This is a genomic window from Metabacillus malikii, from assembly GCF_030813355.1.
Taxonomy (GTDB): domain Bacteria; phylum Bacillota; class Bacilli; order Bacillales; family Bacillaceae; genus Metabacillus; species Metabacillus malikii.
In genome coordinates, this window is the sequence record NZ_JAUSUD010000010.1 from 115,343 (window position 1) to 156,780 (window position 41,438).

Below are 41,438 nucleotides of genomic sequence, written 5' to 3' on the forward strand. Positions count from 1 at the left end.
GCTTTAAAGATGCAATTGGGAAGCCGTTAATTACGAATAAAATGACGAAAAGTCCAGAAAGTATGGGAGCAGAGGCTTGGGATGATATCGACCCGACAGTTTTTATAGATGACGATGGACAAGCATATTTATATTGGGGAAATACGCATCTTTATTATGCAAAATTAAAGGATAATATGATTGAAATAGATGGGGAAATACATCAAGTTACGATCGATAACATGCCTGGTACTTTTACAGAAGCACCGTGGTTACATAAAGCGCATGGCAATTATTATCTCTCGTTCGCAATGAATTATCCTGAAGAGCTTGGTTACGCAATAAGTGATAGTCCGACAGGCCCGTGGGAATATAAAGGGAAGCTTATGGATGCACTTGCGAGTGATAGTAATGACAAGGCGGCGAGTAATACGAGCCATCAAGCATTCTTGCAATTTAATGACGAGTGGTATTTTATTTACCATACAAGTGCTCTGCCAACAGGTGGCCAATATCGTCGTTCTGTAGCGATAGAAAAATTTCAATATAACGAAGATGGGACGATTGATAAAATTATACCGTCAGCATCAGGGGTTACAAGTCACAGCTATGCGATTCAGTCTTTTGATGATAAGAAGCGATATATTCGACATTTAGCAGGTGATGTTCGCATGGATCCAGTTGGTTCAGAGGTGTTGGATTCAAAGTGGCATCTTGTTAAAGGGCTAGCAAATGACGGTGAAGAATACATTTCATTTCAAGCTGAGCACAAACCAGGCTTTTATTTAAAGAGAGAAAATGATGAGATTGTATTGGCCAAGCATGATGGAACGACAGAATTCATGGAGGAAGCGACCTTTAAAGCTGTACCAGGCTTGGGTGATAAAGAGTGGACTTCCTATCAATCGTACACAGATGAGACATTATATTTAACAGTACAAGAAAATTATAGATTAGGCTTGAGTACAGCTACATCTGAAAAGCAAAGAAATATCGCCACCTTTACGGTTGTGCAAGCTGATATTGAAGGAATTACATTAAATAAAAGTTCGTTATCGCTTATCGAAGGAAATGTAACAACGATTCAAGCAACAGTAAAGCCAGCAAATGTGCTTCAAAATAAGTTAGTCATTTATTCAACAAATCCTGAAATCGTTACGGTATCATCACAAAACGAAAAGGAGGGTGTATCAACCTTCACCGTTAAAGGACTAGCCTCAGGAGAAACAGATATAGTGATAGAAACAGAAGACGGTCGGTATACAGAACGAGTAAAAGTTCAAGTGAATCAAAAAGAGGCAGTTCCGTCTGAACTGAAAAATGTTGAGATCTCGACAAATACAAAACAAAAACAAGTACTTGTTACAGGAGAGCTCATCGAAGGTGAAGGAAAAAATGTCACGGTCAAGGTCATATCTCCTAATGGTGACTTGGAATATATCGATCAAGCGCTAGTAGATGATAAAAATCATTTCGCTTTTCAATACACAATAAAGTCTAAACAAAATGGAAAATATCAAGTGTCAATAGGTGCAACAGATTTGAGTGAAATCTATCAAACAAGCTTTATGTATACGAAGAAACCTGAACAACCTGACAATGACGGGAAACCGATAAAACCAGATGATAGTGATAAACCATCGAACGATAAAGGTAACGACGAGGCTGAGAAGGACAAGGATTCTGAATCACAAGACAAAGACAATGAAACAAACGACAAGCATAAAAATGATGGGCAGCAGAAGCTACCTAATACAGCGACAAATCTATTTAACTACATGCTAGCAGGTCTCGTTATGCTATTGGTAGGTACATTCATCTATATTAGTCAAAAAAGAAAAAAGGTGTAGAGGAGGCATTAGTGTGATAAAACTAAAAAAATATCTATCGCTATTAGTGATTTTTGTAGTGTTCGTAAGTATTTTACCAACAGGCTACCCACAAATTAGTCATGCCGAAACGAAAGAGATAGACGATGAGATACTATTGTGGTATCCATTCACAGACGCTGAAACGACTAATGTCATAAAGGATGCATCAGGTCATGGGCATGATGGAAAACTAGTCAATGATGCGAAAATTACAATGACTGAAAAAGGCGGTGCTGTTGAATTAGATGGAAATCAAGACTATGTTGAATTACCTGCTAATATTTTGGATGGCTTGACAGATGTGACGATAAGCAGCTGGGTACATCTCGACGAGCTGAAGGATTGGGCTTCATTATATAGCTTTGGTAACTTCAAAGGTAATGAATCAAATTTTACAGTATTAAATTTTGCTCCAAAGGGTGGAACAAATGCCAGTGTTCTAGAACTCATTACAGGTAATTTCACAACCTTTCACACTGCAGAATCGCCGGTGTTAAAGGAACAGGAGTGGGTCCATGTTACAACAGTGCTATCGGGTAAAGAAAAAACAATGTCAACATACCTAAATGGAGTACTACAAAAAACTATTGATTTCCCAATGAATGTGAATGACATCAACTCGGCTCAAAACTATATAGGTTGGGCACAGTTTCCTTGGGAGCAAGAAGAAGGTAAGGGACTGAATGGAAAGGTTGCAGATTTCCGTATTTACAGCAAAGCACTAAGTAAAGCTGAAATAAGAAACTTAGCAGAAGTCGAGCTAGTGATCGAATCTGTTGAAGTAACCAATATCATCACTGTTAGAGGGAAGCAGCCTAAATTACCTGCAACTGTTTCGGCACAATTTGCTGACGGAACTAAAGAACATGTACAGGTAGAATGGGATGAAGTAACGGAACAGATGCTAAAAAATCCAGGTGAACTAACAATTCATGGGACGATTGAAGGCACTGCAATCAAGGCTATTGCAAACATTATGATAACAGAAGAAAACACGATTACTTCATTAGAAACTGTTACATTATCAACGGTGGAAGGTGAACTTCCGAAGCTACCAACACATGTGCTAGCAACTTATCTTGATAAAAGCACCGAAGAAGTGGCTGTTAATTGGGAGAAAATTGACCGTGAAGAATTGAATAGAGTAGGTACAATGTTAACTGTCCAAGGCACTGTCGAAAACACGGAATTACGAGCGCAAGCTAAAATCTATGTAACTTCGAAACTTTCGGGTGAATTAGTTACTTGGTATAAGTTTGATAGCATTGAAGGGAAAATTGTTTCCGATTTATCTGGTAATCAACAAAATGCGCAAGTAAATAACGGAGCGACGATTAGCGAGACTCAAACAAAGTCAGGAATTGATTTAAAAGCAAGTGACAAACAATATGTTACTTTACCGAAAGGAATTGCAAGTGGTTTGAATGATTTCACGTTAACGACATGGGTTTACTTGAATTCAAAAACAGGTGACTGGGCTAGAATTTTTGACTTTGGTAATGGGGCAAATGCTTCAAAAATGTTTTTAACACCAAATCTTCGCCTTGATATGGACGGTTCAATCTTAACGGCTACATCGGGTTTACCGAAAGTTGGAGAATGGACACATCTAGCGATTTCGAAAACAGGAGATCAATATCGACTATACAGCAACGGAATCGAAGTAGGGAAAATGAGTGCAGCAACAAAGCCGGAAGATTACGGTGATACCCCGCATAATTTTATCGGTCGTTCAAACTATGCAGCAGATCCCTATTTAGATGGCAAAATTAGCGACTTTAGAATTTATAATAGAGGGTTAACAGAGGATGAAGTTGGCAAGGTAATAGCAGAATCGTATACAGACGCGGAAGCTGTAGCAAAAGCAAAAGAAAGCCTAGAAATTGGAGATACAACGAATGTCATTGCAAATATTGATTTACCGACAGCAGCAACTAATGGTGTAGCAGTTAAATGGGAATCAAGTAACGAAAACATTGTCTCAGCAGGTGGGAAGGTAACACGTCCAAAGAAACATGAACAAGATACAACGGTAACCTTAACTGCATCGCTAACGAAAAATGGCTATACAGACACAAAGGAGTTTCAAGTAACTGTTCTCGCAGATAATATTATATCAATAAAGGAAATAGATGTGATGACACCACTTTACTTTCCACCAAAGCTTCCAAATGTTGTTGAGGTTCAGCGCGCAGATGGAACGAATAAAGAGATGAAAGTATCGTGGGAAAAGGTTGATGAAAAGAAGCTTTCAAAATATGGTACTGTGAAAGTAAAGGGTAGTGTTTATGCGACAAAGCTAAAGGCTGTCGCAAATGTCCATATTGCAGAATTGGAGAAAATTGAGGACGTCCATGTTACTACAAAGATTGGCCAACAACCAGAATTGCCAGCTACTGTAACGGCGCATTATAGCAATGGTTTAACAGGAGAACTGAACGTAAACTGGAACAAGATAGCGAAAGCGGATTATACGAAAAAGGGAACATTTACTGTTGATGGTGTTGCAACAAACTATAGCTATTCTAATCCACTCATTGAACAGCGGGCAGACCCTCATATCTACAAACATACAGATGGGTATTATTATTACACAGCATCTGTACCTGAGTATAATCGGATTATTTTAAGAAGAGCGAAAACAATACAAGGTCTTGCAACAGCTGAAGAAGTTGTTATATGGGAAAAGCATTCAACAGGTGAGATGGCTGCGCATATATGGGCACCGGAAATTCATTTTATCGATGGGAAATGGTACATATATTTTGCAGCTGGAAGCTCTGATGACATTTGGAACATTAGACCATATGTCCTTGAAACTGAAGATAAAAACCCGTTAACAGGTACGTGGAACGAAAAAGGGATGATTCAAAAAGATGAGTCCGATACATTTTCATTTACAGATTTCTCACTAGATGCCACAACGTTTGAAAATAATGGAAAACGCTATTTAGTATGGGCGCAAAAACAAGCGGGGATTTCTAATTTATATATAGCTGAAATGGAAAATGCTTGGACAATCAAAGGTAAGCCTGTGATGATTTCCACCCCTGACTATGACTGGGAGAGGCAAGGTTTTTGGGTTAATGAAGGGGCAGCTATTATCAAGCGGAATGGAAAAATATTTATGACCTATTCTGCTAGTGCGACGGACGCCAATTATGCAGTCGGCTTGTTAGCGGCAGACGAAACTAGCGATCTATTAAATCCAAAATCATGGAACAAATCAACGCAGCCTATTTTTAAAAGCAATGAGGAGACTAGCCAATATGGCCCAGGGCATAATTCTTTTACAGTTGCGGAGGATGGTGTAACAGATCTTTTCGTTTATCACGCCCGCTCATATAAGGAGATTGATGGAGACCCTCTTTATGACCCGAATCGACATACACGTGTTAAAGCAATCACATGGAATCAAGATGGAACACCTGAATTAGGTATATCTCACGAAGATGGTGATACACAAGGTGTGAGCATAAATGTTAAAGCACATGTTACAGTAATGGATAATAGTCTCTATACAGTTGAAACAATATTTAATCAAAAAAAATTACAGGCAAATAAAGATTTAAATGCAAACATCCGAGTAGTAAATCACGGAAATGAGGAAGAAGAGCTAATTGGCGTCATTGCACTCTATAATGAGAAAAATCAACTTGTTAGTAATAACACCGTTACGAAAAGAGCACTTCCTAATCAAGAAACAATTTTCGATGTGAATTTAATGCTTCCAGAAAAACTTAGCGGTCATAAGGTAAAGGTATTCGTGTGGAAAGGATCCAGCATAGATAATACGACGATGGAACCAATCGCGAATGTGAGCGAAATGACGGAACAAGGTTCAAAAAAATAAGTGAAAAATTGATGTAGGAATAAATAACTGTTTATTCGTGAAATTTCTACAAAAACAATGAAAAACAAACAAAAGATATGCACTGCCGAAAATCGGTAGTGCATTATTTTTTTATTTAAAATATTTTTAAAAATTACTAGGTTATAATATCCTTGAAGTATATCTGTTCCTTGTAAAACAAAGGTTTAATGACATCGATTAGTATAATGTATTACATTTTTTGTGCCGAAAAGTAATTTGTCCACCTTCGAACATCTAATTTAAAAAAATATAAAAACTAAAAATAAGATATGTTTTATATGGATTTGTGAATTCTCATCAAGTTATTTAGTGGAGTAATATTAGGTTGTACACAGTTTGTAGAAATATAAGAATGTCAAGTTTTTTGCTTAGGGGTTAAGAGTGTGTAAAGTAACATTATTGAAACACCAAATGTAAGGGTTTTCATAAATGTTATTTTGATAATTAAAAGAAAAAGAGGGGAGTGTAAGGAACAAGATGAGAAGATTTACAAAAATGGCTTTAATCACTTTATTGAGTACAACGGTCGCATTATCTGGCTGTAACAACAATGCAGAAAAAGTAGAAACGACAGAAGATGGAAAGGTAGTATTAAAAGCACTCATCACAAAACATCCATTAACACAAGACTTAAAAAAGATGGAGTGGCTACAAGAAGCTGAGGAAAGAGCTGGTGTTGAAATTAAGTGGGAAGAAGTAACCGCTGACTGGGACCAAAAGAAAGGAGCGATGTTAGCGGCAGGTGATGTTCCTGATTTAATCGTTGGACCTAATGCAATTACTGATGCTGACTTTGTTAAGTTTACAGGGCTATTTGAAGATATGACACCATTAATCGATGAGCATGCGCCAAATATAAAGAAGATGTTTGAGGAAAAGCCAGAATTAGAGGCGCTTTCGACACAAAAGGATGGAGAAATTTTTGGCTTACCGAAATACCAACGATATTGGCCTGAAACAGCAACGAGACAGTTTATTAATCAGCAATGGTTGGATCATTTAGGGCTGGAAATGCCAACAAATTGGGATGAATTGTACGAGGTCCTTGTTGCATTTAAAGAAGAGGATGCAAATGGTAATGGCGATAAAAACGATGAGATTCCAATGGATTTTTCCCCTACATCAACAGTAGGATTTGGTCAGTTTCAACCGACTGTTCTTTTAGGAAGCTTAGGGATTACGTTAACAGATGTTAGTGGAGATGGAATTTTTGTTGAGGACGGCAAGGTGAAGAACTTCTTAATTGATGAACGGTATAAAGAGGTTGTTTCATTTTTAAATAAGTGTTGGGAAGCAGGGTTAATCAATTCGGAAGTGTTTACGCAGGATTATACGAAATATCAATCAGTTGCTCGTGGCGAAGGTGAAACGGCAAAGGTTGGATATACATATGGATGGGAAGTTACCGATCGATTTGGTAATACATTAGCACCTCAATATGCTTCAATGGCACCATTGCAAAAAGATGCATCATCTAACGAACAAGTTTCATGGAGCTATGACTATAACATGTTGAACTACGGCGTGAACTTTGTGCAAATGTCAGCGAAAAGCCAAAATAAAGAAGCAGCAATGAAGTTTATCAATGAGCTATATGACCCGAAAGTAAGTATGCAAGTATTATTCGGGTCGTTAGGAACGAATATTGCTGAAAATGAGGATGGTTCGTATGCTGTTCTACCTCCAGAGGATGAAAACATGGATCCAGGAACGTGGAAATGGACATCTACATGGGCGGACCATGGTCCAATGTATATATCAGATTCACTAAACTTAACGTTAGGTACAGATATGCAATCAGTTGGAGAGCAAACGAAACCGTTAGAAGAAGCGTTTAACAATATCGATTTAGAAAAGGACATCTTACCTAGAATGTTCATGAAATATACAGACGAAGATAACAATGCTTTAAGTTTAACAAATACAGAAGTTATGAATCTAGCAATGGCAAAGTATTCGGAATGGATTACAAAAGGCGGAATTGATAAGCAATGGGATGGATATGTTGAAGAGCTTAAAAAAATCGGTATTGATAAAAATACAGAAATTATCCAAAAATACTACGACGACTACTTAAGTAATAAATAAGCAAGCTGGTCAAATGTAGCCCCCTTATGAATTTGCAACTCGACGCAAGGGGGGTTCTTTTTCAAATAGCTCATAAAGGAGTTGAGATTAGTGGGGCTAGTTAACTCGCAAACGAAGCAATCGGATCCGATTGCGAATATCACAATTGAAAAAAAGCCAACAGTATTTAATACATTTAAACGAGATTATCAGTTGTGGCTAATGATTCTACCTGCGATTATCGTTGTCATTATCTTTAACTATATTCCAATGTACGGTGTGCAGCTAGCGTTTCGGGAGTATGATTTTACAAAAGGATTAACAGGTGGAGAATGGGTCGGGCTTCAATATTTTAAACAATTTATTGAAAGTCACATGTTTTCAGATTTAATGAGAAATACAATTTTTATAAGTCTAGCAACGATTATTCTTGGGTTTCCAGCTCCGATTATACTAGCTTTACTTATCAACCAAATTAAATGGAAGCGTGGTAAGCGGATTTTACAAACAACGGTATATTTACCTCACTTTATTTCAATCGTTGTTTTAGTAGGCTTACTAAACGTCCTCCTCTCACCAAATACAGGTATTATCGGTCATCTCATAAATGCACTAGGATTTAAAGATGTGAACCTATTAGCTTCGACAAATACGTTTGTGCCTGTTTATGTGTTATCAGACATATGGCAGCATGTTGGCTGGAACAGTATTATTTATTTAGCGGCACTATCAAGTGTTGATCCACAGCTATATGATTCGGCTAAAATCGATGGTGCAAATCGTTGGCAAATCATTCGGAATGTCGAAATTCCGGCAATTATTCCAACGATTATTATTCTCTTAATTTTAAATATGGGAACGATTATTAGTACAGGCTTTGAAAAAATCTTTTTAATGCAAAATCCATTGAATTTACCAGTTTCAGAGGTTATTGAAACATATGTCTATAAAATAGGGATTATTTCAAATCAATTTAGTTATGCTGCAGCGATTGGCTTATTTAATACATTGATTAATTTTGCACTTCTATTAACAATGAATTACATTGCAAAACGTTTTTCAAATATTAGCTTATGGTAAAGATTGAGGGGTGATTTGATGGAACTCGTGACGAAAAAAGGGAGAAAGGTGTCAGACTTACTGTTTGATATCGTTATCTATTTCATCTGTGCGGTCGTTTTTCTCGTAATTGCTTATCCATTATATTTTGTCATTATTGCTTCAGTTAGTGATTCAACCCTTGTCTCCACAGGAAAGGTATTGTTATTTCCGAAAGGGTTTAGTTTATTCGGATACCAAGAGATTTTCCAAGATGCAAGGATTTGGAACGGTTATAAAAATACGATGATTTATTCATTATTAGGTACGTTTGTAAATTTGCTGTTAACATTACCTGCTGCATATGTTTTATCGAGACAAGAATTTCGTGCGCGACGAGTGTTAATGTTCTTTTTCGTCTTTACGATGTTTTTCAATGGAGGATTAATTCCTACATATTTATTAATGAAGGATTTACAGCTCATTGATACGATGTGGGTGTTCATCATTCCATTTTCAGTCAATGTTTTTAATTTAATCATTACGAGAACCTTTTTTGAAAGTAATATACCAAAGGAAATGTATGAGGCAGCTTCAATTGATGGCTGTAGTCATTTTACATTTTTCTTAAAAATTGTACTTCCATTATCGAAAGCGGTTGTTTCAGTTATTGGTCTTTACTATTTAGTTTGGCATTGGAATGACTTTTTTACAGGATTGATTTATGTAAGAGATTATAGTATTCAGCCGCTGCAAATTGTGTTACGTGATATTCTCATCTCGAATCAAGTGTTCGCAGAAGGGGCTGGTAGTGGTGGTTCGGCTGGCGGCTATGCACAACGATATGCTGATCAAATTAAATATGGTGTCATTATCGTTTCTACTTTACCAATATTAATCGTCTATCCATTTATTCAAAAGTACTTTGAGAAAGGGGTTATGATTGGTTCTGTAAAAGGATGATTCCAGATTAATAGAAAGCTATTGAATGCTTGCGTCAGTAGCTTTTTGGCAAATATGTAGGAGGAGAAAAGGGATGGCTAATATAAGTGAATGGTATGTAAAATTAGGAGATTGGAGTTTGCGCTTATTTATCTTAAATCTTTACTGGATTTTCTTTACGATTGCTGGATTGGTCATGTTCGGTCTTTTCCCTGCTACGGTTGCATTATTTACCGTCACTAGGAAATTACTATTTGAAGAAAAGGAGGTACCGATTTTTCGGTCATTTTATCAAGCGTATAAGAAGGAATTTATTCGAGCGAATGGGTTCGGATTGCTCTGGTCCGTTTTTGGAATCTTGCTCATTATAGATTTAAGGGTACTTTATCAATTAAATACTACATTCCTGCATCAATCTCTATTAATTATTTTATATGTAATAATAGCCTTGTTTGTACTGTTGTCAGTATATATTCTACCAGTCTATGTACACTTTAATTTAAAGAAGCTAGAGTATATTAAGTATTCATTTGTATTGTTAATCGGCCGGCCAGTTCAGACAATTCTATTAATCGCGGCTTGTCTTGGGGTATCGTACATTATGTTTAGCTTTCCAGGGATTATTCCGGTGTTTGGTGCAAGTATCTTTAGTTTTATAACGATGAAGATTGCATCGCTATCGTTTCCGAAAATCAATCAGTTGGGTGAACATGAGCATCTTAATGAAGATTCATATAAAGCTACGTAAATCTTGATAGACAAGCTTGCGATGCCGATAACTTGAGAAAGGTTAATGATAAAAAATAAGAGGGGGAAATCCCCCAGCTACTTATTTTCTTTCGCATATTTCGCAGCATTCATTCCTGCTAATCTACCTGTTACGAGGGCTGATGTAATATTGTATCCACCTGTATAGCCATGAATATCTAAAATTTCTCCACTGAAATATAAGCCCTGTTTAAATTTTGAGGCCATTTCTTTAGGATGGATTTCCTTTACGGAAACACCGCCACCTGTTACAAATGCCTTTTCAAGTGGGAGGGTTCCGTTTACGGTGAATTCGAACCTTTTACAATCCTTCACAAAGGAACGGAGCTTTTCATTTGAAAGATTATCATACGTAATAAGTGGGTCGATTTGGTTTTTTTCTAGTAAAAATAATAAATAGCGTTCAGGTAGTAAGCCCTTTAAGCCATTTTTTATTGCCTTTTTGGAATCTTCTTTTAAATCTTTCACGATTTCTTGGAAAAGCTGTTCTTCGTTTTTATCAGGGATTGCATCGATACTAACGGTAATTTTGTTTGTTTTAAATTTTTTCATCGCTTTCACGACATATTGGCTGCATCGTAAAACAGCAGGTCCAGATATACCGAAATGAGTAAACAGCATGTCCATCTTGTGGGTAATAATTGGTTTCCCTTTAGGATTTAGAACGCTAAGTGCAACACTTCGTAAGGAAAGACCTTGCAATGCCTTTTCTTTAATAAACGGTTCATTTGATGTGAGTGGAACCTCGGTTGGGAACAATTCCGTAATCGTATGTCCTGCTTTTTCTGCCCATGGATAGCCGTCACCAGTACTGCCTGTATGTGGTACGCTTTTCCCGCCAACAGCAAGAACAACAGCTTTCGTTTTTAATACTTCACCACTTTCTAGTTCAACCGAAGTGACACTTGTCTCATCGTACATAATATCTTTAACCGGTTCATTTGTCCGAATCTCTACATTTAGTTTCTTTAACTCTGTTAGTAATGCATCAACGACTGATTGTGCTTTATCTGTAACAGGGAACATCCGGCCATGGTCTTCTTCTTTTAATTGAATACCGAGGTTTTCAAAGAAAGCAATAATATCTTCATTACTAAACTCTGAAAAGGCACTATAGAGAAATCGTCCGTTACCAGGGATATGTTTAATGATTTCATCAACAGGTAATCTGTTCGTGACATTGCAACGTCCACCACCTGAAATCGCAAGCTTTCGTCCGAGCTTATTTCCTTTATCTATTAAAAGGACACGAGCACCGTGTTCACCTGCAGCAATCGCCGCCATTAAACCAGATGGTCCTCCGCCAATGACTAATACATCATATGTCAACATTCATTCACTACCTTCATCATTCATTTATCTTCCTTATTATATCTGAAACCTTTGAAATACAAAAACGTCATAATTGAATAATATTAGAGTAATCTTTTAAATAGAAGAAACTTAACTAGGAGTTACCGCTATTCGGGGCAACATATGCTTGTCGTGGCTGAGCAAGGTGCTTCCGCTTTTCTGATTTGTCTAGCTTCAGCACCTAGCCCCTCGAGTCATAAGCCACAGCAGAATTGAAGGTAAAGAGCACCTTCTATTCTACTGCGTCTTATGCTTGTCGTGGCTGAGCAAGGTGCTTCCGCATTTCTGATTTGTCTAGCTTCAGCACCTAGCCCCTCGAGTCATAAGCCACAACAGAATTGAAGGTAAAGAACACCTTCTATTCTGTTGCGTCTTATGCTTGTCGTGGCTAAGCAAGGTGCTTCCGCTTTTCTATATTATTCGACAAAATCATCCCTTTTTTGGAAAATCAGGTATAGTTACTTATGGTATATGCATAAGATTGTGGTAAAATAGAAAAGTTGAATCTTCATAGAGAAGAATGGTGAGTAAGAAACATGTCGAATAGTCTATTAAGAGGTACATTTGTTTTAACGTTAGGTACATATTTATCGAGAATATTAGGAATGATTTATTTAATTCCGTTTGCGGCTATGGTTGGAACAGATGGTGGAGCCCTCTTTCAAACTGGATATGCCCAATATACAATTTTTCTAAGTATAGCAACAGCGGGTTTCCCTGCAGCTGTCTCAAAATTCGTCTCAAAATATAATGCAATCGGTGATTATAAAACTAGTCGAAAAATGTTTAAGGCCGGAATTATGGTCATGCTTTTGACTGGGCTACTTGCTTTTATCCTTTTATATTTGCTCGCACCTGTTTTTGCAAAAAGTGCTTTAGCAGATCAAAATATAAGTTCTATTACAGTCGATGATGCAGTTTTGGTCATTCGTATGGTCAGTATTTCGTTAATTGTCGTTCCGCTTATGAGTTTAATTAGAGGCTTTTTCCAAGGGCATCGCTCAATGGGGCCGACAGCAGTTTCTCAAGTAATCGAACAACTTGTACGGATTATCTTTCTATTAGTTGCGACATATCTTGTTTTAAACGTTTTTAAAGGCGGGCTTGTACTAGCTGTTGGTTATGCAACATTTGCTGCATTTATTGGGGCTATCGGTGGCTTGCTCGTTTTGTTTGGGTATTGGGCAAAAAGAAAGCATACGTTATTAGCGATGCAAGAAAGCCAAGTGTCTACTCCTGCGATTCCAATTGGAAAAATGTTTAAGGAAGTTTTTAGTTATGCAGGTCCATTCGTATTTGTTGGGCTCGCAATTCCTATTTATAACTACATTGATACGAATACGTTTAACCGTGCGATGATTAATGCCGGTTATAAAGATATTACAATTGCGATGTTTTCCGTATTATTGCTCTATGTTCCGAAGCTCGTCATGATCCCGGTATCACTATCGACGGCATTTGGTCTAACATTAATACCGTCTGTAACAGATTCATTTACAAAAGGTAATAATAAGCTGTTACATCATCAAATTAGCCAGACATACCAAATTATTATTCTTGTGACATTACCAGCTGTTGTCGGGTTATCGGTTTTAGCAGGCCCGGCATATAGTATTTTCTATCACGGTGTGTCAGAGGAAATTGGAAAGAACATCTTAATGTGGTATGCACCAGTTGGGTTGCTGTTTTCATTGTTTACAGTAAATGCGGCAATACTGCAAGGAATTAATAAACAGAAACTAGCCGTAATAAGCTTAGTACTTGGAATTATTGTGAAACTAGCCTTAAATACAACACTCATTGAAATGTTCCAAGGCGTTGGTTCGATTCTGGCAACGGCAGCGGGCTATGCTGTTTCATTACTATATGGTTTTGCGATGATAAAGAGACATTCAGGCTTTTCATTTAAGCTACTAGTAAAGCGGACACTTCTTATTTGTATTCTTTGTACATTTATGGGCTTGCTCCTTTCTGTTGTACAGTCGATAACGTCCATTTTCGTTCAGTATGAAGCTGGAATGATTGAGGCAGCGATAGTAGCCGGCATTTCCATAGCAATTGGTGGAGCTGCCTACTTATATTTAGCCTATCGTTCACACTTACTTGAAAAAGTTTTAGGGAACAAATTGAATCGTTTTTTACCTAAATCACGGGCAAGAGGATAAATCCAAAGTGAAGATGGTTACAATAAGAATGCTTACAAAAAGCTCGGTGCGACTACCGGGCTTTTCACGCATTTATTCCGGTGTAACCGTCTCGTAAGACTACTTACTCAAAACATGAAGTGAAAAGCAAAGGTGTTTTAGGTGAGGGATACTCAACTAACAAACAGTGGGGATGAACAAAATTCTCATTGAGTGAAGTTTCACTTTATCGATACATAACATTTATTAAGTCGAGGGGAGAATGGATTGTGAGAATAGATAAATTATTAGCAAATGTTGGCTTTGGAACACGCAAAGAGGTAAAAAAACTGTTGAAAACAGGTGTAGTCATCGCAGACGGTACTGTTGTGAAGGATGCGAAAACACAAGTTGATCCAGAAAACCAGCAAATTACTGTAAATGGTGAACCAGTTGTTTATAAAGAGTTTGTTTATTTAATGATGAACAAGCCCGCGGGATATTTATCGGCCACTGAAGATGACTATCAAGAAACAGTGATTGATTTATTGGAAATGGAGGATGCAGTATTGCAGCCATTCCCGGTTGGGAGACTTGATAAGGATACAGAAGGGTTGCTGTTGTTAACAAATGATGGCCAGCTTTCACACCAATTGCTTTCACCGAAAAAGCACGTCCCGAAAACATATTATGCAACAATTTTAGGTGAAGTCACAGAAGAAGACATAAACGCATTTAAACAAGGTGTCGAGCTAGATGATGGCTATGTAACAAAGCCTGCCCGCTTGGAAATATTAGCAGCAGGTAATCAATCAACGATACATGTCACGATTACAGAAGGAAAGTTTCATCAAGTGAAACGGATGTTTGAAGCAGTGGGCAAAAAAGTAACGTATTTACAACGAATTTCGATGGGGCCGCTCACTTTAGATGAAGCAGAGTTACGCTTAGGTGAATATCGTGAACTAACAGAGGAAGAAGTAGAAGCATTACGAAATGCAGAACCAATCGAATTATAAAAGGTAGTTTGGCAGGGAGACGCAATCGTTACCTCGGCGCAAATTGCCAGGAAAAATTAGATAGCGATAGAAAAAAGAGGAACCATTCATGAAGAAAGGTTCCTTTTATGTATGAGTAGCTTTTCAATTTTCATTCTTAAGAAGACATCTTTACCTTTTTCTTTGTAGTGGCCCATTTACCTCTTGTTGGGCTGTGAACCAAATCGTTATATGCTAACACATTTAAGTCACGCTGAATGGTTCTCGGTGTGATACCAAATTCATCAACAAGTTGCTGTGTGGTCACAGTACCACGCTCATTAATAAACATGTAGACAGATTTGATTCTGGTTAGCATACGGTTTGTTGAAGGTTTCAAAAAACCACTCCTTATCGTTTGATCGCACTGGCTATGCCGACTACAACCTTTCGATGACTGCAACTTCAGATGTTCTTCTAACATATTTTAATGATTGGTAAAGCGTTATAACAATATTTTACACGAATTCGACATGAAAAATCCAGAGAAAAGAGTAAATTTACAAAATATTAATAAATCTTCCTCCTTTTTCTCAAATAACTTGTATTACTGATACAATTCAATTATATGAGGATAGTTCAGAATTGTATGACAATAAAATGAAGAGATTTTACGAATTTGTATATTATTTTCATAAGCATAGTGGTGAGGAAAAGTTTTCTTAATATATGAAATATTTGAAACTTTAGGCTTGATGTTTCGTATAAAGTTGTAAGGAGTGACAGCGATGGAAATATTAAATGTATCAATTGAAGAAGCAGGCTATGAGGATAAAAAGTCGGTCATTAAGGAAGTGAACTTTTCGTTACAGCCTGGGGAACTAATTGGCATTATCGGACCAAATGGTGCGGGGAAAAGTACAACAATTAAGACATTACTAGGTGTTATCGAATATGTAAAAGGTGATATTCAAAAGCAAAAATTAAGTACATATGCGTATATACCAGAAAGACCAATTTTTTATGACCATTTGACATTATGGGAGCATCTGGACTTATTGGCTGCAATAAATGAAATCGATGATGAAACCCTTGAAAAAATGGGAACACATTACTTGGAAATTTTTAAAATGGACAAGGTAAAACATGATATGCCTGCTACCTTTTCTAAAGGAATGCAGCAGAAAGCAATGATTATTCAAGCATTACTGCTTAAGCCAGACTATTATATTGTCGATGAACCATTTATCGGTTTAGACCCAAGTGCTATAAAAAAGTTTATCTCATTAATGGAGGAAGAAAAGCAGCGGGGCGCAGGTATTCTTATGTCGACACATGTACTCGATACCGCTGAAAAAATATGTGACAGGTTTTTATTAATATCAAATGGTACAATTTTTGCTCAAGGTACGTTGAACGATATACAAGCAAAGAGTGGTTTACATGATGGTTCCTTGCTAGATTGTTTTTATCTAATGTCAGAAGGCGGGTCAAATGAGTGAGTGGGTTACAATTATTTTATATACGATTAAAGCAAGACTATCGTTCACAGTGGAAAATTGTCAGGTCTATATTTGACTGGACAATTATCATTTATTTGGCTGTTCCTGCCCTTGTATTTCTAGCAATCTTTTATCGTTCATGGTGGCAACAAGCTCCCGAATGGCTAGCTACTTTTCCAACGATCAGCTTTGCTATGCTTTGTTATATTCTTGCTTGGCAAGGGAACTGTCGCACATATATGGAGGAAGCCGATCAGCTTTACTTGCTGCAACACAAGGTGAAAATCGTGAACATGCGCACAATGGCCATGGTCTATTCCGTTTCCTTAACATTCTTGAAATGGATTGCGCTATTTATCCTTTTTCTTCCGATTACGAGACATTTTCCGGAATGGAATGCAGGTAATTTTACATCTGTTTTTCTTTACTTTTTGAGCTTGAATATTGCTTTACTTTCATGTAAACAAGTTTTCAACCAATACCGGTTTTGGAAAAAGTGGAGTTTTGCCACAGTTACGTTTATTTGTTTAAGTATATTGACATTTATCGTCGTTCATCAGCTTACGGTTACATTCTTTCTAGTCCTTTCAATTATTTTTTTAGGGTTTTCAGTTCGCCAGTTAACAAGTTATCAAAGACAATTTAAGACCTTTTACAAGGATGTTGATGATGAAAAGAAACGGAAAGTGCTGCTAACATCGTTTGTCTTTTCAATTAACCCTGAAATACACATGCATAAGCAAAAGCCCAAAAAACGCTCTGTCTTATTATGGAGAAACTCAAAAAGGATTTTCAAGAAACGAACCGCTGCAAATGGTGTTACAGAACTATTCATAAAGGCATTTTTTCGAGACTCCTCATTAATCTATAACTATCTGCAAATGCTATCATTAACAACAGTATTAATTGTGTTAACACCTATTTGGATGAAATGGCTCTTCTTCATCGGCTTCTACTTTTTCTTTAATGAATGGTTAAAGCTAACCTTTCAAGATTTAATCAAGCAAAATCCGTATCTATTAATAGACCGGGAAAAGAAGCAATATTTATTACAGGCTCAAATAAAAAGCCAGAGAATAATCGGAGCTCCGGGTATCGTATATATGCTCATCATTACTAGTCTTGCAACATGGCTGTCTAGTATTTTTTAAAGGACTGGTTAGTATAATCAGTCCTTTTTTAGTTTTATGAAAGTTTAATAGCTAAGCTTATTTTCTATTTCAGTTGTAAACTAGTGATAAAAATTATGGTGTTCATAAGTGTGCCAACCAAATGAAAGGAGTTCAAAAAATGCGTTCATTGTTATTATACGTCTTAGTAGCTACCCTAATATTCGCAGGAGGCTGTACGATGAAAAAAGAAGCAGAACCAAAGGAATGGCCAAAAACACCGGCATTTCAGGATGAAGATACTCGTGAAATGTTAGATTCAACAGAGGAAGTGCAGGATGGATATTATTTGTATACTTCGAAAACAGGCGGGTATTCGATGCTGTGGCCTGTGGATGCGATTAAACATAGTTATCAGAATAATGGAGACAGCTATGAAAAAATAATATTTGGAGCAAGTAATAAGAGAGAAAATTATACATACGAAATCAGTACAACCTACGAAAATGCTTCTCCAGAACATTTAATCGATAGCTTTTTGAGTATTTTATCTAGTTCATTGCAATATAGTGGAGAATATGAAGAAATTAAAGAGAGTAATAAAACCCTTTTTTTTGCACAAGAAAAGGACACACTTGAAAGTACTGATGGTAGAAGAGGAACTTATTATTCGTATTTTGGTTATATAAGAGATAATGTAACTGAACAAGGTGTTCGGTATATATATACGGTTAGTTGTTATGACGACGAAAATGTAAAAGAGTGTAACATAGATGAAAGTAAGGAAAAAGAACGTACGTTAATGTTAATGAAATCAGTTAATTTTAGTAAAGTGGATCTTGAGGGTGAATGACAAAGAATTACAGAATTAATCAAGCTACTGTCTGAAAATTATTACTAAGGAATATGCTTTGAAGCACATCCGATTAGGTAGTCGTTAATTACTCTTTTCCTTCTAATCACTTCTTCTTGTTATAGGCAAAATTCAGAGTTGAATAGAATATTCTAATCAAACAATAAACAACCTTCAAATTATTCGGTCATGATGTCTAACATACATCTCTATATTCCTGTACTGAAATTCTCTTAATTTCATCAAGAAAAACAAATTCTCTATTGAAACTTAAATGGAAAAATATGATAGTTATAAGTATACTAACCAATGAAAGGGGTTCAAAGAATGCGCTCATGGTTTATATACGTCTTAGTAGGTACCCTAATATTCGCTGGTGGCTGCACGACGAAAAAAGAAGTAGAACGAAAGGAGTGGCCAAAAACACCGGCATTTCAGGATGAGGATACTCGTGAAATGTTAGATTCAACAGAGGAAGTGCAGGATGGATATTACTTGTATACATCGAAAACAGGTGGGTACTCGATGTTGTGGCCGGTTGATGCTAAGTTAGATAGTTATGATAATAATGGAGATACATATGAAAAGATAATTTTTGGTGGCAGTAGTAAGGTAGATAATTATTTCTACGAAATCAGAACGACTTTTGATAATTCTGCCCCTGAAACATATATTGATAACTTTTTGAGTAACCTCTCGACTTCATTAAAATACGACGGGGAATATAAAGAGTTAAAAGAGGAAAATATGAGTATTTACTTCGCTAAGAAGAAAAAAACATTAAAATTTAGCGAAGATCGAACAGTACATAGTTTTTTTAGCTATATTAGAAATAATGAAACTGAACAAGGGTTTGAATTTATTTATTCAATTCGGTGCTTTGACAATGATAATTCAAAGGATTGTGCAATTAATGAAAGTAAGGAAGAAGAGCGTGCATTGATGTTAATGAAATCAATTAGTTTACAAAAGGTATATATTAAGGATGAGAAGAATGGGTAATAAAGAATTATTAAATACGGATATTTTAAAAACTCGGGTGTTGAATTAATTGAATCTCCATTTTAACCATATTAATCAAGCTGCTAGTCTAAGTTATCCCCGTTAAATATGCCCTATTAAAAATACACCCTGATAGGCGGTCGTAAATCCCATATTTCCTTCGATACACTTCCTCTTGTTATTGGCAAACTTCTTAGATGAATCGAATATTATCCTTACAATAAAATAATCAATCATACAATAAAAGTCTTCAAACTAGTCAAAAGGTCATATCATTTAATATATACATCTATATTTATATAGTGAAATCCTCTTAATTTTATCGAGAAAACAAATTCTCAGTTGAAAACTAAATGGAAAAATATGATAGTTATAAGTGTGCTAACCAAATGAAAGGGGTTCAAAGAATGCGCTCATGGTTTATATACGTCTTAGTAGGTACCCTAATATTCGCTGGGGGCTGCACGACGAAAAAAGAAGTAGAACGAAAGGAGTGGCCAGAGACACCGGCCTTTCAGGATGAGGATACTCGGAAAATGTTAGATTCAACAGAGGAAGTACAGGATGGATATTATTTGTATACTTCGAAAACAGGCGGGTACTCGATGTTGTGGCCTGTCGATGCGATAAAGCAAAGTTATCAAAATAATGGCAATGCTTTTGAAAAAGTAATATTTTCAGGAAGTAATGCGAAGGAAAATTATATTTATGATGTTTATACCACTTTTGATAATTCGTCCCCAGAATCGTATATCGATATTTTCTTAAGTAATTTATCGAGTACATTAGAATACAATGGGGATTATAAAGAAATAAGAGATGATAATAAAAGCATCTACTTAGCAAAGAAAAAGACTCCTATTAAAACCAGTGATGAAAGAGAATATTTAGTATATTCCTATTTTAGTTATATTAGAGATAACAAAACAGAACAGGGATTTGAATATATATATTCAATTGGTTGTTATGAGGATGCAAATGTTAGAGATTGTGCTATTGATGAAAATAAGGAGGAAGAGCGTGCGTTGATGTTAATGAAAACAGTAAACTTTAATATAGTGAATAGTGAGGATGAGAGAGAATAGCGAGTATAATATTAACGTTATACTTTTCCTTCGATACACTTCCTCTTGTTATGGGCAAACTTCAGAGATGAATAGAATATATGAATCAATCAGACAATAAAATCTTCAATCTTATTAAAAGGCCATATCATTTAACATATACCTCTATATTTCTATAGTCAAATCCTCTTCATTTTATCAAGAATCAAATTCTTAAAATAAATGGAAAAAGATAGTGGTTAAAAGTGTGTTAACCAAATGAAAGGGGATCAAAAAATGCGTTCATGGTTATTATACGTCTTAGTCAGCTGCCTAATATTCGCGGGAGGCTGTACGATGGATAAAGAAGCTGAACCAAAGAAGTGGCCGAAGACTCCCGCATTTCAGGATAAGGATACTCGAGAATTGTTAGATTCTACCGAGGAAGTGAAAGATGGGTATTATTTGTTTACTTCGTATACAGGCGGGTACTCGATGCTATGGCCTGTGGATGCAATTAAGCAATTCTATGAAAATAACGGAAATTCATTTGAAAGAATAATATTCGGAGGGAGTAATAAACAAGAAAATTACAGCTATGAAATTACTACTACATTCGAGAGTCCTTCCCTTCATACATCAATTAATACCAATTTAAACAGCTTATCTAATTCATTAAATTATAATGGGGAATATAAAGAAATACGATCAAATGGTTTAAATATACATTACGCGAATAAAAAGCAAGAAATAAATACTCAGAATGGAAGTTACTCAGACTATCATTTCTTTGGATATATACATGCTGAAGATAGCGAACAAGGATTAGAATTTATATATTCAATTGGATGTTATGAGGTCAAGGAAAAAAGAGCATGCAAACTAGATATTACTAATGAGGAAAACCGTGCTTTAATGTTAATGAAGTCAATTAAACCAAAATAGAATAAATCGTATAGAAAGATAATTTATATGGAATTCAATCTTCAAAAGTATTCGCTTAAGAGTAATATTAAATACAACATATGATTCAATCAAACAATTTAATCAAAAGGACACACCATCTAACAAATACCCCTAAACTTCTAGCCAAATCCTCGTAATTTTATCAAGGAAACAAATTCTCCTTTGAAAACTAGATGGAAAAATATGATAGTGATAAGTGTGCTAACGAAAAGAAGGGGGTTAGAGAATGCGCTTATGGTTTTTATACGTCATAGTAGGTGCCCTAATATTTGCAGGTGGCTGTACGATGAAAAAAGAAGTAGAACCAATGGAATGGCCAAAAACACCCGCATTTCAGGATGAGGATACTCGTCAAATGTTAGATTCAACCAAGGAAGTACAGGAAGGATATTATTTGTATACTTCTAAAACTGGTGGGTACACGATGTTGTGGCCTGTGGATGCAAAGCTAGATAGTTATGATAATAAAGGGGATACTTATGAAAAGATTATTTTAAGCGCGAATAGTATGGTAGATAATTATTTCTATGAAATCCGAACAACTTTTGATAACTCTGCCCCTGAGTCATACATAGATAACTTTTTAAGTAACCTATCGGAGTCATTACAATATACCGGTGAATATAAAGAAATAAAAGTGAATAATTTTAGTATTTATTTTGCGAAGAAAAAATCACTCATTGAAACTAGTGATGGTAGACAATATACTATTTATCATTATTTTAGCTATATTAGAGATAATCAAACAAACCAGGGATTTGAATATACATATGCAATTAACTGTAGTGACGATGAAAGGATAAAGGAATGCAAAATAAATGAAAGTGAGCAAGAAGAACGTGCACTAATGTTAATGAAGTCAATAAGTTTAAAAAAGGTATATATCGAGGATGAATGAACAATAAAGAATTATTGAATACTGATATTTTGCGAGCGTGGAAAAAATATGATAGTCATAAGTGTGCTAACCAAATGAAAGGAGTTCAAAGGATGCGTTCTTTGTTTTTATACGTCATAGTAGGTACCCTAATATTCGCAGGAGGCTGTACGATAAAAAAAGAAGAAGTAGAACCAAAGGAATGGCCAAAAACACCAGCATTTCAGGATGAGGATACTCGTAAAATGTTAGATTCAACAGAGGAAGTACAGGATGGGTATTATTTGTATACTTCTAAAACAGGTGGGTACTCGATGTTGTGGCCTGTGGATGCAACGAAAAAAACATTTCAAAATAAAGGGGATGCTTACGAAAAGTTAATTTTTGGAGGTAGTAGTGAGAAAGAAAACTATTTTTATGAAATAAGAACATCATATAACAATATTTCCCCAAAATCATATTTAGAAAATCATTTAAGTAATTTATCTAGTACATTACAACATGATGGGGAATATAAAGAGATAATAGACGGCGATAAGATTATTTACTTTGCAAGAGAAAAATACACACCAAAATATAGTGATAATAGAACGATTTATTATTATTTTAGTTATATAAGAGATAATAAAAAGGAAAAAGGGGTAGAATTTATATATTCAATACGATGTTACGAGGACGAAAAGTTTAAGGAATGTGAGATAGACGAAAGGAAAGAAACAGAACGGGCATTAATGTTAATGAAATCAGTGAACTTTAGTAAAGTAGATATAGATGATGAACAGACATAGAGACATAGAATTACTGAAGACAGAATTAATCAAACCGCTGTTCTGAGTGTCAAAGAGAAATATGCCATTTGAAATACATTTGATTAGGTGGTCCTCATTCCCCATTCCTTCAATTACATCCTCTTGATTTTATCAGTAAAACAAATTCACAGTTGAAAACTAAATGGAAAAATATGACAGTTATAAGTGTGCTAATCAAATGAAAGGGGTTCAAAGGATGCGCTCTTGGTTTATATATGTCATAGTAGGTACCCTAATATTCGCAGGAGGCTGTACAATGAAAAAAGAAGCAGAACCAAAGGAATGGCCAAAAACACCAGCATTTCAGGATGAGGATACTCGTAAAATGTTAGATTCAACCAAGGAAGTACAGGATGGATATTATTTGTATACTTCTAAAACAGGTGGGTATTCGATGTTGTGGCCTGTGGATGCAACAAAACATAGTTATGAAAATCAGAAAAATAATTATGAAATGATAATCTTCGGTGGCAGTAGTGAAAAAGAAAATTATGTATACGAGATTAGGACATCATATGACGCTTTTATTCCTGAGTCTCTACTTGATAGTTATATAAGTATTTTATCAGATTCTTTACAATACAGTGACGAGTATATAGAGATAAAAGACAAAAGTAAAACTATTTATTTTGGAAAGAAGAAAGAGCATTTTTTAAGCAGTGAAGATAATAGAAGAACATTTTATTATTATTTTGGTTTAGTTAGAGATATTAACACTAATCAGGGAATACGTGTTATATATACAACTCGTTGTTTTGACCCGGAAAATGCTAGAAAGTGTAGTATAAATGAAAGTAAAGAGGAAGAACGTGCATTGATGTTAATGAAATCATTGAAATTTAACACAGTGGATATAAAGGATAAGAAGAGTGAATAAAATATTTATATTATATTTTTCCTTCAATTCATTCCCTCTTATTATTTGCAAACTTTAGCGATTAATAGTCTTATTAAAATCTATGAATCAACCAAACAATAAAAGCCTTCGAACTAGTCAAAAGGTCATGATGTTCTAACATATACCTCAATATTTCTATAGTCATATCCTCGTAATTTTATTCAGAAAACAAATTCACAGTTGAAAACTAAATGGAGAAATATGATAGTTATAAGTGTGCTAACCAAATGAAAGGGGTTCAAAGAATGCGCTCATGGTTTTTATACGTCATAGTAGGTACCCTAATATTCGCAGGAGGCTGTACGATGAAAAAAGAAGAAGTAGAACCAAAGGAATGGCCAAAAACACCAGCATTTCAGGATGAGGATACTCGGAAAATGTTAGATTCAACAGAGGAAGTGCAGGATGGATATTATTTGTATACTTCGAAAACAGGCGGGTATTCGATGTTGTGGCCCACAGATGCCACGAAGGGACATTATGAGAATAATGGAAATACCTTTGAAAAGATAATATTTGTGGGAAGCAATAAGAAGGAAAATTACTCTTATAATGTTTATACAACATTTGACAATTCTTCTCCAGAAACATATATCGATATTTTCTTGAAAAATTTATCAAGTTTAATGAATTATAATGGTCAATATACAGAAATAAATGAGAAGAACAAAACTATTTATTTTGCAAAGAAAAAAACGCCTATAAAAACCAATGATGGTAGGATAAATACAGTTTATTACTATTTTGGCTATATTAGAGATAATAAAACGGAACAGGGTTTCAAATATCAATATTCAATAAGTTGTTTTGACGATGAAAATGCAAGAGAATGTACTATAGATGAAAATAAAGAAGAGGAACGTGCATTGATGTTAATGAAATCGGTTAATTTTAAAAAAGTGAAACTTGGGGAAGCTAGGTATGAATAATAAGGACCTATTAAATACTGATATCTTAAGAGCAAGAATAATGAATATTGAATATGAAAATTATAACGAAAAAGAATTGGAAAGTGAGATTAAAAGGATATATTTTGAGGAGACAGGTAAGGAAATCCCTGCTGAAGTTACTGTATATTTGTCGGATGTTGAATTAATCGAGTACAAAAAGAAAAGTATAGATTATGGTCTCGATGGGACAATTATTCATTTTTTAAGTGTCGAAAACCAATTAAATCAAGCTATTACAATAACAAGAGGAAGTGAATCAAGGGAAAAAGATAATTGGAGACCACTTGATTGGGGATATAATTTAAAAGGTATTTTTGTTGGAGCTAACTCAGCGCAATTTAATATTGCGAAAGAATTTGATGAAAAGGTTACAACAAAGATATTAAATCAAATAAACAGTAAAACTAATTTGAAAGATAGACTACCTAAACTTAAAAAATTGGGGTTTGGACACTCTCTAGGTGGAAATAATATTGTTCTTTTACAAATGATGTCACCTGATGATTACAACCTAGCAAATCATTCTAATGATACAAATTTCATCAATCAAAGATTTGAAGATGTGTATGTAATAAATGGAGCTCCTCCGAGTATAAATCAGCTAGTAAAAATTGATCAGATATTTTTAAATAAATTAAGGATGAATTTTAATATTAATTCACCGAAAGAAATAAATACCATCCCCACAGAAAAACTCAAAAAATTCACCGAAGACTACTACAAAAACAAAATCGACGAGACTACAATCCATCATATTACTGCAGAAGAGGACATGCTTTACAATATGACACGTGTCAGGGGTTTTATTGATATTGGAGTTAGAGAAGACTTTTTAGATACAGACCCTAAATTTGGTGGAATCAAAGATATTATCGAAAAAATACCAGATGAAGAGATTATAAAGATACAAGATTTTATGTCAGAGTATTCAATGTCCTATAATAAAGATGGCTTTGATGGGTTTATCAAGGAGTTCACTGGTTTTGATCCTAAAATTGTTGATTTAAAGGAAGAGTATTCAGCTGATGGATTAAATATAGTAGAACGTGGTCTAATTTTAATGAAAATGGGCCCTATGATAAGCGATATGTCAAAGAAGGTACCTAAATTTCTTGAACAATTTGATACATTAAATAAAAATGCAGATGTTATTTTACAGGAGCTAGTAAATACTGACTATATTACTTTAGATGACAAGAAAGTCATTGAAGAATCATTAAATGAAATTCGAACTAGTCTTCAAAACATTGACAAAGCTCTATTGATTGAAGCCTTGGATTTTCTAGATAATAAGAATAATAGTAATGCCCTATTAGATAGTATTATTAATATTCTTAGTAACAAAAACATCATTGAACAGAGATTAAAGAAATTACTTGATACTTTTCATGTCAATGTCGACGCACATGGACTTGGAAAAGTAATCAATACCTTAGCAAAGGATGGAAGAGTCAGCTACAGACGACATGATATGTACCTCACAAAAGGTAGCATTAAGGTGAACCTTTCCTCTGCAGTACGTATTTATCAAAAAGGGATGTTAATACTCGAGGAAAAGCGAGATGCCATTCAACGATTAAAAACACAATTTCTAATAGAATACATTGATGATTATACATCCAGAAAACAAGGACTAATGAATCGGATACATAGCATGGAAGCAAATCCTAAGCAGCAAACACACTTATTGAAAAAATTATACTTACCAAGTGATTACTATGAGTTAAAGAGAGTAAATATTCATGAATACATCCCAGCAATGCCGGCAACGATTTCTCAAACATTTGACCAAATGATCATGACAGCAGAGCAAGATTTGGAAGAAGAATGGGAGCTTGTTAAAAAAATGAGAGAATCAATCGAGGAGCTTTTTGAGCGTGAGGAAATGATTACAAAGATTTTTGATATAAAGTAGAGGTGATACTAGGATGGAATCTTACAAAATGGATATTGACCTACATCCGCATGTAAATCTTCACTATAAGACTAATTCTTTTGCAACCAGTATAGCGAGGCTAAGGGAATTAAGTCAGGAATTTTCATCATTTATGGAAAACGAAATGAAACATAGCAATGGTAAATTGGTCGATAAAATAAATGAAGAGATTAAGAGAAAATTAGATGCACAGCATCGTTTTATTGATGAATGTGACATCGATTTTTCAAATATGGCTAGCCAATACATGGATCACATCAACGATATCCGTACACAAAGTGTAACAATTTATTATGAACTGAAAAAAATAGAAACGAAGTGAATTCCCATTGTAAGTAGCATAAAGATGGGATTTTTTTATTTTTGGTCTTTTTAAGCAAGTATTGCTGCTTAACATTGTAGTCGTTTTGTTTCTGAAGTACCGCGTTTTTATGAAATACCTGTGTAAACACCTCTCTATGTAATTGAAACTACCTCTAAGTGTCCCTCCAATAAACTTACCTAATTAGATAGAGCTACTATGCAACTATGTCAATCGAAGCTCAGTTTTCATCTTGATATGAAACGAAAGGCGCGATTGTTTTTCTTGCCTGTCATTCATGTTATCCTTATTGTATATACTAATCCAAGAGTATTTTTACGGAGGGACACCAGTTGATTACATTAAAAAGCAAACGAGAAATTGAGTTAATGGGAAAAGCAGGTCAATTATTGGCCGATTGCCATAAACAAATAGCAAAATTAATTAAGCCTGGCATTACAACATATGAAATCAATTCATTCGTTGATAAATACTTAAGTAAGCATGGAGCAACGCCTGAGCAAAAGGGCTATAAAGGCTATGAATATGCAACATGTGCTTCAATAAATGATGAAATATGCCATGGGTTTCCTAGACATACCCCATTAAAAAAAGGCGATATCGTTACAATTGATATGGTAGTGAATCTAAACGGATTTTTAGCTGATTCAGCATGGTCATATGCTGTCGGCGAAGTATCTGATGAAGCAGCACGACTTTTACACGTAACTAAGGAAGCGTTAAATCGAGCAATTGCTGCATCTGTCATTGGAAATCGTCTCGGTGATATCGGTCATGCGATCCAATCCTATGTAGAGGGAGAAGGATTCTCTGTTGTAAGAGACTTTACTGGTCACGGTATCGGAAAAACAATCCATGAAGCTCCAACGATTTTACATTATGGTGAACCAAATAAAGGGCTTCGCATTAAAGAAGGCATGGTCTTTACAATTGAACCGATGGTGAATGTTGGTTCATGGGAATCGAAAATGGATGATAACGGCTGGACAGCCCGAACAATCGATGGAAAGCTCTCAGCTCAATTTGAACATACAATTGCGATTACGAAGGATGGACCGATTATTTTAACAAAACAATAAACATAGGGCTAGTAAAAAGCAAGTGGATGAATTTATCGGATTCCACTTGCTTTTATGTTTATATAAATTTTTTATTTGAATTTCTTAAATCCGTAATTTTCGATAGAGCTTAATCACGAAACCACTAATTAGTGCAACTCCTATGAACGTAAATAAAAACAACAGCGGTGAAAAGACCATCCCAAAAGCCACTTCATTTTGGAGTGTTTCAATCGTTTCCAAATTAGACACTAAATCAGGCTTGTAATTCCTAGTTTTAATATAACCTACTACGAATGTCCCAACGAAATAAATCAAATGAATGACAAAGGAAATAACTAAAGATTGTATTATTGGTTTCTTCATTTTAGAGCAACCTCCATATCTTACCTTCCATAATAAATCATAAAGAGTATTTCGGTAAACAGCGTTCATAAGAGACTAATTAACAAACTTTGACTGTAGACATGATACGTCATTGAATATAAACATTGGGCAATCCTGCGTCAATAGTCTTGTCCAAACAATAATGAAAAGGTATGATATTTGTAGAAATACATATTGGGGGCCATTATGGAACTAGATATATCAAAACATTCATTGCCAGTATTTGAAGCGCTTGCCAGCAATGTGCGAATAAATATCATTCATTTATTAGCGGATCAACCAAGAAATATGAAGGAATTAGCGGAAGCATTAGGTTTAAGCAGTGCAATTATTAGTATGCATGTGAAAAAGCTTGAAAAGGCGGGTATTATTCGTACTGACCGAGTCCCTGGTAAAGGTGGGGTACAGAAGCTTTGTGTCCTTTACATGGACCGGATGGAGATTGTTTTTCCAACGAAGAAACCGGTGAGCCGTGATTTTCATCAAATGGAGGTGTCAATCGGCCACTTTACGGATTTGCAAATTCGTCCGACATGTGGGTTGGCGACACCTGAAAAAATTATCGGTGAGTTTGATGACCCTCGTTATTTCTTTGAAGGTGAACGGGTCAATGCAAAAATTTTATGGTTTTATCAAGGCTATATAGAGTATCGATTATCCAATTACCTATTAACGAGTCAGCATCCCCAAGAACTGGAAATTTCACTTGAACTTTCATCAGAAGCACCGTTTACAAATAGTAACTGGCCGTCAGATATTGACTTTTACTTAAATGATGTCCATTTGGGACAATGGACAAGCCCTGGTGACTATGGCGATAGTCGCGGGAAATTCACGCCAGAATGGTGGCCAAGTGTCGTAAATCAATATGGTCTGTTGAAAAATATCCGGATTACAGGTGAAGGGACATTCCTTGATGGGAATCCGTTATCTGCAGTCACTTTAGACGATATTCATGTACGAGAAAAGCAGTGGACATTTCGAATTGCTGTACAGGAGGATAGTGATCATGTCGGCGGGGTAACCCTTTTTGGGAGTGGATTTGGGAATTACGATCAGGATATTGTTTTTAGGTTAGCTTATAAAGAAAATGAACAGAAAAATAATGAAATATAAAAAACGACTTCTGCCTTAAATACGGGCAAAAGTCATTTTTTCACACTCACACTCTAAGTAGAATAGATAATGCAGTCTCACTAAATGAGCACGAGTTGTTTATGGTGAGATCATACAAAAGCCGATTAATAGGAGGATGGACCTCCCTATCAATCGGCTTTCTCATTATTTACATTTCGTATTAATGTCCCCCGATAAAGGCGAGTTGAATAAAGAACAGAATTGCGAAAATGTATACAAAGAGATGAACTTCTCTCCATTTCCCTTTTGCAATTTTTACAATTGGATATGAGATAAATCCAAGGGCAATCCCTGTTGCAATGCTCGACGTTAATGGCATGCTAAGTACAACAAGAAATGCAGGGAATGCTTCATCAAGCTCTTTCCAATCAATTTCGGCGATTGCCCCCATCATTAAGCTTCCGACGATAATGAGTGCAGGTGCAGTAATTGCGGAAAGATTCGATACCGCAGCAACTAGTGGACTAAAGAATAGAGTGAGTCCAAACAATATTGATACGGTTAAGGTTGTTAGACCTGTCCGACCACCAGCAGCAACGCCTGATGATGACTCAATATAGGCACTCGTAGGACTTGTCCCGAACATTGCCCCTACAGTTGTTGCAGCCGAATCAGCTAATAATGCTGTTCGTGCCTTCGGTAATTCATTACCTTTCATTAAGCCTGCTTGTTGGGCGACACCGATCATAGTACCTGTCGTATCAAATATCGTTACTAATAGGAATGAGAAAACGACAGCATATAGTCCGTGTGAAATCACATCTCCAATTGCAGTAAATGGATTGGCAATAATGATTCCATCAGGAAGACTTGGTAATGACGTAAAACCTTCTTTAAACTCAAGTTGTCCTGTAAAGTACGCAATAATTCCTGTAATAACCATTCCAATAAATAATGCCCCATGAACATTTAAACTCATTAATATTAATGTCACCGCAAGCCCGATAACCGCTAATATTACTGGTGCGGAGTGAAGGTCACCTAACTTCACTAAGTTATTCGGGTCAGCTGTTATGATTCCGGTAAGACGTAATCCGATAAACGCGATAAACAAACCGATTCCCGCTGTAATTCCATGTTTTAAATTACTAGGAATCGCTTCAATCAATTTTTTACGGAAAGGTGTTAATGATAAAATGATAAAGATAATCCCTGCGACAAAAACGGCCGAAAAGGCTGTCACATAATCTATGTTTTCATTTGCGCCTACAACAGAGTAAGCGAAAAATGCATTCAAGCCCATACCTGGTGCAATCGCAATCGGATAATTTGCTGCTAGCGCCATCCATAGTGTTCCGACAATTGTCGCAATAATCGTTGCTGTAAATACTTGATTGAATGGAACTCCTGCATCAGATAACACAATTGGATTGACAACAACGATATAGACCATCGTTAAAAAGGTCGTAATCCCTGCTAATACTTCTGTTCTGACATTCGTTTTATTCTCTGCTAACTTAAACATATGTACCCCCGTTTTTACGAACGTTTTTAAAAACAACTCTAATAATATTCGTTTATTATTTATATTGCAATAGTTTTTTGGCATTTCGTTTAATTCTTTTGAAGAAATTTAACTATTGAGATTTATATGGTAAAAAAGTTTCTTAATCATAGTATAGAGCTTATTGTTCATTAGAAACTTATGGCTTCCCGAGAATTAACCGATAAATCTGTCTATACTTTAGTATGTACGATCTCATCATTCATAAGCCGTTAATTTGGTTCGTTTAAGAAACTTTTTAGCATACTAATATAGTTAGCAATAGTTGTGATACATTTATATAGTAGGAGGTTTTCACAAATGAATTGGAATGAAGAAGTTACAAAACGTAAAGAAGAGCTAATCGAAGATGTACAAAACTATCTTCGAATTAAAAGTGTGTTAGATGAATCGACGAAATCAGAAAGGGCACCTTTTGGAGAAGGGATTCATAAAGCATATCAACACCTACTAAAACTAGGTGAGCAAGAAGGTTTTAACGTGTTAGACCTTGATGGGTATGCAGGACATATTGAAATGCAAGGTAGTGGTGAAGAGATTGTCGGGATTCTTTGTCATGTTGATGTCGTTCCAGAAGGTGATGGCTGGACGAGCGACCCGTATGCAGCAGAAATAAGAGACGGAAAAATATTTGCCCGCGGAGCATTGGATGACAAAGGACCGACGATCGCTGCCTTTTATGCAATGAAAATCGTTAAAGAGTTAGGATTACATTTATCGAAACATGTTAGGATGATTATTGGAACGGATGAAGAAAGTGATTGGCGTTGTGTCGAGCATTATTTTAAACATGAGAAAATGCCCACATTAGGCTTTGCTCCTGATGCAGATTTTCCGATTATTTATGCCGAAAAGGGAATTATTGACGCGAAACTAACGATAGGTAATTCTGAGGAAAAAGAATCAAATGGGCTCGTGTTAAAGTCCTTTGAATCTGGCCGTCGGTATAATATGGTGCCTGATTATGCAGAAGCAGTCATGACAACGGACAAAGAGTTATTAAATATGAATGAATTATTCGGTGAATGCTTAACGAGTTCAAACGTAACGGGTGAATATAAACTCGTGAATAATGAGTACATGTTTACGATTAAAGGAAAGTCAGCACATGCGATGGAGCCGAATAACGGTGTAAATGCAGGACTTATCTTAGCTTCTTTCTTACATAAGTTAGATTTAGACCATAGAGGAGAGCAATATGTAAAGCTCATTCAAGATTATTTTCATCATGATACAAGAGGGGAAAAGCTTGGAATCGCTTATGCAGATGACATTAGTGGCGATTTAACAGTAAACGTAGGGATTATCTCTTACCAAGCAGAGGGAGCTTGTGAAATCGGCATTAATATACGCTATCCTGTCACAGGTTCTTCTGACGAGATCAAAGCAAAGCTTGAAGGAATAAGCGGTGTTGAGTTATCAACTTTCAATGATTCAAAGCCACACCATGTCGATGAAAAACACCCACTCATCCAAACGTTACAAAAGGTTTATGAGGAGCAAACTGGAGAGAAGGCAGAACTGATTGCAATTGGTGGTGGAACGTATGCAAGGTCATTGGAAGCAGGTGTTGCCTTCGGACCATTGTTCCCAGGCAGACCGGACATTGCCCATCAAAAAGATGAGTATATTGAAATTGAAGATTTATTAAAAGCAACAGCGATTTATGCACAAGCTATTTATGAACTAGCTAAGTAAATATGAAACAAAAGGGCATTCTTTAGTTTATGTGTGACTAAAGAATGCCCTACTTAAAAATTTAATCTTCAAATTGAAAAACATCACTAGATAAATACCGCTCACCAGTATCAGCGATCATACACACAACAACATCATCAGGAGTCAATCGCTTCGCAACCTCAATTGCTGCGTAACATGCTGCACCTGAAGATGGTCCTACTAAAATTCCTTCTTCACGGGCCATTCGTCTCGTAATATCATATGCTTGTTCATCTGTTATATTTAAGATTTCATCATAAACCTTTTGATTAAGCACCGATGGAATAAAACCCGGACTTGTCCCAACTAATTTATGCTTACCAGGTTTACCACCAGAGAGAACAGGGGATCCCGCTGGTTCAACAACGTGAACACGCAACTGTTTAAAATGCTCTTTTAATGCTTCACCAGTACCTGTAATCGTCCCACCTGTCCCAGCTGTTGCGACAAATGCGGATAATGGCTTGCCGATTTCCTCCATCGCTTCAATAATTTCCTTTGCGGTAGTATGGCGATGTGCGTCAGGGTTTGCTTGATTTTCAAATTGCATAGGTACAAATGAATTTGGAATTTTCTTTGCAAGCTGTTCAGCTTTCCGAATTGAGCCAGGCATTTTTTCATCCCCAGGTGTTAATACGACCTCAGCTCCATATGCCTTCAAGATGTTAATACGTTCCTCGGTCATCGTATCAGGCATTACGAGAATCGCTTTATAGCCACGAGCCGCTGCGTTCATTGCTAATCCAATACCTGTATTTCCACTAGTAGGTTCTATTATTGTCGCGTTTGGTTTTAATAGACCTTTTTTTTCAGCTTCAATGATCATATTATATGCGGCACGGTCTTTAACGCTGCCACTAGGATTAAAATATTCAAGCTTAACATACACAGATGCTCCGTTTTCTGGATTCAGTCTGTTTAATTTAACTAATGGTGTCTGACCAATAAGGTCTGCAATGTTGTCTACACGTTTCATTCTGTCACTTCCTTTGATTTAACGAATCATATAAAATCATAACATAATGAGATTTAAAATCCTATCCGCATGCTAGGTTTATCATTGAGTTAAATCTAGCTAATCATGTAACCTGAGAAAAATAATATTTGTTTCATTTGATACAAGTCAATATTTCTACTAATAACAATAAGCTATTCAGCCAAATGAATAAGAAGTAATAGTCGGTCCATTGTAGGATAAACTAGTAAATACAGTCGAGTTAAAAGAGAAAGGTGATTATGATGAATCAGCACGCACACTTTTTTATTGCAGTACCGATAAAAAAGGCTCAAAAACAACAGCTTCATAACTGGATAATAAAAAATAAAGAACAATTAAAGTTTCAATCATTTGTTCATGAGGAAGATTATCACATTACCTTGGCTTTCTTAGGCGCTGTCCCTTCACGTGAACAACTCATTAACCTATCAAATCGTGTCAGGGACATCGTTTCAAAAATTCCTCGATTTGAATTGAAAATTGATATGATTAATGTATTTGGTAAACGGGAAAGACCTAGAATTTTTTGGGCAAGTGTAAAGGAATCATCCCACTTACAGTATTTACAAAGGGAAGTATTTCATGCCTGCTTAGAAGAAGGTTTTTCACTTGATAAAAAACCATTCAATCCTCATATAACGTTGGCGCGTAAATGGAAAGCAGACGAACCGTTCTCGTTAACAGATTGGCAGCAAGAGTTTAATTTAGATATCTCACCCTTTACTGTTGAAGAGATTCATGTTTATCAAACTCATTTAAATCGAATACCAAAGTATGAAGCAATAGAAGTCCTACCTTTAGAAAATTAATAGTAAAATAGTTCAAATAGATACTATAATTATTTTAAATTTTAACGATATATATAAGTAGAGAGTAAAAAGCAATTAATCAATTGCAGGTTAAGTAGCAGTAGCGATACATATTTGTTTGAATAGATGCAGTAATTGTAAAGAAGGAGCTGATTAACGGTTGGCACAATTAGTAAAACTATATGATTATATTTCACGTTATGAGCTCGATGCATACCGTTATCCAAGTCAATTTATCCGGTTTAAAAGAAAGCAATGGAAAAAAGTCTATGCTGCTTGGAGCACGAATCAATTTCATAAGGTAATGAGAGTAAGTGAACCAACAATTCCACTTCAAATCGAAACGGAAGAAAAAAAATCGATCCTTGAAAAAATTAAGGGGAGACTAAAAAAAGAAGAAGAAATTGAACCAGTTATTAAGCCACTAATAAATGAATCAGTTCTAGAAGACGATGAACTGCAATTTCAGTTTACAACGATTCCTCGGACAGAAGATGATTTAAAAAAATTATTTTTAGATTATATTTTCCGGTTTCAGGTCCGTTGGGCTAGCTCAACCTTAAGAGAAAAATCTGAAGTCGACCGTAAAGTTTACCGTGATCAGTTGTTACAATACTACATTCAACGCCTCCCAGACCAATATTTATTATTATATCGGCCTGTGTTTCAACTGAAAAACGCACCTATCGAGCTTGATATCATTTTAATCAGTACGACAGAAGTATTTTGTATTACGATGATGGAACAGAGCAATGAAGCGATTTATACTGGTTCTAAGGAAAAGTTTTGGGACGCCCGAAGAGGAAAAGACGTAAAGAAAATTTTAAATCCTTTAATCGGCTTAAATCGAACAGGGACAGTAATTGAAAAGGTTCTCGCAACAAGTGATATCGAGCTGCCGGTCAAAAAAATGCTAATTAGCCGAAATGGTTATATTGACTATCCATTTGTACCACATGATATTACGATTTTAGATAAGCGGACCTTTAAAGATTGGTTTCAACGGTTAAGGAATTCTTCAGCTCCATTAAAGCATGTTCAATTGAAAGCTGCACAGCAATTACTTTCTCATTGTTTAACTAACTCATCGTACCGAAAAGAATGGAAGGATGAGGAAGATGAGACCGGGATTTAACATAATATAAATAGAAGTATATTTAAAATAGGACAAGTACGATTCTGTCCTATTTCTTTTTGTAGAATGCTTTTTGGCAATCGATATATGCCAAGATATTAGGTAGTGTCTTTAAATAAGGCTCTTTTCTAAAAGTTTGTGGCTTTTTGCACTAACCTTTTTAAGGGTTTGTTGGAGTGGAAGTGCGAGACTCCTGCGGGTTCGTGGGAGAGGTGAGACGTGAGCAGGCGTTTACGCTGAGGAATACGAAAAGCGTAGGCGGCTTGCCCATCGACGTACAAACTGGAGGGGCATCGACTAAAGATTTAGGAATCACGATGAGCCGAATGGCGAATCGATGATGACTTATCGTAGGGAGGTGACCTGAAGTTTGCTTGTTCGTGCCGCAAGGAGCTATGAAGCTCACCACCCACCCCGCGGAAAGCGAGTACTGCAAGAGGAAACAAACCCTAAACGACAACGCAGTTAAAAGCAACAATGTTTACGAAAACAGCCTTGAATAAAGTAAGTTTTCACAGGGGGATTTTCACTTCAGCAAAAGTTAAAACGTTCGAAGACAACCTTTTGAATATATGGATGGACATGAACAGATACAGTACAAATATCATAAACTAGTAAAGATAACGGGGAATAGATATGAATAGTTTATTGTTTTTTATTATAAATCCAGTTGCTGGAAAGGGAAAAGCGGTCCGTACATGGAATAAAGTAAAGAAAGAACTCGACCGGAGGAAGGTAGTTTATCGTTCTTTTTTTACAGAACACCCTGGACACGCCGAAGTGTTAGCGAGACAGGTCGCTACAATTCAAAATTATCATCTCAAGACCGTTATCGGTATCGGTGGAGAAGGTACAAGACACGAAATCATTAATGGGTTAAAATCGTTCCAAACTATAAAAATAGGGTTTATTCGCGTCGGAAACGGAAATGATTTAGTTAGGGAATCTCAATTTGAAGGTCATCCTATAAAAGCGCTTAAAGAAATATTACAAAGGCTAAACAAAAGAGCACGTTATTACGACATAGGTGAATTTCAAATAGATGGTAAAACTAGCAGTCAATATTTTTTTCGTTCCATAGACATCGGCATTCTCGGAGATATAAGAAAGCAAATTGGAAAGTTTTCAAAAAATCCATTGCTGAACATTCCACTTTTCCGACGATTCATGTTTATGACAATCTTTTTCAAGGTATTATACAATTACAAACCATTCACATTAGAGATACTTGTTGATGGAGAATCAATACAACTAAACAATGTTTGGTTGATGGTCATTTCAAACTTGCCGAACCGAGTTATCCAATTAAACAATAGTAATAAGATTAAACCTAGTGATGGTTTGTTAAACGTAACAATTATCCAGAATATGAGTCGTGTCCAAATTGCAAGCCTTTTACTTTTGAATATTCGTAATAACATGGAACAGGCACTTTCCGATACTAATTTTAAAGAAATGAAACTTACGGTTGATGAACCATTATCTATCTATGCAGATGGAGAGGATGTTGGTGAAGGGTTTGTTACAATATCTGTGAAAAAATCGGAACTTACGATGATTAACTAAGACACGGTTTTCACTGTGGGGGTGGCTAATAATGTTAAAAATAAACAGGGAATATGAAGCTTATCTAGACCACATAAATGAAATCGTCATCCTATTGCCTATAGAATTAGAACGTGAAGAGAAAGCGTTTTATATACGAGATATAAATGGGAAGCGTCAATTAGATATACAAGATAAAATGAATATCGGTTCCCATATTAAATATATTTGTCACGCAGATTGTTCAGATGCGTTTGGCCGACTTTGCTCTATTGTCGATGAAAATGGCCTTGAGACAGATTTGCAAATAGGTGCTGTTATCCGCACGAAACAATTTGATGAAATGTTTAAATACGAAGGTTCTGATTTAGGTGTTACCTATTCGAAAGTATCTTCAAGCTTTAAAGTATGGGCACCTACAGCAACATCTGTAAAGTTACGTATTTACAATAAGCAAAAACAAGAATACTCGACAACGTTGATGGAACGCGTGCAGTCAGGTGTTTGGTCACTTACACTAGATGGTGACTTTGATGGATATTTATACACGTATCTAGCTTGTGTTAATCTACTTTGGAAAGAAGCGGTTGACCCATATGCCAAAGCCGTAACCATTAACGGCGAATATGGTGTGATTTTTGATGAAGAATCCTGCAAGATTACGAAGGAGACGATCCCGCCATTTCCGAATAAGAATGATGCGATCATTTACGAAGCACATATCAGGGATTTTTCAATTCATGATAATAGCGGTATGTCACATAAAGGAAAATATAAAGCTTGGCTAGATATCGATACAGAGAATAACAAAGGTGATTCAACAGGAGTCTCCTATTTAAAGGAACTTGGCATTACTCACGTGGAACTCTTACCAATTAACGACTATGAAGAAGTTGATGAAACCGAGCCAAATCGACAATATAACTGGGGGTATAACCCTCTACACTTCTTTGCACCAGAAGGGAGTTACAGCTTAAATCCAGCTAACCCACTCGAACGTATTAAAGAAGTGAAGCAATTAATTCAAGCACTGCATCAACAACAATTACGCGTTATATTGGACGTCGTTTATAACCATGTGTACGCAAAAGAGGATTCTCCTTTTGAAAAGTTAGTTCCAGGCTATTATTTCCGCTATGATGAAAATGGTATTGCCTCTAACGGTACTGGTGTTGGAAATGACCTCGCTCCGGAACGATATATGGTTAGGAAATTGATTGTTGATTGCGCAACTTATTGGATGAAGGAATATGATGTAGACGGCTTCCGTTTTGATTTAATGGGTATCCTTGATGTCGACACAATGAATGAAGTGCAGCATAAATTACTTGAAATCAAGCCAGATGCCTTTTTATTAGGTGAGGGCTGGGATTTAAATACACCGCTTCCATTTGAACGAAAGGCAATTATTGCAAATGCAAATAAAACCCCAATGATAAGTTTCTTTAATGATGAATCTCGCGACGTCATAAAAGGGAGCACGTTTAGTATTCATGACACAGGCTTCGTTTATGGAAACCTTAATGTCAATGAGCATATGAAACAAATAGTGTCGGGCTCTCCTCATAAATTTAATCGACCGTCACAGTCAATAAATTATGTTGAGGCACATGATAATCACACGATGTGGGATCGATTCCTCCTTTATGCACCAAATGAAGGAGATGATGTAAGAAAGGCGCGACACCGCTTAGCAACAAGTATTATACTCCTTTCACAAGGTGTACCGTTTCTCCATGCAGGCCAGGAGTTTTTCAGAACAAAAAATGGGGTAGAAAATAGCTACAATGCACCTGATGAAATCAATAGGTTAAACTGGACTGCACGTTCAGAATATAAAGAAAATGTGGACTATATAAAAGGATTAATAAAATTAAGAAAGATGCATCGTGCATTTCGATTAGATACAACACAATTAATCAATGAGCATTTAACATTTCCAAACCTACACGAACAGCTTTTAGCATACCAATTAGAGAATGTTGAAAAATTTGGTCCATGGTCTTCAATCATTGTTGTGCACAACAATCGACTAAATAACCACCTGACAATCACTCTTCCAGAAGGAAATTGGTTGCAAATCGTTACACCGGATACTGTGCAATTAGACAACAACGAAGCAATCATGAAGAATCAGGAAATCGAAAAGATAGGAACGTATGTTTTTTGTAAAAACTAGGATTTTAGTTTTGCTTGACTATCGTTATCATATGGAGATAAAATTTATAAGGATGGCTATTGTGCAGTTTTCATTAATCACCATAGCTATCCTTTTTATTTCAAACATGAGGTTGGTTATGCCTCAATAATACTTATATGAAATGTTGGGTTGAAATTGAATGTGAACTGGTTTGAACAAGTATTAGGTAGTGAATGGAAAATTACTCCTGCTGGTGGAGCGACAGGTGATGCATATTTTGCAACGATGGATGGACAAGAGCTTTTTTTAAAGCGAAATAGTTCACCCTTTTTAGCTGTGCTTTCTGCAGAGGGTATCGTTCCTAAGCTCGTATGGACAAAAAGGATGGAAAATGGGGATGTCATCACAGCACAACACCGTCTCATCGGACGAGAACTTAAACCATCCGATATGAAAGGTTCAAATGTGGCTGAACTCCTAAAAAAAATTCATCAGTCAAAAGAATTATTAAATATGTTAAAACGTTTAGGGAAGCAACCGCTTACTCCTAACTCGATACTCGATGATATCCAGCAAGCAGTTGCATTTGAAAAAATTAATCAACCCGTAATAAACAAAGCAATAGAACTGTTAGAAAAACAATTACCAGAGGTACAATGCAATCAACAAGTTGTCTGTCATTGTGATGTGAACCATAACAACTGGTTATTATCGGAAACAAACCAACTTTATTTAATCGATTGGGACGGAGCGATGATTGCTGATCCTGCAATCGACATCGGCATCCTATTATACTGGTACATAGAGGAAGCAAACTGGAAAGATTGGCTTAACGCATACGGACTAGAGCTCAATCAGCAGTTAAAAACAAGAATTTATTGGTACGTGCTCTTACAGGCAATCACATCATACCTATGGTACTTCGGCAAAAACAGTGAACAAGAATTACAAAATTGGATTGAGCATATTGACCACATCTTAAAGAAAATGTCACACCTTACGTAAGGTTGTCTATATCTTGAATCCATTGTGAAAGCTGATCTTGATGTGATTCAATATGTTCATCAAGAGATGCTGAATTTTTTCCGCTTTGACTATAATAATAAATATTCTCAAATACATTTTTTGCTTGAGCCTCTGTCTGTGAATTGGCCATTAAAGACTTAAGAACTCTTTCCAACTGTTCACATTCAGCTACAGTACCACAGCATTCACTTTGATGGTCAGATAAAATATCCTTTAAAAGACTAACTTGGTCTTGATATTGAATCGGCATATAACAACTTCCTTTCTTAATACGGAACTTAACTAATCAATCATGCATTCAGACGAGAAGAAGAACCTATATAGATATAAGTTGCCTTGATTGATAAAGAAATATACAGATAATTGCGGGCTGTCTTTGAAGGGGAAAGCTTCTTCTAGGCAGTCTTTTATAGTTGTAACGGTTATGCGATTTTTATCTTAAGGGGATGAAGCCCAAAATGAGTAGAGAGCAGAGCCGAAATATCCTTCATAAAGTGTATGAGGCCCAAAACGAGAAGAGAGCGCACCCGAAATGTTCTTCATAAAGTGTATGAAGCCCAAAATGAGAAGAGAGTGCACGAGAAATGTCCTTCATAAAGTGTATGAAGCCCAAAATGAGAAGAGAGCGCACGAGAAATGTCCTTCATAAAGTGTATGAAGCCCAAAATGAGAAGAGAGCGCACGAGAAATGTCCTTCATAAAGTGTATGAAGCCCAAAATGA

35 protein-coding genes (1 of these 35 cut by a window edge) are annotated in these 41,438 nt (G+C 36.0%); 29 read left to right on the forward strand and 6 right to left on the reverse strand.

Features of this window, described 5'->3' with window-relative positions; all coding sequences use genetic code 11:
* The 6 genes from J2S19_RS11600 to J2S19_RS11625 all read left to right on the forward strand — a co-directional run.
* On the forward strand, nucleotides 1-1,829 hold the 3' portion of the coding sequence (locus J2S19_RS11600; protein ID WP_307341710.1) for a family 43 glycosylhydrolase. 412 nt of this gene lie to the left of the window's left edge; only the last 1,829 of its 2,241 coding nucleotides appear in the window; its start codon lies off the left edge, out of view; the stop codon is at nucleotides 1,827-1,829.
* A gap of 13 nt (nucleotides 1,830-1,842) precedes the next feature.
* A complete protein-coding gene (locus J2S19_RS11605; RefSeq protein WP_307341713.1) occupies nucleotides 1,843-5,703 on the forward strand; it encodes a family 43 glycosylhydrolase in 3,861 nt (1,286 codons plus the stop codon).
* A 498-nt stretch (nucleotides 5,704-6,201) separates the two neighbouring features.
* Complete coding sequence (locus tag J2S19_RS11610; protein ID WP_307341716.1) at nucleotides 6,202-7,812, forward strand: extracellular solute-binding protein; 1,611 nt, start codon at nucleotides 6,202-6,204, stop codon at nucleotides 7,810-7,812.
* Between the two features lie 201 nt (nucleotides 7,813-8,013).
* Nucleotides 8,014-8,871 carry an ABC transporter permease gene (locus J2S19_RS11615; protein ID WP_307341814.1) on the forward strand — a complete coding sequence of 286 codons (858 nt, stop codon included), beginning with the start codon at nucleotides 8,014-8,016 and terminating at the stop codon, nucleotides 8,869-8,871.
* A gap of 18 nt (nucleotides 8,872-8,889) precedes the next feature.
* Nucleotides 8,890-9,792, forward strand: a complete 903-nt coding sequence (locus tag J2S19_RS11620) for a carbohydrate ABC transporter permease (RefSeq protein WP_307341719.1) — start codon at nucleotides 8,890-8,892, stop codon at nucleotides 9,790-9,792.
* 73 nt (nucleotides 9,793-9,865) lie between these two features.
* On the forward strand, nucleotides 9,866-10,519 hold the full coding sequence (locus tag J2S19_RS11625) for a YesL family protein (RefSeq protein ID WP_307341722.1): 654 nt from the start codon (nucleotides 9,866-9,868) through the stop codon (nucleotides 10,517-10,519).
* A gap of 77 nt (nucleotides 10,520-10,596) precedes the next feature.
* Here the strand turns inward: J2S19_RS11625 and J2S19_RS11630 are convergent, their stop codons facing one another.
* The gene (locus J2S19_RS11630; protein WP_307341816.1) at nucleotides 10,597-11,868 is read right to left on the reverse strand and encodes a BaiN/RdsA family NAD(P)/FAD-dependent oxidoreductase; all 1,272 of its coding nucleotides are present in this window, start codon (nucleotides 11,866-11,868) and stop codon (nucleotides 10,597-10,599) included.
* A 560-nt stretch (nucleotides 11,869-12,428) separates the two neighbouring features.
* Between J2S19_RS11630 and J2S19_RS11635 the strand changes: the two genes are divergently transcribed.
* The gene (locus J2S19_RS11635; protein ID WP_307341724.1) at nucleotides 12,429-14,057 is read left to right on the forward strand and encodes a putative polysaccharide biosynthesis protein; all 1,629 of its coding nucleotides are present in this window, start codon (nucleotides 12,429-12,431) and stop codon (nucleotides 14,055-14,057) included.
* Nucleotides 14,058-14,305: 248 nt separating this feature from the next.
* Entirely contained in the window at nucleotides 14,306-15,034 is a 729-nt protein-coding gene (locus J2S19_RS11640; RefSeq protein WP_307341727.1) for a pseudouridine synthase, read from the forward strand.
* Between the two features lie 136 nt (nucleotides 15,035-15,170).
* Here the strand turns inward: J2S19_RS11640 and J2S19_RS11645 are convergent, their stop codons facing one another.
* Nucleotides 15,171-15,392: a DeoR family transcriptional regulator gene (locus tag J2S19_RS11645; protein WP_046590011.1), complete on the reverse strand. Its 222-nt coding sequence runs from the start codon at nucleotides 15,390-15,392 to the stop codon at nucleotides 15,171-15,173.
* A gap of 388 nt (nucleotides 15,393-15,780) precedes the next feature.
* Between J2S19_RS11645 and J2S19_RS11650 the strand changes: the two genes are divergently transcribed.
* The 13 genes from J2S19_RS11650 to map all read left to right on the forward strand — a co-directional run bounded on the left by J2S19_RS11650 (nucleotide 15,781) and on the right by map (nucleotide 28,338).
* A complete protein-coding gene (locus tag J2S19_RS11650; RefSeq protein WP_307341730.1) occupies nucleotides 15,781-16,494 on the forward strand; it encodes an ABC transporter ATP-binding protein in 714 nt (237 codons plus the stop codon).
* Nucleotides 16,491-17,645 carry an ABC transporter permease gene (locus tag J2S19_RS11655; protein ID WP_307341734.1) on the forward strand — a complete coding sequence of 385 codons (1,155 nt, stop codon included), beginning with the start codon at nucleotides 16,491-16,493 and terminating at the stop codon, nucleotides 17,643-17,645. The genes J2S19_RS11650 and J2S19_RS11655 overlap by 4 nt, the downstream gene beginning before the upstream one ends.
* Nucleotides 17,646-17,844: 199 nt before the next feature.
* Entirely contained in the window at nucleotides 17,845-18,456 is a 612-nt protein-coding gene (locus J2S19_RS11660) for a YvcA-related protein (RefSeq protein ID WP_307341737.1), read from the forward strand.
* A 327-nt stretch (nucleotides 18,457-18,783) separates the two neighbouring features.
* Nucleotides 18,784-19,458 carry a YvcA-related protein gene (locus J2S19_RS11665; RefSeq protein WP_307341740.1) on the forward strand — a complete coding sequence of 225 codons (675 nt, stop codon included), beginning with the start codon at nucleotides 18,784-18,786 and terminating at the stop codon, nucleotides 19,456-19,458.
* Between the two features lie 407 nt (nucleotides 19,459-19,865).
* Nucleotides 19,866-20,543 carry a YvcA-related protein gene (locus tag J2S19_RS11670; RefSeq protein ID WP_307341742.1) on the forward strand — a complete coding sequence of 226 codons (678 nt, stop codon included), beginning with the start codon at nucleotides 19,866-19,868 and terminating at the stop codon, nucleotides 20,541-20,543.
* A 315-nt stretch (nucleotides 20,544-20,858) separates the two neighbouring features.
* Nucleotides 20,859-21,446, forward strand: a complete 588-nt coding sequence (locus J2S19_RS11675; protein ID WP_307341745.1) for a YvcA-related protein — start codon at nucleotides 20,859-20,861, stop codon at nucleotides 21,444-21,446.
* Between the two features lie 247 nt (nucleotides 21,447-21,693).
* On the forward strand, nucleotides 21,694-22,365 hold the full coding sequence (locus tag J2S19_RS11680) for a YvcA-related protein (protein ID WP_307341748.1): 672 nt from the start codon (nucleotides 21,694-21,696) through the stop codon (nucleotides 22,363-22,365).
* Between the two features lie 92 nt (nucleotides 22,366-22,457).
* Nucleotides 22,458-23,132: a YvcA-related protein gene (locus tag J2S19_RS11685; protein ID WP_307341751.1), complete on the forward strand. Its 675-nt coding sequence runs from the start codon at nucleotides 22,458-22,460 to the stop codon at nucleotides 23,130-23,132.
* A 277-nt stretch (nucleotides 23,133-23,409) separates the two neighbouring features.
* Nucleotides 23,410-24,030 carry a YvcA-related protein gene (locus tag J2S19_RS11690; RefSeq protein ID WP_307341754.1) on the forward strand — a complete coding sequence of 207 codons (621 nt, stop codon included), beginning with the start codon at nucleotides 23,410-23,412 and terminating at the stop codon, nucleotides 24,028-24,030.
* A 326-nt stretch (nucleotides 24,031-24,356) separates the two neighbouring features.
* Nucleotides 24,357-24,980, forward strand: a complete 624-nt coding sequence (locus tag J2S19_RS11695; RefSeq protein WP_307341757.1) for a YvcA-related protein — start codon at nucleotides 24,357-24,359, stop codon at nucleotides 24,978-24,980.
* Nucleotides 24,973-26,916, forward strand: a complete 1,944-nt coding sequence (locus tag J2S19_RS11700) for a DUF6792 domain-containing protein (RefSeq protein WP_307341760.1) — start codon at nucleotides 24,973-24,975, stop codon at nucleotides 26,914-26,916. Before J2S19_RS11695 ends, J2S19_RS11700 begins: the two co-directional genes overlap by 8 nt.
* 13 nt (nucleotides 26,917-26,929) lie before the next feature.
* On the forward strand, nucleotides 26,930-27,259 hold the full coding sequence (locus J2S19_RS11705; RefSeq protein ID WP_307341763.1) for a hypothetical protein: 330 nt from the start codon (nucleotides 26,930-26,932) through the stop codon (nucleotides 27,257-27,259).
* A 332-nt stretch (nucleotides 27,260-27,591) separates the two neighbouring features.
* Complete coding sequence (gene map, locus J2S19_RS11710) at nucleotides 27,592-28,338, forward strand: type I methionyl aminopeptidase (RefSeq protein ID WP_307341767.1); 747 nt, start codon at nucleotides 27,592-27,594, stop codon at nucleotides 28,336-28,338.
* A gap of 84 nt (nucleotides 28,339-28,422) precedes the next feature.
* On the opposite strand, the gene J2S19_RS11715 is transcribed toward map, so the two are convergent.
* Complete coding sequence (locus tag J2S19_RS11715; RefSeq protein ID WP_307341770.1) at nucleotides 28,423-28,683, reverse strand: hypothetical protein; 261 nt, start codon at nucleotides 28,681-28,683, stop codon at nucleotides 28,423-28,425.
* 207 nt (nucleotides 28,684-28,890) lie between these two features.
* On the opposite strand from J2S19_RS11715, the gene J2S19_RS11720 reads away from it, so the two are divergent.
* Nucleotides 28,891-29,820, forward strand: coding sequence for an ArsR/SmtB family transcription factor (locus J2S19_RS11720; protein ID WP_307341773.1), 930 nt, complete (start codon nucleotides 28,891-28,893; stop codon nucleotides 29,818-29,820).
* Nucleotides 29,821-30,001: 181 nt separating this feature from the next.
* Here J2S19_RS11720 and J2S19_RS11725 read toward each other — a convergent pair whose 3' ends face one another.
* Nucleotides 30,002-31,306: an NCS2 family permease gene (locus J2S19_RS11725; protein ID WP_307341775.1), complete on the reverse strand. Its 1,305-nt coding sequence runs from the start codon at nucleotides 31,304-31,306 to the stop codon at nucleotides 30,002-30,004.
* Nucleotides 31,307-31,645: 339 nt separating this feature from the next.
* Here J2S19_RS11725 and pepV point away from each other — a divergent pair, with 339 nt between their 5' ends.
* Nucleotides 31,646-33,043 carry a dipeptidase PepV gene (gene pepV, locus J2S19_RS11730; protein ID WP_307341777.1) on the forward strand — a complete coding sequence of 466 codons (1,398 nt, stop codon included), beginning with the start codon at nucleotides 31,646-31,648 and terminating at the stop codon, nucleotides 33,041-33,043.
* Between the two features lie 61 nt (nucleotides 33,044-33,104).
* Here pepV and cysK read toward each other — a convergent pair whose 3' ends face one another.
* Nucleotides 33,105-34,040 (reverse strand): cysteine synthase A, encoded by a 936-nt coding sequence (cysK, locus tag J2S19_RS11735; RefSeq protein WP_307341780.1) that lies wholly within the window; start codon nucleotides 34,038-34,040, stop codon nucleotides 33,105-33,107.
* A 260-nt stretch (nucleotides 34,041-34,300) separates the two neighbouring features.
* Between cysK and thpR the strand changes: the two genes are divergently transcribed.
* From thpR to J2S19_RS11765, 6 genes are all read left to right on the forward strand, one after another.
* The gene (thpR, locus tag J2S19_RS11740) at nucleotides 34,301-34,870 is read left to right on the forward strand and encodes an RNA 2',3'-cyclic phosphodiesterase (RefSeq protein WP_307341783.1); all 570 of its coding nucleotides are present in this window, start codon (nucleotides 34,301-34,303) and stop codon (nucleotides 34,868-34,870) included.
* 160 nt (nucleotides 34,871-35,030) lie between these two features.
* Nucleotides 35,031-36,005: an NERD domain-containing protein gene (locus J2S19_RS11745; RefSeq protein WP_307341786.1), complete on the forward strand. Its 975-nt coding sequence runs from the start codon at nucleotides 35,031-35,033 to the stop codon at nucleotides 36,003-36,005.
* Between the two features lie 212 nt (nucleotides 36,006-36,217).
* On the forward strand, nucleotides 36,218-36,346 hold the full coding sequence (locus J2S19_RS11750; RefSeq protein WP_307341789.1) for a hypothetical protein: 129 nt from the start codon (nucleotides 36,218-36,220) through the stop codon (nucleotides 36,344-36,346).
* A gap of 295 nt (nucleotides 36,347-36,641) precedes the next feature.
* Nucleotides 36,642-37,571: a diacylglycerol/lipid kinase family protein gene (locus J2S19_RS11755; protein ID WP_307341792.1), complete on the forward strand. Its 930-nt coding sequence runs from the start codon at nucleotides 36,642-36,644 to the stop codon at nucleotides 37,569-37,571.
* Nucleotides 37,572-37,602: 31 nt separating this feature from the next.
* On the forward strand, nucleotides 37,603-39,729 hold the full coding sequence (pulA, locus tag J2S19_RS11760) for a type I pullulanase (RefSeq protein WP_307341797.1): 2,127 nt from the start codon (nucleotides 37,603-37,605) through the stop codon (nucleotides 39,727-39,729).
* Nucleotides 39,730-39,891: 162 nt separating this feature from the next.
* Nucleotides 39,892-40,695: a phosphotransferase family protein gene (locus tag J2S19_RS11765; protein WP_307341800.1), complete on the forward strand. Its 804-nt coding sequence runs from the start codon at nucleotides 39,892-39,894 to the stop codon at nucleotides 40,693-40,695.
* Here the strand turns inward: J2S19_RS11765 and J2S19_RS11770 are convergent.
* Nucleotides 40,688-40,966 (reverse strand): YtzH-like family protein, encoded by a 279-nt coding sequence (locus J2S19_RS11770; RefSeq protein WP_307341803.1) that lies wholly within the window; start codon nucleotides 40,964-40,966, stop codon nucleotides 40,688-40,690. The genes J2S19_RS11765 and J2S19_RS11770 overlap by 8 nt on opposite strands.
* Nucleotides 40,967-41,438 lie beyond the last annotated feature (472 nt).

What these genes read in the sequence shown, in the direction of transcription:
- J2S19_RS11610 (WP_307341716.1), top strand. Translation starts at nt 6,202, where the DNA reads ATGAGAAGATTTACAAAAATGGCTTTAATCACTTTATTGAGTACAACG.
- J2S19_RS11615 (WP_307341814.1), top strand. Translation starts at nt 8,014, where the DNA reads ATGATTCTACCTGCGATTATCGTTGTCATTATCTTTAACTATATTCCA.
- J2S19_RS11620 (WP_307341719.1), top strand. Translation starts at nt 8,890, where the DNA reads ATGGAACTCGTGACGAAAAAAGGGAGAAAGGTGTCAGACTTACTGTTT.
- J2S19_RS11625 (WP_307341722.1), top strand. Translation starts at nt 9,866, where the DNA reads ATGGCTAATATAAGTGAATGGTATGTAAAATTAGGAGATTGGAGTTTG.
- J2S19_RS11635 (WP_307341724.1), top strand. Translation starts at nt 12,429, where the DNA reads ATGTCGAATAGTCTATTAAGAGGTACATTTGTTTTAACGTTAGGTACA.
- J2S19_RS11650 (WP_307341730.1), top strand. Translation starts at nt 15,781, where the DNA reads ATGGAAATATTAAATGTATCAATTGAAGAAGCAGGCTATGAGGATAAA.
- J2S19_RS11660 (WP_307341737.1), top strand. Translation starts at nt 17,845, where the DNA reads ATGAAAAAAGAAGCAGAACCAAAGGAATGGCCAAAAACACCGGCATTT.
- J2S19_RS11665 (WP_307341740.1), top strand. Translation starts at nt 18,784, where the DNA reads ATGCGCTCATGGTTTATATACGTCTTAGTAGGTACCCTAATATTCGCT.
- J2S19_RS11670 (WP_307341742.1), top strand. Translation starts at nt 19,866, where the DNA reads ATGCGCTCATGGTTTATATACGTCTTAGTAGGTACCCTAATATTCGCT.
- J2S19_RS11675 (WP_307341745.1), top strand. Translation starts at nt 20,859, where the DNA reads ATGGATAAAGAAGCTGAACCAAAGAAGTGGCCGAAGACTCCCGCATTT.
- J2S19_RS11680 (WP_307341748.1), top strand. Translation starts at nt 21,694, where the DNA reads ATGCGCTTATGGTTTTTATACGTCATAGTAGGTGCCCTAATATTTGCA.
- J2S19_RS11685 (WP_307341751.1), top strand. Translation starts at nt 22,458, where the DNA reads ATGCGTTCTTTGTTTTTATACGTCATAGTAGGTACCCTAATATTCGCA.
- J2S19_RS11690 (WP_307341754.1), top strand. Translation starts at nt 23,410, where the DNA reads ATGAAAAAAGAAGCAGAACCAAAGGAATGGCCAAAAACACCAGCATTT.
- J2S19_RS11695 (WP_307341757.1), top strand. Translation starts at nt 24,357, where the DNA reads ATGAAAAAAGAAGAAGTAGAACCAAAGGAATGGCCAAAAACACCAGCA.
- J2S19_RS11700 (WP_307341760.1), top strand. Translation starts at nt 24,973, where the DNA reads ATGAATAATAAGGACCTATTAAATACTGATATCTTAAGAGCAAGAATA.
- J2S19_RS11705 (WP_307341763.1), top strand. Translation starts at nt 26,930, where the DNA reads ATGGAATCTTACAAAATGGATATTGACCTACATCCGCATGTAAATCTT.
- J2S19_RS11715 (WP_307341770.1), bottom strand. Translation starts at nt 28,683, where the DNA reads ATGAAGAAACCAATAATACAATCTTTAGTTATTTCCTTTGTCATTCAT.
- J2S19_RS11720 (WP_307341773.1), top strand. Translation starts at nt 28,891, where the DNA reads ATGGAACTAGATATATCAAAACATTCATTGCCAGTATTTGAAGCGCTT.
- J2S19_RS11725 (WP_307341775.1), bottom strand. Translation starts at nt 31,306, where the DNA reads ATGTTTAAGTTAGCAGAGAATAAAACGAATGTCAGAACAGAAGTATTA.
- pepV (WP_307341777.1), top strand. Translation starts at nt 31,646, where the DNA reads ATGAATTGGAATGAAGAAGTTACAAAACGTAAAGAAGAGCTAATCGAA.
- cysK (WP_307341780.1), bottom strand. Translation starts at nt 34,040, where the DNA reads ATGAAACGTGTAGACAACATTGCAGACCTTATTGGTCAGACACCATTA.
- thpR (WP_307341783.1), top strand. Translation starts at nt 34,301, where the DNA reads ATGATGAATCAGCACGCACACTTTTTTATTGCAGTACCGATAAAAAAG.
- J2S19_RS11755 (WP_307341792.1), top strand. Translation starts at nt 36,642, where the DNA reads ATGAATAGTTTATTGTTTTTTATTATAAATCCAGTTGCTGGAAAGGGA.
- pulA (WP_307341797.1), top strand. Translation starts at nt 37,603, where the DNA reads ATGTTAAAAATAAACAGGGAATATGAAGCTTATCTAGACCACATAAAT.
- J2S19_RS11770 (WP_307341803.1), bottom strand. Translation starts at nt 40,966, where the DNA reads ATGCCGATTCAATATCAAGACCAAGTTAGTCTTTTAAAGGATATTTTA.